The sequence below is a fragment of the Candidatus Ozemobacteraceae bacterium genome, assembly GCA_035373905.1.
In the GTDB taxonomy this organism is placed as follows: Bacteria; Muiribacteriota; Ozemobacteria; order Ozemobacterales; family Ozemobacteraceae; genus MWAR01.
On the sequence record DAOSOK010000040.1, the window covers coordinates 1 to 41,367 of the forward strand.

36 protein-coding genes and 1 pseudogene are annotated in these 41,367 nt (G+C 61.4%); 24 read left to right on the forward strand and 13 right to left on the reverse strand.

The window, feature by feature from the left end; genetic code table 11:
- The 4 genes from PLU72_16775 to PLU72_16790 form a co-directional block, all read left to right on the forward strand.
- Positions 1-958 (forward strand): SagB/ThcOx family dehydrogenase (locus tag PLU72_16775; GenBank protein ID HOT29834.1); only part of this gene is annotated, 958 nt, incomplete at its 5' end.
- Between the two features lie 187 nt (positions 959-1,145).
- Positions 1,146-2,330 carry a hypothetical protein gene (locus PLU72_16780; protein ID HOT29835.1) on the forward strand — a complete coding sequence of 395 codons (1,185 nt, stop codon included), beginning with the start codon at positions 1,146-1,148 and terminating at the stop codon, positions 2,328-2,330.
- Between the two features lie 18 nt (positions 2,331-2,348).
- On the forward strand, positions 2,349-3,869 hold the full coding sequence (locus PLU72_16785; GenBank protein HOT29836.1) for a putative maltokinase: 1,521 nt from the start codon (positions 2,349-2,351) through the stop codon (positions 3,867-3,869).
- Positions 3,870-3,879: 10 nt separating this feature from the next.
- The gene (locus PLU72_16790) at positions 3,880-4,869 is read left to right on the forward strand and encodes an archaemetzincin (GenBank protein ID HOT29837.1); all 990 of its coding nucleotides are present in this window, start codon (positions 3,880-3,882) and stop codon (positions 4,867-4,869) included.
- A 21-nt stretch (positions 4,870-4,890) separates the two neighbouring features.
- Here the strand turns inward: PLU72_16790 and PLU72_16795 are convergent, their stop codons facing one another.
- The 3 genes from PLU72_16795 to PLU72_16805 form a co-directional block, all read right to left on the reverse strand.
- Positions 4,891-7,032, reverse strand: a complete 2,142-nt coding sequence (locus PLU72_16795; GenBank protein ID HOT29838.1) for a DEAD/DEAH box helicase — start codon at positions 7,030-7,032, stop codon at positions 4,891-4,893.
- Between the two features lie 213 nt (positions 7,033-7,245).
- Positions 7,246-9,162 (reverse strand): ABC-F family ATP-binding cassette domain-containing protein, encoded by a 1,917-nt coding sequence (locus tag PLU72_16800; protein ID HOT29839.1) that lies wholly within the window; start codon positions 9,160-9,162, stop codon positions 7,246-7,248.
- Between the two features lie 77 nt (positions 9,163-9,239).
- Entirely contained in the window at positions 9,240-10,949 is a 1,710-nt protein-coding gene (locus tag PLU72_16805; GenBank protein HOT29840.1) for a hypothetical protein, read from the reverse strand.
- A 163-nt stretch (positions 10,950-11,112) separates the two neighbouring features.
- Here PLU72_16805 and PLU72_16810 point away from each other — a divergent pair, with 163 nt between their 5' ends.
- Positions 11,113-11,919, forward strand: coding sequence for a pseudouridine synthase (locus PLU72_16810; GenBank protein HOT29841.1), 807 nt, complete (start codon positions 11,113-11,115; stop codon positions 11,917-11,919).
- On the opposite strand, the gene PLU72_16815 is transcribed toward PLU72_16810, so the two are convergent.
- The 4 genes and pseudogenes from PLU72_16815 to PLU72_16830 all read right to left on the reverse strand — a co-directional run bounded on the left by PLU72_16815 (position 11,880) and on the right by PLU72_16830 (position 15,742).
- The gene (locus PLU72_16815; GenBank protein ID HOT29842.1) at positions 11,880-13,922 is read right to left on the reverse strand and encodes a PAS domain S-box protein; all 2,043 of its coding nucleotides are present in this window, start codon (positions 13,920-13,922) and stop codon (positions 11,880-11,882) included. The two genes, PLU72_16810 and PLU72_16815, sit on opposite strands and share 40 nt — an antisense overlap.
- A gap of 35 nt (positions 13,923-13,957) precedes the next feature.
- Complete coding sequence (locus tag PLU72_16820; GenBank protein ID HOT29843.1) at positions 13,958-14,983, reverse strand: IS630 family transposase; 1,026 nt, start codon at positions 14,981-14,983, stop codon at positions 13,958-13,960.
- Positions 14,984-15,032: 49 nt separating this feature from the next.
- Positions 15,033-15,395, reverse strand: a complete 363-nt coding sequence (locus tag PLU72_16825; protein HOT29844.1) for a hypothetical protein — start codon at positions 15,393-15,395, stop codon at positions 15,033-15,035.
- A gap of 158 nt (positions 15,396-15,553) precedes the next feature.
- Positions 15,554-15,742, reverse strand: a pseudogene (locus PLU72_16830) (sigma 54-interacting transcriptional regulator).
- Positions 15,743-16,086: 344 nt separating this feature from the next.
- Between PLU72_16830 and PLU72_16835 the strand changes: the two are divergent.
- The 8 genes from PLU72_16835 (at position 16,087) to PLU72_16870 (ending at position 22,807) form a co-directional block, all read left to right on the forward strand.
- Positions 16,087-16,290: a hypothetical protein gene (locus tag PLU72_16835; GenBank protein ID HOT29845.1), complete on the forward strand. Its 204-nt coding sequence runs from the start codon at positions 16,087-16,089 to the stop codon at positions 16,288-16,290.
- Positions 16,291-16,318: 28 nt separating this feature from the next.
- Positions 16,319-17,392 (forward strand): RNA 3'-terminal phosphate cyclase, encoded by a 1,074-nt coding sequence (gene rtcA, locus PLU72_16840; protein HOT29846.1) that lies wholly within the window; start codon positions 16,319-16,321, stop codon positions 17,390-17,392.
- Positions 17,373-18,611: an RtcB family protein gene (locus PLU72_16845; protein HOT29847.1), complete on the forward strand. Its 1,239-nt coding sequence runs from the start codon at positions 17,373-17,375 to the stop codon at positions 18,609-18,611. The genes rtcA and PLU72_16845 overlap by 20 nt, the downstream gene beginning before the upstream one ends.
- Positions 18,612-18,922: 311 nt before the next feature.
- Positions 18,923-19,945, forward strand: coding sequence for a hypothetical protein (locus PLU72_16850; protein ID HOT29848.1), 1,023 nt, complete (start codon positions 18,923-18,925; stop codon positions 19,943-19,945).
- An 8-nt stretch (positions 19,946-19,953) separates the two neighbouring features.
- Positions 19,954-20,346: a hypothetical protein gene (locus PLU72_16855; GenBank protein HOT29849.1), complete on the forward strand. Its 393-nt coding sequence runs from the start codon at positions 19,954-19,956 to the stop codon at positions 20,344-20,346.
- Between the two features lie 36 nt (positions 20,347-20,382).
- A complete protein-coding gene (locus PLU72_16860) occupies positions 20,383-21,135 on the forward strand; it encodes a class I SAM-dependent methyltransferase (protein HOT29850.1) in 753 nt (250 codons plus the stop codon).
- Between the two features lie 32 nt (positions 21,136-21,167).
- Positions 21,168-22,361: a hypothetical protein gene (locus PLU72_16865; protein ID HOT29851.1), complete on the forward strand. Its 1,194-nt coding sequence runs from the start codon at positions 21,168-21,170 to the stop codon at positions 22,359-22,361.
- Positions 22,362-22,432: 71 nt separating this feature from the next.
- Positions 22,433-22,807, forward strand: coding sequence for a hypothetical protein (locus PLU72_16870; GenBank protein ID HOT29852.1), 375 nt, complete (start codon positions 22,433-22,435; stop codon positions 22,805-22,807).
- A 144-nt stretch (positions 22,808-22,951) separates the two neighbouring features.
- Here the strand turns inward: PLU72_16870 and PLU72_16875 are convergent, their stop codons facing one another.
- Positions 22,952-23,572 carry a hypothetical protein gene (locus PLU72_16875; GenBank protein HOT29853.1) on the reverse strand — a complete coding sequence of 207 codons (621 nt, stop codon included), beginning with the start codon at positions 23,570-23,572 and terminating at the stop codon, positions 22,952-22,954.
- Positions 23,573-23,789: 217 nt separating this feature from the next.
- On the opposite strand from PLU72_16875, the gene PLU72_16880 reads away from it, so the two are divergent.
- The 3 genes from PLU72_16880 to PLU72_16890 all read left to right on the forward strand — a co-directional run bounded on the left by PLU72_16880 (position 23,790) and on the right by PLU72_16890 (position 25,258).
- Positions 23,790-24,188, forward strand: coding sequence for a hypothetical protein (locus PLU72_16880; GenBank protein ID HOT29854.1), 399 nt, complete (start codon positions 23,790-23,792; stop codon positions 24,186-24,188).
- 221 nt (positions 24,189-24,409) lie between these two features.
- A complete protein-coding gene (locus PLU72_16885) occupies positions 24,410-24,937 on the forward strand; it encodes an HD domain-containing protein (GenBank protein ID HOT29855.1) in 528 nt (175 codons plus the stop codon).
- A gap of 33 nt (positions 24,938-24,970) precedes the next feature.
- Positions 24,971-25,258, forward strand: a complete 288-nt coding sequence (locus tag PLU72_16890; protein ID HOT29856.1) for an ankyrin repeat domain-containing protein — start codon at positions 24,971-24,973, stop codon at positions 25,256-25,258.
- A gap of 179 nt (positions 25,259-25,437) precedes the next feature.
- Here the strand turns inward: PLU72_16890 and PLU72_16895 are convergent, their stop codons facing one another.
- Entirely contained in the window at positions 25,438-26,208 is a 771-nt protein-coding gene (locus PLU72_16895; GenBank protein ID HOT29857.1) for a hypothetical protein, read from the reverse strand.
- A 133-nt stretch (positions 26,209-26,341) separates the two neighbouring features.
- Here PLU72_16895 and PLU72_16900 point away from each other — a divergent pair, with 133 nt between their 5' ends.
- The 8 genes from PLU72_16900 to PLU72_16935 all read left to right on the forward strand — a co-directional run bounded on the left by PLU72_16900 (position 26,342) and on the right by PLU72_16935 (position 36,103).
- Entirely contained in the window at positions 26,342-26,746 is a 405-nt protein-coding gene (locus PLU72_16900; GenBank protein HOT29858.1) for a hypothetical protein, read from the forward strand.
- A gap of 327 nt (positions 26,747-27,073) precedes the next feature.
- On the forward strand, positions 27,074-28,705 hold the full coding sequence (locus tag PLU72_16905; protein ID HOT29859.1) for a DEAD/DEAH box helicase: 1,632 nt from the start codon (positions 27,074-27,076) through the stop codon (positions 28,703-28,705).
- 134 nt (positions 28,706-28,839) lie between these two features.
- Positions 28,840-29,430 (forward strand): S24 family peptidase, encoded by a 591-nt coding sequence (locus PLU72_16910; protein ID HOT29860.1) that lies wholly within the window; start codon positions 28,840-28,842, stop codon positions 29,428-29,430.
- A gap of 102 nt (positions 29,431-29,532) precedes the next feature.
- Positions 29,533-29,982, forward strand: a complete 450-nt coding sequence (gene umuD / locus PLU72_16915) for a translesion error-prone DNA polymerase V autoproteolytic subunit (GenBank protein HOT29861.1) — start codon at positions 29,533-29,535, stop codon at positions 29,980-29,982.
- Positions 29,958-31,259, forward strand: coding sequence for a Y-family DNA polymerase (locus tag PLU72_16920; protein ID HOT29862.1), 1,302 nt, complete (start codon positions 29,958-29,960; stop codon positions 31,257-31,259). The genes umuD and PLU72_16920 overlap by 25 nt, the downstream gene beginning before the upstream one ends.
- A gap of 91 nt (positions 31,260-31,350) precedes the next feature.
- On the forward strand, positions 31,351-33,441 hold the full coding sequence (locus tag PLU72_16925; protein ID HOT29863.1) for a response regulator: 2,091 nt from the start codon (positions 31,351-31,353) through the stop codon (positions 33,439-33,441).
- 65 nt (positions 33,442-33,506) lie between these two features.
- Positions 33,507-34,682 (forward strand): DNA polymerase IV, encoded by a 1,176-nt coding sequence (dinB, locus tag PLU72_16930; protein ID HOT29864.1) that lies wholly within the window; start codon positions 33,507-33,509, stop codon positions 34,680-34,682.
- 143 nt (positions 34,683-34,825) lie between these two features.
- A complete protein-coding gene (locus PLU72_16935; protein ID HOT29865.1) occupies positions 34,826-36,103 on the forward strand; it encodes a serpin family protein in 1,278 nt (425 codons plus the stop codon).
- Positions 36,104-36,263: 160 nt separating this feature from the next.
- Here the strand turns inward: PLU72_16935 and PLU72_16940 are convergent, their stop codons facing one another.
- Genes PLU72_16940 through PLU72_16955 form a run of 4 tightly spaced genes read right to left on the reverse strand, consistent with a single transcriptional unit; the run spans position 36,264 to position 41,096 of the window.
- Positions 36,264-36,986 carry a hypothetical protein gene (locus PLU72_16940; GenBank protein HOT29866.1) on the reverse strand — a complete coding sequence of 241 codons (723 nt, stop codon included), beginning with the start codon at positions 36,984-36,986 and terminating at the stop codon, positions 36,264-36,266.
- 54 nt (positions 36,987-37,040) lie between these two features.
- Positions 37,041-38,378: a radical SAM protein gene (locus tag PLU72_16945; GenBank protein ID HOT29867.1), complete on the reverse strand. Its 1,338-nt coding sequence runs from the start codon at positions 38,376-38,378 to the stop codon at positions 37,041-37,043.
- The gene (locus PLU72_16950) at positions 38,375-39,715 is read right to left on the reverse strand and encodes a radical SAM protein (GenBank protein ID HOT29868.1); all 1,341 of its coding nucleotides are present in this window, start codon (positions 39,713-39,715) and stop codon (positions 38,375-38,377) included. Before PLU72_16950 ends, PLU72_16945 begins: the two co-directional genes overlap by 4 nt.
- Before the next feature lie 19 nt (positions 39,716-39,734).
- Positions 39,735-41,096 (reverse strand): hypothetical protein, encoded by a 1,362-nt coding sequence (locus tag PLU72_16955; protein HOT29869.1) that lies wholly within the window; start codon positions 41,094-41,096, stop codon positions 39,735-39,737.
- Positions 41,097-41,367: the final 271 nt, after the last annotated feature.

The window sequence follows — 41,367 nt, forward strand, 5'->3', positions numbered from 1 at the left end:
GGTAGATGCCAGGGTTATGAACCGCCTGGGGCCAAAAGCCCCGGGCGGTTCTGTCTTTAGCCGGAAATTTTCGCCACAACGACAACGCACCACGGAGACACCGAGACACAGAGAACATTTCACCACAAAGCCACAAAGGCACAAAGACAACAAGCCACAGAGACACCGAGACACAGAGAGGGATCCGCAGATGACGCAGATTCCGCTGATATATATTAAACATCATACAACACACATGACAACACGCCCTACCGCCAACGGCGTCGTTCATATCGTGATATCATTATTAACGAATCTTTTCGATGGAGGCATGATCATGCGATTTCCCATCCTGACCGCATTGATGGTGGCGTTGTCACTTTCGGCCGTGTCGGCGCAAACCCTCGAGAACATCAAACTCCCCGCACCGGCACTGACCCCCGACAAGCCTCTCATGCAGGCTCTGAAAGAACGCCAGAGCCGCAGAGAATATACCGACAAACCTCTGACATCGCAGGATCTTTCCAACATTCTCTGGTGCGCGAATGGCGTCAATCGCCCCGAAAGCGGCAAACGGACGAGCCCGTCGGCGAAAAACGCACAGGATATCGATATCTATGCCATCATGAAAGACGGCGTGTATCTATACGATGCACCGAAACACGAACTGGCACTCATCGCTTCTGGTGATCATAAGCTTGCGGCTGGAACGCAGCCCTATGTCGCATCCGCACCTCTCAACCTCATATATGTGTCTGACCTTTCGAAATTCGATTTCATGAAAGAGCGCGAAGATCAGCTTGTCGCCGCTTCCGTCGATGCAGGCCACTGCTCGCAGAATGTCTATCTGTATGGAGCGGCCGCGAATCTCGCCGTCGTCACCAGAATGTCCGTGCCGAAAGAGAAGGCGGCGGAGGTGCTCAAGCTCAGACCTCAGCAGTACATCGTGATTGGGCAGACGATCGGATATCCGAAATGACGATCGGTTTTTCCCGAAACTGATCGCGTTCGATCTCGTAGTAATGGAAATGTGTGTCCGGAGGTGACGGGGCCGTATGAAGAGAATCCTTTTTGCTTGTCTCGCGGTGGCGTGCCTGCTCGCTCCTTCCCCGTGTCTTGCGGCAGGGCCATCTGCCGACGGACAGAAAATTCTCGGGAAGGCACCGGTGAAATACGGAACAGGGAAGAAGGTTCGCCGGACGCATAACGAGGCGGCGATCGTCACCCGCATCTGGACGCCGGGGCTCGATGAAAAATTCGTTCCGCAGGGCCTCACATGGTCTTCTCCATATGTGCTCGTTGCCGGGTATATCTGGGACGGCCGCAAAGACGACAGCGAGGCTGTCGAATGCAGGGTGTATCGCATAGATCCGGCGACGGGCGAATCCCGCGGCTGGTTCACGATGGGGCCGATCGAACAGGGCGCCCTGTGCAAGCATGCCGGCGGCCTCGCCTGCGATGGGCAGGGCATTCTGTATGTTTCAGACACCCGCCATGTGTTCAAGATCGATATCGAAAAGGCATTCAAGCTCGGCTCTGCCTTCAACAACGAGGCTCTCCTGGCCCGGGTTGCCCTCGGCGGCACCGGGGATGACGGGATCGTCGGTTCTTTCGCAGCCTGGAAAAAATCGGCGTCGACGCTGCAAAAGGCGGCGATGTTCCTGAAACCGCGCGCAGTGGCCGACGCGCCTGCCACGAACGTGTCTGTTTCGAACACCCGGAGCGAGGGCGGTAGAAACCCCTTCGGCGGGCGCCAGATCACCATCACGGCGAATGGCGACGAAGCGGCTGACCGTCCGGCCACGGGTACCGTTGGGATCGGAATTGGCCTGAAGGAGTTGCCGGCTTCAGGAACGCTCTGGCTCGGGCGGTATACCGATGGTGAAGACCGGGAAAAAAATACCCGTATCTATGAAATTCCTGCCGGGCTGATCGCATGGGACGATCGGGACGGTGAGAACCAGCCGGGAAAACCCGATCTGGGCAGAAAGGTGCGCACGCTGACGGCTTCGAATGCTTCGACGAGCCTCTGGATCAGCGCCGGGGCCCAGGGTGCGGCATTCGACAGGGAGGGGAATCTCTGGATCAGCCGGACGGTCACCCGTCGCCTCGAAAAGACGAGCGTGCTTCACAAGAAAGATCCCAAAACCGGCGATATCGTGGCGAAATACGAGATCCTTCACGGCCTCGAAGACCTGGCCTTCGATGACAAGGGGTATCTCTGGGCGGTGTCGGAAAGCGGCTGTTGGAAATACCAGCACTGGAAGGTGTTTTCGGGGTTCCGGCTCATCGACGATTTTTTCCCGTTGCTGATAAAGATCGACGTGAGCCGCCTCCAGAGCTATGACTGAGCGCTGCAGGCGCACGCCGTGAGGTCCTTCACCAGATCTCTCGAAGAAGGCGTATCCCGATATATCCGGACAAAACGGTGGTTTGCCGGGAAGGGGCGTGAAATATCCGCGGTCCGGCTTCTCACGGCTGAGCCGGTTCGCATCGACGATCTGCCCGAATGGGTCTGCGCGATGTTTTCAGTCTCCTTTGCCGGCGGATCCGTCCAGACCTATTTTCTTCCCCTGAGCGTCTTCCGGTCCGGCGCCGAACTGCCCCCCGGGCTTCCGTCCGAGGCCTGCATCGTCGAAGCGGATGGAGCGCGAGGCCGATGTTTCGTATTTGACGCCCTTCATGATGACCAGTTTTGCCGGGGAGTTCTTGCGGCCCTCAGAAGATCCGGTGACGTTTCTCTCGAAAACGGCGTTCTGCGGTTTTCCGCCTCCGGCGCTCTTAAGGAAATGGATTCCAGGCATGAAGAGCCGGTTTGCAGGCTCAGCCTAGAGCAGAGTCACTCCTCGTATCGGCTCGGCGACCGGATGATCGTAAAAATATATCGCCAGATACAAAACGGGGTGAACCCCGAACTCGAGATCGGCCGGTATCTCACGGAAAAAGCCGCGTTCCCGAATATGGCCCGGGTGGGAGGCGCGATCGAGTACCTCGGGGAAGGCGGGAATACGACGACTCTGGCCATCCTGCAGGAGTTCGTTCCGAACGGCGGCGACTGTTGGAACCACACGCTCGCGCATCTGAAGCGGCTATCCGAAGCCGTAGCCCGTGGAGAAGCGCCGGACAATGGAAATTTTCCCGAGCGGATGGAGCTGCTCGGCGAACGGGTCGGACTGCTTCATGCCGTGCTCGCCGGAACGTCCGGCGATCCAGCGTTCGACCCTGAGCCGGTTTCCGATGATGACTGGGTGGAATGGATGTCGTCGATCGAACGGTCGGCGGTTGAAACCCTGGATGCCTTGAAACGAAGAATCGATTCCATTCCGGAACGGCATCGCGCCATGGTCGAAGAGGTCTGTGCCGCATCCGATCGCATTCGCGACCATGTGAAAACATTCCGCCCTGATCTTGCCTCGATACGCAAGGCCAGGATTCACGGAGACCTCCATCTCGGCCAGATTCTCGTGACGCAGGATGATTTCGTCATCATCGATTTCGAGGGTGAGCCGGCCCGGCCGCTCGCGGAGCGGCGTCGCAAGCATCTTCCGGTGCGCGATGTCGCCGGGATGCTGCGGTCGTTTGGGTATGCTGCGCGAATGACCGTTCAGCACGAGTCCCTCGGAAACGATGAGTTCGATCGCCGATTGTCGGCCATGGCTGAAGACTGGGAACATCGGATCGGCGAAATATTTCTGAGCGGATACTTTCACGGCGCAGGCGACTGCGTAGCGATTCCCCGTGACCGGGATGTGTTCGATTCGCTGCTGAACCTTTTCCTGCTCGAAAAGGTCCTGTATGAGTGTGTCTACGAGCTGAACAACAGACCGGATTGGATCGGCATTCCGATTGCAGGATTGATAAATATAGTAAGAAATATTTATCTGGCATGATGAGGGGCTCATGGGACATCCGTTTTTCGAGACGACGATCTGGATCTGGATCCGCCGGTTCCTGCTGCTGGGACTGGGAATCGTGGCGGCCGGCTTGATTTTTCAATCGAGATTCACTCCGCGCGACATGACTGCCTGCGTTGAGGCTGTCGGATCTCTCGATGGCCTGTCGGAGGAGGAAAAGAGATTTTTCACGCCGGGCGGCGATTTCGATCTGCTCGGACGGCCTCGCCGCGGCGACTGGCTTGCCCAGTTTCCCGAGCGCGGTCAGACCTGGGATCAGTACCGACAGTCTGGGTTCAACCCGTTCGCCCCGCCCCATAATCGCCTGTATCTTCAGCCTCTCGGCGCATTTGCCAGCGGAAGCAGCCTGCTCGAGCGGCTGAAGGAATTCACCGCGGCGTTCTACGCCGCCGATGTGATTCTGCTGCCCCCTGTCGAGATCGCGTCGCAGTCATTCAGAGGCCGCATCAACACCCATACCGGACGGCCGCAGGTGCGCACCGGCGACATTCTCGAATGGCTGAAGGCCCGGCTTCCTGCCGACGCCTACTGCCTTACCGCCGTCACCATGGTCGATCTGTATCCGGATGACAACTGGAATTTCGTCTTCGGCGAAGCCACGCTTGCCGAACGGGTGGGCGTGTTCAGCTTCTGCCGGTACGATCCCGCGTTCTACGGGGAAGCGGCGGGTGCGGGAGACGAAGGCCTCTTTCTGCGTCGCTGCTGCAAAGTGCTGGCGCACGAGATCGGGCACATGTACGGCCTCTATCACTGCGTGCACTTCCGGTGCCTGATGAACGGGTCGAACAATCTTCCCGAGAGTGATTCCCGACCGATGCACGAGTGCCCCGTGTGCCTCCGGAAATTCTGGTCCAACATCCGGTTTTCTCTGGCCGACCGGTATCTGAAGCTTCAGCACTGGTACCGGCAGGCCGGATGGGCCGACGAGGAAGCCTGGATCTCGCGGCGCCTGAAAACCGTTCTGGGCAAGGAATGAAGCGCCTTTTTGCGGGGTCTGTCAGCGGTCGCGGGTGCGCTTCGATTTCGGCGGGGCCCAGCCTGCTTTTTTGCCCTGATCTTTGCGTTTGGGGCTGACCCCGGCGTCGTGCTTTTTCCAGCCTGTTCCCGTTTTTGTCCTGGCAGGTTTGAATTCGGCGTCGCCGGTCTGGTGGTGAGGCGATCGTCCCGTATCTGGTTTTTTCCCGAACGTTTTTCCCCCCGCAAAGCGGGGCTTTTCGACAAACTCGCGCTTTTCACGAGGGGGTCGGGAGACCGGCCGTTCCGTCTCGATGTGATGTGGGCGGGCTGGTTTTTGGGGCCGCTCTGACGATGCTTCAGCCGGCGGTTCCGAAGGTGCCTCTTCGTCGAGGGGCGCGCGCGGAGCTGCGGGGTCGAAGCGCGAGATGCGCAGGCGACGGCCGGCCACCCAGGTTTTGCTCAGGATGCCGAACGAAGAGGCGAACACCTCTTCGGGCAGGTCGACGGTGCTGAACTCGTCGTGAAGTATAATTCGGCCTATATGACTACTGTCGATGCCTGATTCGCCTGCGATGGCCCCGACGATCTGGCCGGGCTTGACCATGTGGCGGCGGCCGACCTCGATGCGGTATCGGGTCATGCCTGGCTCCATCTCCTCGTTGTCGCGATGTACGCGGGGCTTGCGCTCGGCGGCCGGCGGTCGTTCGCGCCGCGGGCGTTCTTCCCTGCCCAGCAGTTCGGCCGACGCGACTTTGATCTCCCGGTATTCTTTCGATTCGGAGAGACGCTTGCGGCGTTCCTCTTTCTGTTTCGCGACCTGTTCGAACGCCCTGTTCGCCGATTCCTCCTCGGCTTTTTCGGTCAGCAGGAAGGACCGGCCCTGCTGGCTCATGAGGGCGAGCGCGGCGGCGACTTCCAATGGAGGAACACCGGCTTCCTTCGAAAACTCGGTCACGATCGAGAGATAGGCCTTCCACTCCTCGCCGTTGAGAACGCCGGCGATGCGTGTCTTGAAGCCCGATATGCGTTTTTCGTTGATGGCCGCGATGGTCGGGAGCTCCAGGAGTTCGATCTTCTGGCGGGTCGCGCCTTCGATGACCTTCAGCAGGTGCCGCTCGCGCGGAGCGACGAACAGGATCGCCTCGCCGCTCCGGCCTGCCCGGCCCGTTCTGCCGATGCGGTGAATATAGGACTCGGTATCATACGGCAGATCATAATTGATGACGTGGCTGATGCGGTCGACGTCGAGGCCGCGGGCCGCGACATCGGTGGCGATGAGAATATTCAGTTTCCCCGAGCGCAGCTGCTCGATCGTGCGCTCACGCTGGTTCTGCGGAATGTCGCCGTTCAGGGGCACGGCGGTGAAACCGCGCGTCGCGAGCTGCTCGGTGAGCTCTAGCGTCTCGATCTTGGTGCGCACGAAGATCAGCATGGCGTCGAACGATTCCATCTCGATGATGCGCGAAAGCGCGTCGAGCTTGTGATACCGGTTGACGAGCCAGTATCGCTGGCGGGTCGCCTCGACGGTCGTGGTCTTGCTCTTGATGATCACTTCCTCGGGCTCGTTCATGTACGTCTTTGCGATCGTCCTGATCGCGCTGGGCAGGGTCGCCGAGAACAGCGCGATCTGGCGCTTCCCCGGCGTTTCCTGAAGCACGCGCTCGACATCCTCCTTGAAGCCCATCTTCAGCATCTCGTCGGCCTCGTCGAGCACGAGGCATGCGAGCGATTTCAGGATGAGGCTGCCGCGCTCGATGTGGTCGATGACCCGCCCCGGCGTCCCGATGACGACGTGGGCGCCGCGCGCGAGCTGACGGAGCTGCGGCCCATACTCCTGGCCCCCGTAGATCGGCAGGATCTTCAAGCCGGGAAGATGCGCACCGTATTTTTTGAACGCCTCGGCGACCTGCCCGGCGAGTTCGCGGGTCGGCGCCAGCACGAGCACCTGCGGGTCGATCTTCGTTAGGTCGATCGTCGAGAGCAGGGGAAGCGCGAACGCCGCGGTCTTGCCGGTGCCGGTCTGCGCCTGGCCGAGCACGTCTTTCCCGGAGAGGATGATCGGAATCATCCGTGCCTGGATCGGCGTGGGCGTCTCGTACCCGACATCGTCGAGGGCGCGCAGAACCTGCGCATGGAGGCCGAGGTCGGCGAAGCGGACGGGGGTTTCGTCGGTGGAACTCATTCGGAATACCTTCCTTTTTCGGAACAGCCGATCAATCCGGGGTCGTCATCACGCAGGAACGTATTGGGATGAGTTGAACGCAGATTCATGACGGCACGCAAATCGTTCACTATATGTGTGACTATAAATATACCGCAATCCGTGAACGGTGTCGATTCACGCCCAAACAGCACAAATTCGACCTGTACAGTATACCATACATTGCCGCCGGCGTCATTCGCGTTCGGCCAGTTCGGCCCAGCGGTTCATGTCGGCGTCGAGCGCGGCGGTGAGCGTGCCGAGTTCGTCTGACAGTGTCTTGATGGCCTCGAAGCCACCAGCTGGATCGGCGAGCTGTGCCTCGATCGCGGCCTTCCGTTCTTCCATCGAGCAGATGCGCGCCTGGAGTTCTTCTAGTTCCCGGCGTTCCTTGAACGATAGTTTTCCCTGCTTCGCTTCTTTCGCCGGTGTCGGCGCAATCCGGGGCGGTGCCGTCGGGGCATCGACCGTCGGTTGGGGGGGGGCGTCGTGTGTCCCTGCGTGTTCCAGGTAATAGGAATAGTTTCCCGGATACCCTGTCAACGTGCCTCCCGGCTCGATCTTGAAGAGCTGGTCGATCGTTCCGTCGAGAAACGCGCGGTCATGCGAAGCCACAATCAGACAGCCCCTGAACGAATCGAGATACGCTTCGAGGGCGACGAGCGTCGCGATGTCGAAGTCGTTCGTCGGTTCGTCGAGCAGCAGCACGTTCGGGGCGCCCATCAGGAGCTTGAGGAGCGAGAGTCGCCGCCGCTCGCCGCCCGAGAGGCGGTTCACGGGGCTGTACTGCATCTGGGGGGTGAACAGGAACCGTTCGAGCATCTGGCTTGCCGAGATCATGCCGCCGTCCGCCGTCGGAACCTGGTCGGCGATCGCTTTCACGAAATCGATCACCCGCAGCTCCTCCGTCGGTGTTTTCCCCGTGCCGGCGAACAGGTCGGGTTCCTGTTCGAAACACCCGATGACGGCGGTTTCCCCGACGTCAATACGCCCGGAATCGGGTTTCAGTATATTGGCTATTATATGCAGCAGCGTCGTCTTGCCCGATCCGTTCGGGCCGATGATGCCGATGCGGTCTCCCGCCTTCAGCCTGTAGGAAAAGCCGTCCAGGACTTTCTTCGCGCCGTACGATTTCGAGACGTTCTCGAGCTCCAGGATCTTGTTCCCGAGCCGGGATGAGACGGAGGACAGCTCGATCTGCCGGTCCTGCTTCGCTTTCGGTGCCGAAACGACCGCTTCTGCCCGTTCCACGTGGGCTTTCTGCTTCGTGGAGCGGGCCTTGGCGCCTTGCCGGAGCCAGGCGAGCTCGCGCCGGATCAGGTTCTCGCGTTTGCGGGCTTCCGCATCTCGCTGGATCTCCTGTTCGGCCTTCCTCTCGAGGTAATACGAGTAGTTGCCCTCGAACCGCTGGACGCGGCCGCCCTCGATCTCGAGCATGCGGTTCGTGACGCGGTCGAGGAAGTAGCGGTCGTGCGTGACGAGCAGCAGGGCGCCCTTGTAGGCGGCGAGATACGCTTCGAGCCATTCGATGGTGTCGGCGTCGAGATGGTTGGTCGGCTCGTCGAGAATCAGCAGGTCGGGGCGCAGAATCAGGCCGCGTGCGAGAGCGACGCGTCTTCGGAGACCGCCGGAAAGAGTCGCGGTGTCGGAGGACGTGTCGGTGATGCCGAGACGGCCCAGGACGGCTTTCGCGTTCGCCTCGAGGGCCCAGCCGCCGGTCGCGTCGAGCTGGTGCGACAGGTCGGAAATGCGCTCCAGCAGCTTTTCATTCGAGCCGCCGGCAGCCTCGAGGGCCGCGCAGGCTGCCTCGTAATCGCGCAGACAGCGGAGTTTCGGATCGCACTGGTCGAACAGGGCGTCGAGAACCGTCTGGCCGGCCTTGAACTCGGGGTTCTGCGGCACGTAGGCGAGCCTTCTTTCGTTCGCGAGCGTCACCCGACCCGTGTCGGCCGTCTCGACACCCGCGACGATGCGCAGCAACGTGGTCTTGCCGCAACCGTTGCGGCCGATGATCCCCATCTTCTCGTCGCTCGCCAGGCCGAAGCAGACCGCATCGAGCAGCGTGCCCGACCCGTACCGCTTGCTGACCGATTCCAGGGAAAGAATGTTCATCGTCGCCCCGCTATCCGTGATGCCCGAGTATACCAGCGCATCGGGAGATGTACCACCAAAAACGTCGCGAATCGATGTCAATCCGGAGAAAACGGCCCCAGACGGCGCGACTCCGTCGTGAAGACACGTGGTTCCCGCAATCTCGGCTCGACTTCCTCGCGCCGGTAAGCGGCCAGAAGGGGGTGCAGGGAGCACCTGTTCAAATCGAGGATCGCGGCGAATCGGTGCCAGGAAAAAAGCGGGCCGCGGGTGATCAGGCACAGACGGCGATAATACTCCCGCAAAGAAGGATTGTGAATACTATTTATCCCAGATCGGAGCGTTTCGGGATATCCGAGCGGAATGAGGCGCAGATAATGCCCGCTCGTACATGTTGTTGGTTTCGGCGGGGGAATACGTGCTAACAGCGGGTCCGCCAGTCCGAGGACGTCGAGGATGTATTTGTCCGGGCCGGCGGCAAATCCGAAGAATCCGATGGGCAGCCCGCCAAAACCGCCGCCGATATGCACCTTCGCCGGATGGCGCCTGAACTCCTGACCTTCTTCATACCACACGTTGTCCGGATGCGAGGAGAGAGCCATGAGCTGCTTCACGAAGCTCGAACCACCTTCTTTCATATCGAAGACCTGGCGCCCGTTTGCAATGGGACGGTAGAGCTCCGAGTTCCCCCACAGGCAGGAGTTTGGCATGAACACGAGAACGAGAAGGGCCGTGATGAACATGAGCCTGAGCGACGTGCGATCTCTGACTTCCCTGAAAAAGACGATGAGGGAGATGAACACGGGAAGGGAAAACAGTCTCCCGCTCATGTGCGTGGCGATGGAGCCGCCGGCCAGCACGAACAAAACGTAGCCGATCGCCCCTCCCATGATCGTCTTCGAGGCGGCCCCGCGGCGGGCGAAAACGAGAACGAGGGTTCCCGTGAAGATGAGAGCACTGAACGGATCGGCCTGGAGACTGTTGAAAAGGTAGATCCATCCGCATGACAGCTTGTCGCCGAAGGAAAGCTCAACCGAGAGCAGCTTCGCATAAACGGTGTTGGGAAGGGGGAATCCATAATACATGATAGAAAATATTTCCCAGCCGATCAGCGGTAGCCCGGCCAGGGCCAGCCCGGCGACCCGATGGGCGGAAAGGCCGGAATTCCGGAGGTGGCTGAACGCCAGATATGCCGTCGGGAGGAAGAAGCAGAACAGCGAATCGATCCTGTTCACGGCGCTGACGGCCGTGATGAAGACGAGACCCCGGATGATCGGCCACGACTCGGCTTCGTCAGCCCCTTCGAGCTTCCATGCCTGGATCATGAACGAAAGAGCCAACAGGTGCGTCAGGGCATTCTCGAGGCCGGACGAGCTATAATCGAACACGGCTTTTGCCGCCATGAAGGCCATGTACAGGGACGGAAGGAGCCAGACTTCCTGAGCCGACTTTTCGTCCGAAAAGAGGCATCGTTCGGCGAGCATGAACGTGAGAAGCACGCAGACGAACTGGGCGAGAAGCATAGTGAAAAAAAACTCGCCCGTGCATCCGGCCAGAAGAATCGAAAGGAAAAGCCAGAGAGGGTTCGTGTAAGCCTGGACGCGTTCGCCCGGGTTCCAGGTAAGGCCGTGGCCTCGCAGCGCGTTGTCGGCGACTCTGAACGTGATATAGGCGTCGTCGAGCATGAACGCGTTCAGGAGATACACGCCGACCATCAGCAAGAACAGGATGTTTCGCGGCGAACGAGGGGATACTCCTCGGCGAGCCGCATCGGCGATGACGTGTCCGATTCTTGAAAAAATGGTCATACTGCTCGTTTCATCGACATGCCCTGGAACTCCGTTTCGCGCAGCGCATCCGGACCTCTCATCCGCGATGGCCGTATTGTCATTTTACTCCGTTCGTGAGACACTTTGTCACTCCCGCCGAGCGCCGATACCGTTACCGTTCGGTCGCATGAGGGAGGGAAGGATGCATGACAAGGATATGCCGACCGATTACGGAGACGGGCTGCAAATAATATATCGTGACGAATGGTATGTGGCGATCCACAAACCGGTCGGGGTGCTGGTACATCCGACGCGGATCGCCGAGGCGACGGCGGAGACGCTGCTGCCGATCATCTGCGGGCAGCTCGGGCGTCGGGTCTATCCGGTTCACCGGCTCGACCGGGCGACGTCGGGGGTGCTCGTGTTGGCGCTCAGTTCCGAGGCGGCCGGGAAACTTTCGGCCCAGTTCGAAGCGCGCAAGGTCGAGAAGACGTATCTGGCCGTTGTCAGGGGCTGGTTCCGGCCGCCCGAGGGCGTCATCGACCGGCAGATGCGCCAGTGGCCCGGGGAGCCGCTGCAGGACGCGGTAACGCGGTACCGCACGCTCGCCGCCGTCGAACTGCCGATTCCGGTGGGGCCTCATCAGACGAGCCGGTATTCGCTCGTCGAGGTGAACCCCGAAACGGGTCGCCGGCAGCAGATCAGGCGGCATTTTTCCGGGGCGGCGCACCCGATCGTCGGCGACACGTCGCAGGGAGACAGGCATCACAACCTGGTTTTCCGGGAACGGTTCGGGTGCGACCGCATGCTGCTGATGGCGCAGGAAATACGCTTCGACCATCCCTGGCTCGGCCGCCGTCTGCGACTCGTCTGCCCGCCGGACGAATCGGTGAGGCGGATACTCGGCACGCTGTTCCCGGAATCGTCGCCCGTGGCCGAACGGCCGTTGGCGGAGTTCATCGACGGATCTCAGGAATCGATGGCCTGCCGGACCTTGGCGCAGAGATGATCCGGGGTGAAGGGCTTCTGCAGGAAGTGCAGGTTCTCGTCGAGCACGCCGTGTCTGGCGATGACGTTCGGGTCGTAGCCGGAGATGAACATGACTTTGAGCGGGGAGATTCGCTCACAGAGCTTTTCATACAGTTCCTTCCCGTTCATGCCCGGCATGATGACGTCGGTCAGGAGCAGGTCGAACGTCGGCGCGTTCCTGTCCATCAAGGCGAGGCAGTCCGGGCCGCTGCCGGCGGTGATAACCTTGTACCCGTGATGCGTGAGGATCTGCCGGATCATGTTGCGCACCATTTCATCATCCTCGACGACCATGATCGTTTCGATTCCGCCGGATGAGGTCGTTGCCGGTTCGCGCGTCTCGCCGACGTGCTCGCCGACATCCGTGATGACGGGCAGGTAGATCATGAACGTCGTACCGGCATCTGGAGTCGAATCGGCCAGGATGTAGCCGTCGTGCTGTTTCACGATGCCGTAGACCATGGAAAGGCCGAGTCCCGTGCCCTTGCCCTTCTCCTTCGTCGTAAAAAACGGCTCGAACAGGTGCTGGAGGACTTCCTGGGACATCCCGCACCCGGTGTCGTTGATCGTCAGCATGGCATGGGGTTTTTCGGGAACCTCGCCGGCCTCTTCCTGGCCGGTCGGCCGGAACATCGTCTCGGAGAGGCTGATGCGAAGGGTGCCGCCCTTGGGCATCGCATCCTGAGCGTTCAGGGCCAGGTTCAACAGAATCTGCTCGATTTGGCCGACATCGGCCTTGACGATCCCGACGCGCGGCTGGATTGCGATCTCGATATGAATATCTTCCCGTATTGTTCGTCGGAGAATTTGCTCGATGTCCTTGAGAACGGTCTCGAGAGAAATCGGCTTGAGCAGCAGAACCTGCTTCCGACCGAAGGCGAGCAGTTGCCGCGTCAGATCCCGGGCCCGTTCGGCGGCCTTCCGGATGGACTTGAGCCAGTCGCGGTGGGTGGGGTCGACGGACTCGGATTTGAGCATCAGCTCCGAAAAGCCCATGATCGGGGAAAGCAGGTTGTTGAAATCGTGCGAGATGCCGCCGGCGAGCCTGCCGATCGACTCCATTTTTTTCGCCTGCAGAAGCTGCTCTTCGAGCTTGCGCCGGAAGGAAATGTCGCGGATGGCGGCCAGATGAACCCTGCGCCCCTCGAGGGTGAAGTGACCCGCCGAGATTTCGACGGGGAAGACCGTCCCGTCAGCCTTTTTATGATGGCGGATCGGAATGAGGGTGCCTTCGGATTTTGTCTGCTGCACTGTTTTCGCCGGTTCCGCCGAGAGATCCACGTTTCGCTTTCGAAGAAGTTCTTCGCGGGAGTATCCGTACAGCGAACAGGCCGCCGAGTTCACCTCGAGAATGCGCCCCGACTCCTTTTCGATCAGGAACAGGGCGTCCGATTCCATCTCGAACACCTGGCGATACTTGTTCTCGCTCTCACGGAGGGCTTCCTCAGCCTCCTTGCGGATCGTCACGTCGCGAAGAGCCGTGATGACCACGTCGGCATCTCCGATCCGGAGCCTGCGGAGTTCTCCTTCCACGATCAGGGTTGATCCGTCTTTCCGGCGGACGACCCAGTGGTCGAAATTGTAATATCCCTTCTGAAGATGCTCCTGGAATCGATGCTGGACGGCGATTTTCTCTTCCGGCGATTCGCTCGCATCCATGAAGGCGATCGGCTGAGTAAAGATCTCTTCGCGAGTGTACCCGAACAACTCGGTGACGCGCTTGTTGATATCGAGCAGGGCTCCGGTATTCGCATCGCGGATCAGGATGGCGTCGTTCACCCCGTTGAAGATAGCCGAGAACCACTCCTGCTTTTCCATGATCGCCAGCTCAGCAGGGGAATACATGAGCATGAAGGCGATGGTTCCCAGGACGATCATATACAGGTTGAAAAGCCACGTGCTCGGTGACTTCGCATAGGCGATCGGGTCGAACGAGACGGACAGGAGATTCGCGCAGAACAGGATCGCGAATGTTGCGATCACGATGGCGATATACTAACGAGTCCATAAGTATAACCTCATAGGGCGGCGTATTTCACATGCTCTTCATGAAAAAGACGTTTTACTTTGGCTGGAGTCCTCTGCAACTGCCGAAGGGTTTCAGTGGTGTGTCTCTTCATTTCTGCGCGTGTCTTGGAAGCGCTTCGGGAAATGTCACGCTTGACACAGTTCCAGACGAGTTCGTCGGGATTCAACTCAGGGGAATACGACGGCAAATAGAAGATCTGAAGGGCCCCATTGGTTTCCTCGACAAACTTTTTTACCCGTGCACTTCTGTGAATAGGATGTCGATCGAGAACGAGGAACGTGCGGCGCTCCCTTCCGGCCATCAATCGCTTCAAAAACGTAAGAAAGACCGGGCCCGTCACGGTATTTTCAACCACCATAAACCGCATTTGGCCCTTAGCCGATATCGCCGAGATCATATTCACCGAAAACCTCGCGCCGGTTGTTCGAACGATCGGTGTCTTTCCGCAAATTCCCCAGGTTGTTCCTCGATGGTAATCAGATCTGATTCCGGCTTCGTCTCCGAAGAAGATATCCGCATTTTGCTCTTGGGCAGCGGTTTTGATCGCAGGGAACTCTTGCTCGAGCCAGACCTTCACGGCTTCGGCATTTTGCTGGACTGCCCGATGCAATGGCTTTTGGCAGGTGATTCCGAGAATTTTGAGAGCTCGGCCTATTGTCTGCCGACTCACTTCTACAAAGGGGAATTTCCGCTTCAGCGCCTGGGCAAGCATTTCCCTCGTCCAAAGACCAAACGGGAAGCACAGTTGTCGAGGGTCTTTCTGAACTACCCGATAGAGCCACTTCATGTGCTTTTCTTCAAGAATACGAGGCCTGCCAAAAAGCGGCTTGGCCTGCAGCGCCTCTACCCCACCAGAATGAAAGGCGGCAAGCCAGCGATAAATCGTTCGCCGATCGAAACCGAGAGCCCTGATAACAACCTCGGGACTCTCGCCCTCTTGAACGCGCTGGACGGCGATCTTCCTGATCGCTTCAAGGGCCTCATGACTCAATTTTCTTCCATCGATCTTATTCATAAGAATATTATACACTATTTCAGAAAAAGAGGCAATACTTATGGACTAATTAGTACACGAGTCCGGTGATTGCCGCCCGGCGCCCGAGAACGATTCGCGCCAGGATCGGGATGAATGGAGCCATGATCATGTTCGCCGACAGCGGCCCCAGTTGGATGAAACCGAAAGGAAGAATCGCTATGAGGGCGCCGAGAGTGATCTTGAAGAGGCGGGTGGGATCCAATCGACTCCGATAGAGATACAGAACTGCGAGGATGACGGTAAATATCACCTGGGTGAGGTTGCCAAGCTGAAGCCCGGTGACGCTCATTCTCGACAGCGAAAACGGAATGCCGATGCCTGAAAAAACGAGCAGCGTTCCCAGAAATCGGTCGGCGTGGGTGCGTGTCAGCCGCGATTCAACACCGTTCATATGTCACACGAGCATACCACGAATTGCATGAGCGGGAATCAGCGTTCGGACGATGCAATGATTTCCCAGGAGAGCCCGAACCGCCGAAGATACTTGCGGAGGCGTTCGGTATCGTTCACGGCGCGGCGCTGTTTTCGGGATTCGGAGAACAGCTTGCGTCCGGCGTCGGCGGTCTTCAGAAGCCCTGGCCGGTCGGCCGTGGCCCCGGTGAAGGCTCCTCTCCAATGGCCGAACAGGGTCGCCATGGCCGTGTCGCCGCGCAGCATCGCACAGTTGACCTCGACGAACGGGCCGGTCACGAGGTTCCGCTGTTTCTTGAGGGCGTAGATCTGGCGCGCCAGGCGCGAATCTGTGACGATGACGACGGATATCTGCATCAGAAGCTGATGTGACAAGTGTCGCCGATGCGCTCGGCACGCCGGCATGGAACATGCAAATACGATGGCGTCGGCTGATTCGAGCCGCGGCGTCACAACCGCCTGTCGAAGGTTCGACCCCTGCACCAGTACACTGATCCTGCGGTCGACTATCGGCGGCCGCGACCTTGATGATATGCTGAGCGACAAGGACGCCCTGGCCGGCGAAATGTGGAGCAGATCAAAGCGTAAGCCGAGGCGTTCGGACTTGCGGTCATCCAGTTCGGCGTCAAGGACCTGATTCTGCCGGGCGACATCCGCGAGCTGATGACCGGGTGGTCGCGGCCCAGAAGGAGGCCGAGGCGAACCAGATCGTGCGGCGCGAGGAGACTGCGGCGACGCGGAGTCGGTGCAACACGGCGAAGATGCACGAACAGAACCCGGTGCTGATGAAGCTGCGCGAACTCGAGGTCCTGGAGCGGGTCGTGAAGGACTCGAAGCTGAACCTGATTCTGGGCGAAAAGGGGCTGACCGAATAGGTTGTGAGCCTGCTGTAGGGAGGATCGCATGAAAAATATATCGATAGAGATAGACGGCTCGGTCGGGGAAGGCGGCGGCCAGATTCTCCGCTCCTCCCTGGCCTTGTCGATGTGCACCGGCACATCGTTCCGCATCGTGAAGATCCGCGCCAACCGCAGGAAGCCGGGCCTGATGCGCCAGCACCTGACGGCTGTTCTGGCGGCCCAGCAGGTCTGCGGCGCCGATGTGGCCGGGGCGAAGATTGGCTCGGAAGAGCTGATCTTCGTTCCAGGGCCGGTCGCGCCGGGCAGTTACCGGTTCGCGGTCGGAACGGCGGGAAGCGCGACGCTCGTGCTCCAGACGGTTCTGCCGCCGCTTCTCTGCGCCTCCGGCCCTTCGGCCCTCCGCCTCGAGGGCGGCACGCATAATGCGTGGGCTCCGCCATACCATTTTCTGGACAAATCCTTCTTCCCGGTGCTTCGTCAAATGGGGGGATGTATCGAAAGCGAGCTGGAGGCGTGGGGGTTCTCCCCGGCCGGCGGCGGCCGGATGCAGGTGAAGGTCGCTCCCGCGGCGGGCGGCCTGCGTTCCGTCGACCTGTGCGAGCGTGGATGCATGGTTCGGGCCGAGATGACGGCGGCCGTGTCCCGCATCCCGCGCGAAATCGCCGAGGACGAATGCAGGCTGGTCCGGGGTGGGGCCGAGTTCCCGGTCGAGGCGTGTCGGATCGAAACCATTGACTCTCTGGGGCCCGGAAATGTGGCGATGCTGGCGATGGAGTTCGAGCGGGGGACCGCCCTGTTCACCGGGTTCGGCGAACTCGGTGTGTCCCGCCGGACGGTGGCGAAGGGCATCTGCGAAGCCGCGAATGCGTTCTACCGCTCCGGTGCCGCCGTCGAGGAACATCTGGCGGATCAACTGCTGATCCCGATGGCGCTGGCGGGCGGAGGCAGCTTCACGACGGTTTCGCCGACGCCACACACGAAGACGAACATCGATATCGTGCGCCGGTTCCTCGACGTGAAGATCCGTTGCGTCGAGCTTCGGAAGGGGCTCTGGCGGATCGAGGCGGGGCCTGCGACCTCCGGAAAGGAGAACGACCATGGAATGGGTGAAGCATAAAACTGAGATCTCGAAAGACGCGCGGGTGCCGGTCAAGTCGTGGTGCCCCGATCCCGAAGCCGAGGCGCTCGCTCAGGCGGCGAACCTGGCGGCCCACCCGGCCGTCGTTTCGCACGTGGCCCTGATGCCCGACTGCCACGTCGGATACGGCATGCCGATCGGCGGTGTCATCGCCTGCCGGGACGCGATCATCCCCAACGCTGTCGGCGTCGATATCGGATGCGGCATGGGCGCCGTGCGTACGACCGCGACGATCGAGCAGGTTCCCGACCTGTCGAGCATCAGGAAAATACTTGAAGCTATAAAATGTCGGATTCCCATCGGCGAAGGCAACGGACACCGGCACCCCCAGGCATGGCACGGGTTCGAGAAGTTCGAAGACGGTCTCGGACGCGGCGGCCGGCCCGGCTGGATGGACGAGACCGGCCTGCACCGCGACCGGCTGAACCTCGGCACGCTCGGCGGCGGCAACCACTTCATCGAGCTTCAGGCCGACACCGACGGCGTCATCTGGATGATGCTGCACTCGGGTTCGCGCAACCTCGGCTACCGCGTGGCAAACTACTACCACCGGCTGGCCCGGAGCCTCAACGAAAAGTGGCGCACCGCGATTCCCTCACCCGATCTGGCGTTCCTGCCGCTCGACGAGAGCGAAGGCGAGGCGTATCTGCGCGACATGAACTTTGCCCTGGCATATGCCCGCGAAAACCGGCGGTGCATGATGGAGGTGTTCAAGGAAGTTCTGTCCCAGCACCTGCCCGGCATCAGGTTCACCCAGGAGATCAACATCCATCACAACTACGCGGCGGTCGAGAACCACTTCGGCCGCGACGTCTGGATACACCGCAAGGGCGCGACCTCGGCCCGGCAGGGCGAGCTCGGAATTATACCTGGCAGTATGGGAACATCGTCCTACATCGTGCGCGGCCTGGGAAACCCCGAGTCGTTCACCTCGTGCTCGCACGGGGCCGGCCGGCGCATGGGCCGCAAGGAGGCCGACCGCCGCCTCACGGTCGAGGAGTGCGACCGGGCGATGGCGGGCATCGTCTACGACCGCTGGCATCGCGCGGGAGGCCGCGGAAGACGTGGCGGCGGGGGTATGCTGGATCTGAGCGAAGCCCCCCAGGCCTACAAGGACATCGACACCGTCATCGCCAACCAGAAAGACCTCGTCGAACCGCTCGTCAAGCTTCGCCCCCTCGGCGTCATCAAGGGCTGACTGGCATTCGCCGAGTAAAAGCGAACCACTAAAACCGCTTCACCACAGAGTCACAGAGACGCAGAGAATTTCACCGCCACAGAACAACCCCTATACACCTGTAGGGGCGGTTCGCGAACCGCCCCTACAACAGGGGACGCCGGTGACAAATGGCAAGGGCGGGTTTGAAACCCGCCTTGTGGCGCAGCGGCCCAGAGAAAAAATCCTGAACAGGTGCATACGGAGTTCTCTTGTCGTAAACTGGCTTTGAGGGGTTGGCGGCCGTGTGCCCCGCGAAAAGCGCCGCCGGCATGAGCCCCGGGAGGATCGCGATGGTTCGATATGCGTTTCGACGGTTTCGCGTGGCTGGCCTGTGCGTTTGTGCCGTTCTGCTCGTCCTGGCTGGCTTGTGCGGGCGGGTGAACGCTCAGGAAACGGCCTCGCCGACTTCATCGCCCGTGGAAGTGACGTTCATCCTGAACGACTCGGTCATCAAGGACAAGTGTCTGCCCGACGTCACGGTCGGCATCGGCGTCAGCGAGACGGGCGAGCTCATGGTCCAGGGCAAAACCGATTCGAGAGGCCGGTTCACGGCCGAACTTCAGCCGGGCCGCTACTACGCCAGTTTCGGGAAGCGGGGCTACATCCCCGTCGCGAACACGGTCGTCGACGTCGAGGCCGACAACCCGATCTGGGTGACGGTGACGCTCTCGATGCTGATGGAAGAGGTCGGCCTCGGGGCCCAGCGCCGCGTGCAGGTCGTGCTGAACTGGGGTTCGGGCGGCTCCGTCGCGAAGGACCTCGACGCGCACATGCTTTGTTCGCGCGCGGGACGCCTCGACCACATCTATTTCGGCGACAAGACCCACGACGACGGCGAGCACAAGGCCTCGCTGGACGTCGACGACACCGACTGGGGCGGGCCCGAAACCATCACGCTGGTCGAGCCGCTTCCAGGCACCTACAGCTACTGGGTCTACAACTACTCCGGCCTTCCGTCGCGCCTCGATGCGTCCGAGGCCACGGTGCGCGTCATCATCAACGACAAGGTGGCCGGCGAGTACCGCCTGGCCCCGGGAACGCCGACCAGAAGCTGGCGCCCGTTCAAATATATCTCCGTCGATCAGGCCGGCAACTCCGAACTGGTCTGGTTTACGCCGGCCGAACTGGCGAGCCGGGCAAACTTCATCTTCCCGGAAGAGGCGCCCTTCGCCAGCTCGGGAGGTGATGAATTCGGTTGGATCACCGTCGTCGTTTCAATGCTGTTCAATCTCGTCTTCATCTATGTCGTCTATTTGATTATCCGGAAGGTGATCCGGGCCAAGGTGACTCCAAAAGAATCCGGGCCCGTCTGAGTCGCTCGATGAAGATCGCCGAAGCCTCTGGTCATCCGATCGTCGCGGCGCCGTCCCCGACCGACGCCGGCTTTCGACAGGCGTATCTGGAACTCGTGTGTCGTCGCGCTCGTCCCTTCCTGTACAGGATATTCCGCCTCCAGCGACCGTTCGCAGGTTCGAACGCGGAAATACGGCCCGGATACGCCGTCGCCACGAAGGCTGTCGAACGAATGATCAGGCGCGAAGGAGCCGGTTTTCTCTGCGGAAGCGACGCCGCCGAAGGTTCCAGACGCTGGGCCGGCTGGCGAAACGCCTGGAGCGAATACCGGGAAGCCCTCTTGCGGAACGGGGATGCGTCGACGCCGGAACGGATGTGGATTCGCGCTGACCGGCTGCGGCAAACGCTGTATTCAGAATGAATATCATAAAGTATATGCAACGAGAGGCGTGTGAACATGGAAATCTCGAAAGAGTATAAGCTGATCTACAGTGGCGAAATCTACGATGCGATCAACCAGTTCACCTTCGACCTGGATTTTTATCGGAAATGGTGCGGCATGAGAAAAGGCCCCATTCTGGAGGTCTGCTCCGGAACGGGAAGACTCACGATCCCCCTGAAGAAGGCCGGCCTGGACATCACGGGGCTCGACCTTTCCGACTCGATGCTCGAGATGGCCCGCGCGAAGGCGTCGGCGGAGAACCTCGACCTGACGTTCCTCAAGGGAGACATGCGAAGCTTCGCACTGGACAATAAATATGGCATCATATTTATACCATTCAATTCGCTGCAGGACATTTCCGCCGTGGATGACGTCGAATCGACTCTCAGGTGTGTCAAGAAACACCTTGCGCCGGGCGGCCTCTTCCTGTTCGACGTGTTCAACCCCAGCATCCATCTGATGGTCGAGCGCGAACGGGAGTCCACGGAAGCCTTCAATTTCACGACCTCCGACGGGAAGCGGATCGTCGTCAGGGAAAAATGCAGGTATCATGCCTCGACCCAGACCAACAAAGTGCGCTGGTATTTCGACATCGAAGGCGTCGAGAGCGTCGAGGAGTTCGGCATGCGGTGCTATTATCCGCTCGAGCTGGAGGTGTTGCTGAAGCACAACGGATTCCGCGTTCTCCACAAGTTCGGCTCCTTCGACGAGGAGCCCTTCGGCGAGGAATCGAAGAAGCAGATATTCGTCTGTTCAGCCGCGGATTGAACGATGGGATGGATTCAGGGGGGGAAAAGCGTATGAACACCTGGCACTCTAAACGTGCGCGCGCCTGGAGATGGTATGTGGTCGTTCTCGCACTTGCCATAAGCATTTTGCGGGGGATTGCCGCAGGCCACGCTTCGGGGCCGTGCGTCGAACTGCCGGAGATGAATGCCTGGTTTCGGTGGAGCCGCGGCTGGATCGGCGGGGATGGCGTTTTCACGATCCCGCTCGACGGGGGGCGAATCCTGTGGCTGTTCAGTGACAGCTTCGTCGGCCGGGTGGCCGAGGGGCAGCGGCGGCGGGTGACGATGGTGCACAACGCCGTCGCGATCCAGAAACACGCCGCGGCGAGGCCGGACATCTTCCTGGGAAAGGCGGCGGACGGCGGCCCCGCGTCGTTCTTCGATCCGCCCGACCGGCGCGGCTACTTCTGGCTGTTTCACGGCGCGACGAACCACCAGGGGCTGTGGCTGTTCCTCATCCAGGTCGAGACGACCGACGCGACGTCGGCGTTCGGCTTCCGGACGATCGGCACCTGGCTCGCCCACGTCGCCAACCCCCACGAACCGCCGCCCGCGTGGCGGGTCTCGATGAGAAAAATACCGTGGGGAATATATCCTTCGGACGATGGCGGGCGTTCGTCGGGCGAGCCCGCTGACGGCGATGCCCGGCGAACCCTGCATTTCGGTTCCTGGGTGACCCGGGTTGGAGACGAACTGTACGTCTACGGCGTCGACGAGCGGCTTGGAAAGCGGGGGATGATCGTCGCGAAGGTTCCCGTTTCCCGCATCGGCCGGTTCGACCGGTGGCGGTTTCTCGGCCCCGACGGCTGGGTGAAGGATTTCCGGGCCTGCCGGACCCTGGCGGATGACATCACCACCGAATACTCGGTCACGCCGATGAAAAACGTGCCTGGAAAGGGCGAGCCTCGCTACCTGCTGATCCAGTCGGCCGGGAACCTTTCGCCGGATATTCTTGCCCGCGAAGGCCCTTCTCCCGTCGGGCCCTGGAGCGAGCCGCGCGTCATCTTCACCTGCCCCGAACCGGCCCGCCGGCAGGAGGTGTTCACATACGCCGCGAAAGCCCATCCCGAGCTTTCCGATGAGGCGGGGACGGTCATTTCCTACGTGGCGAACTCGGTGCAGTTCAAGGACCTCGTCGACCACGCCTGGATCTACTGGCCCAGGTTCATCCGGCTTCCCGCCGAAACCAGGTTTTCCGGCGATTGATGCGGCGGGGAAGTTGTACTATGATGGGGCCGGCCCGGCTGATTTCTGATTGATTCGGAGCGAGGTGCGAGATGACGCAACGGATGTCCATGGAGACCTGGGAAGAGGCGTTCGAGAAAATCTGCGAGGAAAAACTCCAGGAAGAGCCCCTGTATGATTATATTCACCTGTATAAAAAAGGCCTGAGCCCCGAAAAGGCCTTTCTCGCCTACCTGAAGGAAAACCCTGACTACGAGGAGAAAATGCAGGAGCTTCTCGACGAGAAGGAGGAGGCGGAAATCCCGCCGATGGATCCCGCCGAACTCGCCCGGATCCAGGAAAAGGTGAAACTCCGGCAGGAGGCCATGGAACGGCTGAGCCGCTACTGCCCCGAATGCGCCCGCGACATGGCCGGCAAGAAAGTCTGCAAATGCGGCTACAAAAAGAAAAAGACCGGAGCCCTCTGAATCGCACCTGAAAAGATCATCCGCAGATGACGCATGTCGGACGAGATGCCCCGGGCGCCATTTGAGTGTATAATAATTCACATATAATGATGGAGGGGCGGGTTTGAAACCCGCCCCTCCAGGCAATTACGGGATTGTGAAAGGTCAGTCGAGCGAGCGGGTCGAGCCTTCGCCGAAGGTGACGCTGAAGATCCGGTTTTCCTCGACGGCCCTGAGGCTGAAGAAGGTCACGTCGATCTGCGGGTTGACGAGCTTGCCGCCGAGCAGATGCTTCTCGTAGGCCTTGGGCTTCGACTCCTTGAACTCGGCCCAGAGTTTGGTGTCGGTTTTCCCCTTGATGGCGGCGACGGCGTTGCGGATGTTCGGGAACTTCTTCTGCTGAACCGTCGAGATCGTGCTTTCACCGGCATTCGGATCGCCCTTGCTCGAATAGACGGACTGGACGATCACGTCCTTCACGAAGTCGCCCTCGTAGGGGCCGCTGGAAAGGAACGCGGTGACATCCTTCTCGAGGCCGGCAAACACGATGGTCACCGTGTATTTCTTGAAGAAGACGATGCCGTTGGCCACCTTGTGCTTGAAGAGAATCTCGCCTTTTTCCCAGCTCTTGATGAGCCGCTCGATCGTCGTGACCTCGCGATCGAGCGCCTCTTCGCTCTTGCCCTTCACGACCACATACCCGTAGGTCGCGGCGTGCACGGCGCCCGTGACGAAGAGAGCGAGAAGGATGGCAATGATAAGCCTGAAGGGCGATTTCCCGAACATGTATTTTCTCCCTGATGATGAATTTCGTTCAATTGTACGGAAAAATCGCGAAACCCACAAATTTCACGTCGAAATTGCGTGGAATGCGCGTTTTCGGACTCGTCATCTCCCTTCCGAAATTGACATTCCCGGAGGGGGGGATACGTTTACATCAAACGAATGTTTTTCCCGCCCCCGGAGCACAAGAGTGTCCGCGTTTCATTGAGAGGAGTCTTATATGGAAAAACAGATCGGTGTTTGGGTGGACCACAGAAAGGCCGTCATCGTGACGATCTGGGAGGAAAAGGAGACGGTTCAGATCGTTCGTTCGTCGCTCGAGACGACGGGCCATCCCCTGGGCGTTGCGTCTCAATACGGCGGCCAGGACATGCAGGCCGATGACACCCTCCAGAGACATTCGGCCACGTATCTGAAAAAATTCTATGCCGACATTGCATCGTATGTGAAAAATGCAGATTCCATCATGCTGATGGGACCCGGCGAAGCCAAGATCGAACTCCGCAAGAGCCTCGAACGCCGGATGATGGGCGACAGGATCGTCGACGTCATGCCGGCCGACAAACTGACCGAGCGCGAAGTCGTCCTCAAGGTTCGTGCCTACTACGCGAAATCCTGAAGTGTTCGCCCCGGGGCGGGAACTCTTTTGAAGGGGGCCGGCGGGCGAATTGCAGGCCCGGCGGCGTAGGGGCGGATCGTGATCCATCCGTGTTTCCCAATGCCGAATGCCGTTCGCGAAAATTTCGCGGGAAATGGTATAGTGCTTTCCGGGAGTTGTTCGCGGGTTTCTGCTGCCTGCGGAATGCCAGGGAGGAAACGATGACGCATACGGAACATCTGCTGGGCGAGTTCGTGAAGGCACTTGCGTTTGCCGCGGGGAAACACCGGAACCAGCGCCGCAAGGACGCCGAGGCGTCGCCGTATATCAATCACCCCATCGCTCTCGCGGACATTCTCGTCAACGAAGGCGGCGTCACCGACGGCGTCGTTCTCTGCGCCGCCGTTCTGCACGACACGATCGAGGATACGAAGACGACCGTCGAGGAGCTGAAAGAGCAGTTCGGCCACCGCGTGACGTCGATCGTTCTCGAGGTCACCGACGACAAGTCGCTCGACAAGGACGTCCGGAAGCAGAAGCAGATCGAGCATGCCCCGCACATTTCGCGCGAGGCGAAGCTGGTCAAGCTGGCCGACAAAATCTGCAACCTGCGCGACATTCTCGCGTCGCCACCGGCCGGCTGGCCGCCCGAGCGCAAGCAGAAGTATTTCGAGTGGGCTGCGAACGTGGTCGCCGGCCTGCGTGGCGTTCACCCGGGCCTCGAAGCCGTTTTCGACGGCCTGCTTGCCCGACGGAACGAACTGGGGTGACGGGGCCGGCCCCCATCGCCGGAGGCATGAACGATGGAAGGATCACCGAAACCGAATTCCGACCCGGAAAAAGACCTGTTTGCCCGTGACGAACGGGGCCGGACGCCGCTTTTCCGCGCGGCGGAGCAGGGCCTGAAAAAAGAAGTCGAGGAAATGCTCGACAGCCTGAGGGGAACCGGTTTCTGCCCGCCGCGGCTCGGCCTCATCGAGATTCGCGACGCCGACGGTTTCACGGCCGCCGACGCGGCGGAGCGGAACGGCCACGCTGAGATCGCGAAACTGCTGCGCACCGAGGCCGCCCGCATGGAGTTCTTCGAGTAAGGCTTCCCGAGCGGCTTCCGGTGGGATCGAACACTCTTCGCCCTCGAGTCCTGCAGAATGAAAACCAACCGTTCGCCCTGAGCCTGTCGAAGGGCGAGGCTTCTCGTGCTTCGACAGGCTCAGCACGAACGGGAACGTAACATTGGCCCTTGCTTCGCAGGGTTCAGGAAGAGCCCCATTCAGAATTGAATTGGGCTCTTGTAGGGCAGCAAGACCTTCTCTTCGACGGAGACGAGCCGATGGGGAAAGGCGCGGTTCACCGTCCAGACGATGCGCTTGATGCCGGTCCATTCGTTGAAAACGTGGTATTCGACGCGCGCTCGGTCCCCCTCCAGCGTGACGCGTGGCCGGAAGTCGATCGTGCGGCCTTTCTCCGCCTCTTCTTTTTTATACGCTCCCAGAACGCCGTCGAATGTCCGCTGATCGAGAATCGGCAGGAACATGTAGTAGACGGCGTGCCAGTGAATGTAGAACTGCTCCCCGATCAGCACCATGATTGCCAGCTGGAGGAACCCGTCGGGCGTGCCGTCGGCGACAATGCTGCCGAGATACACCGGGTCGTACCGGCTCGCGTCGCCGATAAAATAACGCTTTGGATATATCTTTTTGAATTCGGCGAAGCTGGGAAAGGCCGCCTGGTCTGAAGGCCGCGCATACAGGACGGGATGGCCGCCGAGTTCCTGGTAATCGTAGACGAAGTCGAGGACCTGGCCTGAGGCGATGCCCAGGCGGGGAAACAGCGCCAAGAACTCGTTGGGGTCATACCCGCCCTTGTCGAGCGCCCCGCCCTTCTTTGTGAGAGCCTTCGGCGTCGGCTTTCCGTGCAGCTTCTGCGCTGCTTTCAGGATCTTCACCATCCCATCGAGATCGAGCCCCTCTTCCGCGGAAATCCCGGGAATACAGACCAACTGCAACAGCAGGGTGAAAACCATGAAGAGCCGAAGCCTCATTACGTATCCTCCATTGGCATGGTTCGATGACCGCTCTGTCGTCCGAGCGAAATGCCTTGCGCGATGATACCATGAAGGTTGAGGGAGTCCATTGCCGGGAAGTATTCTGTCCCGCAACGAAAGGAGTATCTGCATGAAAAAGCGGATCGGGATCTGGGTTGACCGGCGGAGGGCCATCATCGTGACGGTCGGGCAGGGGGAGGAGCTGGTGCGGGTCGTCACCTCGCCGCTCGAGGGAGCCGGCGCGCCGAAGGGCCGCTCCCAGCATGGACAGCACGATATCGTGGCCGACGCGGCTCAGTTGAACCAGGAAACGATATATTTGAAGAAATATTATAACGAGATCGTCGACCAGGTGAAGGACGCCGACTATCTGATGCTCATGGGGCCGGGCGAAGCCAGGGTCGAGCTGCGCAACGCCCTCGAACAGCGGTCGCTCGGCTACAAGATTCTCGAAGTGAAGCCCGCCGAAAAAATGACCGACCGCGAGGCCATGCTCGCCGTGCGCGACTACTACGCCGGCCATCAGCTGCCCTGACACACCGAACGGCCGGGCCTCCGTAAAAAATACCAATGTCTATGTAGGGGCGGGTCTCAGCCCCGCCCCTGCGGTCATTTTTGAAACTTGTAGCTATTTGATTGAAGGTGTGGTAACCTTGATACATCACATGATGCGTTTTCAAGCGTTCGTGTGAATGGCCGGAACGAACCGGCCCGCGAAGAGGTCTGACGATCCTTCGCATCCATGGGGCCATCATGGCCCGGACGGCGGCCTGACCGGCGCATCCACCGTTTCTCCCCCTCCGCCGGAGGAGCCGGCGCAATCACGCTTTTGCGGCGCCGGGAAAGGGTTCCATTTATTTCCATGTCTCAGAATTATTCACGCAACAATTTTTCCTCGACCACGACGCACCGCACGAACGACGTTCGCAACCACCAGCCCCGACACCGGGACAACACCGGCCGCCAGCCGGCCGGCCAGGGCCTGCCCACCCGGGCTGAAACGCCGACCGCTTCGCCGACGGCTTCCGTTGCGACTCCCGTCGTGACCGAGTTCGCCGGGTTCGGCCTGTTCCCGGCCCTGAACCAGGGTCTCAAGGACCTCGGCTTCGCGCGTCCGACGCCGATCCAGGCCCAGTCTATTCCGCCGGCCCTGCTGGGCCGCGACGTGCTGGCCTGCGCCATGACGGGAAGCGGCAAAACGGCGGCGTTCATGCTGCCGATCCTGAACCGGCTCCTGCAGGGCGGCGCCGGCCGCACTCGTGCGCTCGTTCTCTCTCCCACCCGCGAGCTGGCCGCCCAGATCGCCGAGCACGCCTCCGAGCTGGCCCGGCATACGGCGCTCCGCATCACGCCCGTCTTCGGCGGCGTCGGCATGGGGCCCCAGCAGGCCGCCTTCGAGCGTGGCGACGAGGTCATCGTCGCCACGCCCGGCCGGCTGCTCGACCATTTTCAGTATGACTACGCGAAGCTCGCCGATCTGAACGTGCTCGTTCTCGACGAGGCCGATCGTATGCTCGACATGGGTTTTCTGCCCGACATCCGGCGCGTGCTGCGGCATCTGCCGGCCACGCCGCGCCAGACGCTGTTCTTCTCGGCCACGATGCCCGCCCCGATCGCCGAGTTGTCGCGCGAGATGCTGAAAAATCCCGTCGCGATCGACATCGAACGGCCCTCGAAGCCCGCGACCGGCATTTCCCAGACCGTCTACCCGGTTTCCTCTGAGCTGAAGTCGAAACTCCTCCTCAAACTGCTCGAAGATCCGAACATCAAAAACGTGCTCGCGTTTACCCGCACCAAGCACCGGGCGAATCGGCTGGCCGACTTCCTCGACAGGAACGGCGTCCCCTGCGCCCGCATCCACGGCAACCGCAGCCAGCAGCAGCGCACCGAGGCTCTCGCCGGATTCAAGAACGGCGAATACCGGGTGCTCGTCGCCACCGACATCGCGGCCCGCGGCATCGACATCGAAGCCCTCTCCCATGTCGTGAACTTCGACGTGCCGCACATCGTCGAGGATTACATCCACCGCATCGGCCGCACGGCCCGCGCCTCAATGGTCGGCGACGCCTGGACGCTGGTCGCCCCCGACGAGGAAAACGACCTCCGTCAGATCGAGCGGCATCTCGCCAAGCGCCTGCCCCGGGCGACGCTCGCCGAGTTCGATTACACCCAGAAGACGAACGAACGGCTGGAAATTCCGCTTGCCGAGCGTATCGCCGCGATCCGGGCCCGCAAGTCCGAGGAGCGTGCCCGCGCCAGGGCCAAGGCCGAGGCGAAGAATGCCCGCATTCTCGCCGAGGAAACCCGCCGGCTCGAGAAGGAGGCGGCCCGCGCAGCTGCCGCTTCACGCCAGCGAATCCAGGCCCCCGCCCGCCGGCCGGCCCAGACCGGGAATCGCGGTCAGTCCCAGGCGGGATGCCAGTCCCGCCCGGCTCCCCGGACGCCGGCCCCCTGGCACGCCGATGACGATCGTGCCGCACCCCGCCGCCGATAACCGATAGCAGTCCCCTGGACGCAGAGGCGCATCACGATGCGCCTCTGTTGCTTTATACGGGAAAACATCTTGACAGGAGAACGAATGTACTCTATATTTGAATTAGAGAACGAACGTTCACCGAGGTGATGGAAATGACGCCAAAGGCCAATGATGGGGCATACCTGAAACGCCTCCAGGATTATTATGCGCGCTTCCGGGGGTTGCCGTCGTATAACCGGTTGAGCGAGCTGCTGGGGCTGGCTTCGCGGTCAGCGGTCAGTAAAGTGCTTCAGCGGCTGAGGCAGGCGGGGTATCTCGAACGCACCCCTGATGACGTCTGGGTGCCGGCGGCGCGGTTCTTCGAGCGGCCCGTGGCCGATGCGTCGGTGCCGGCTGGCCGGCCCGTCTCGATCGCCGAGGCAGGGACCGCGCCGTTCGCGATCGATCAGTATCTGGTGGCGACGCCATCGCGCACCGTCCTGGTGCCTGTTCGGGGCGACTCGATGATCGAGGCTGGCATCTGCGAGGGGGACGTGGCCGTGGTCGAGTGCGAGGCCCGGGCGGCGCCCGGCGACATCGTCGTGGCGGTCGTCGACGGCGAATACACGCTGAAAACGCTCGAGCGCGAAGCTGACCGGTACGTTCTGAAGCCCGCTAACGCCCGGTACGAAACGATCCGCCCGAAGGGACGCCTCGAAATCTTCGGCGTCGTCGTCGGCCTCGTCCGCAAATATCGCAAATAGCCCCAAGCCGGCTGTTTGCCTGGCGGGGCTGGTTTCAAACCCGCCCCGGCGCGAGGCCGGCAAGAAGAAAAGGCTGTGACTGACATGCGGGAAAACCTGAGGATGGTCGAAAACCCTTGGTATACGGGGGAAGTCGCACCTGCCGGAGGGCTGCTCGCGCGGCCGGTGCCGGCGGGTTTTCCATCCCCTGCCGATGATTACGTCGAGGCGCGCATCAGCCTCGACGAGCACCTGGTACGGCATCGCGAGGCGACGTTCTTTCTGCGGGTCGAGGGCGACTCGATGCGGAATCTCGGCATTTTCGACGGCGATCTCCTGGTGGTCGACCGGGCGCTGGTTCCCGTCGACGGAAGCGTGGTCATCGCCGTGGTCGACGGGGCGTTCACCGTCAAACAGCTGTATCGCACGGCCGGCGGCGGCGCGATTCTCAAGGCGGCGAACCCGGCGTATGCCGATATCGCGGTCTCCGCAGATTCCGAACTCGTCGTCTGGGGGGTGGTCAGATGGGCGATTCACCGGGTGTGGCCATGGAACGACGATCCATCGCGCTGATCGACGCGAACAATTTCTACGTCTCCTGCGAGCGGGTGTTCCGACCCGATCTCGAGGGGCGGCCGGTGGTCGTGCTGTCGAACAACGACGGCTGCATCGTGTCGCGATCGGCCGAGGCGAAGGCGATCGGCGTGCCGATGGGCGCGCCGTGGCATCAACAGAGCGTTCTGGCGCGCGAGCACGGCATCATCGCGTTGTCGAGCAATTACGCCCTGTATGCCGACATGTCGAACCGGTTCATGCGGCTGCTGGCTCGATTCAGTCCCCGCCAGGAAGTCTACTCGATCGACGAGTGTTTTCTCGACCTTGGCGACGTTCGGGGCCAACCGGCCGGTGAGGCGGTGCGGGTGGGGCATCGCATCCTCTCGCTGATACGGCGCCAGGTGGGACTGCCGGTGTGCGTCGGCGTCGGGCCGACCAAGACGCTGGCGAAGCTCGCCAACCGCATCGCCAAAAAGTTTCCCGAATGGCGGGGCGTCTGCGATCTTGGCCCGATGCCCGACGACGAGCGCGATGGGCTGATGGCGCGCGTTCCCGTCGACGACGTCTGGGGCGTCGGGTACAGATTCGCGATCCGGCTTCTCGCGATCGGCATCCGCACGGCTCTCGATCTTCGGCGTGCCGACCAGATTTTCATCAGGTCGCGGTTCAACGTCGTCCTCGCGCGCACGGTGGCCGAACTGAACGGTGTGCCCTGCATTGGCCTCGAAGAGGGGGCACCGCCGAAGCAACAGATCATCTCCTCCCGCTCCTTCGGGGTGCCGATTCGAGACGTTGTTTCTCTCGAAGAGTCGATCGTGGCCTACACGACGCGGGCGGCCGAAAAACTGCGCCGCCAGGCATCGGTGGCCGGCCTGGTGACGGTGTTCCTGACGACGAACCGGTTCCATGAGAGCGAAGAGCAGTATCATGCATCGCATACCGTCGCCCTGCCCGAGCCTTCCGACGATACCCGTCGGCTGGCGGCCGCGGCGGTCGGGGCGTTGCGGGCCATCTACAGGCCGGGGTTCGCCTATCACAAGACCGGCATCTTCCTTGGCGAGATTCACGGCCGCGACATCCGCCAGCCGCCTCTGTTCTTCTCGACCACAGACGCCGAGCGCGAACGGGGCCGCGCCCTCATGACGGCGATCGACGCGGTGAACGCCGCATACGGCCGAGGTGCCGTCCGGTTCCTGGGCGAAGGGACCTCCAGACCATGGAAACTCCGGTCGCAGTTCCGCTCGCCGAAGTATACGACCAGCCTCGCGGATATTCCGGTCGCACGGGCGGCCTGACGCGAAATACAGAAAAATTTCATTGTAGCTGCCAATATGATATACTGAACTCCACACCCCCCCTGCAAAGGGATGAAAAGTGAGCAGGAGCGTGAGAACGGACACCCCCGAACCCGGGCAATGCGCGCGGGCACTCGAGGCCAGCGAGGCGAAATATCGTACGCTTTTCGAGACGATCCGCGATGCGGCGTTCGTCGCCGACGGTACGACGGGCAGGATTCTCGAGGCAAACCGCCAGGCACAGAACATGCTGGGCTGGTCTCTCGATGAGTTCCGTACGAAAACATATCTTGACGTCCTGGTTCCCGCCTCGCGAGAAGAAGGAAAACGCCTGTTCGAGCTCGACAACGAGGAAATAGCCGGAAAGACCTACGAGCTGACCCTTCAGCATCGCGACGGGACATCCGTTCCGGTTCAAGGTTCGACGATGCTGTATATCGACGAAGCCGGCCGACGCCTGTCGTTCGGGGTTTTTCACGACCTGCGGGAACGGCGGAGCAAGGAGGCCGCTCTTCATCGCGAGGAGGCCCGTCTCGAGGCTGTTCTGAAACTGAACCAGATGCCGGCCATGAGGTTCGACGCCCTTGCCGAGTTCGCCCTCGAGGAAGCCGTGCGACTGACATTCAGTACCTACGGATTTCTCGCGCTGCTGAGCGCCGACGGCGCCACGGCCTCTCTGTACTGCCTCTCGAAATCCGCCCTGCGCGACTGCCGGATGCCGGTTTTGCCGACGCAGCTGAACGTGAAAATGTCCGGTGTCAGGGCCGAGGCGATCCGTCTGCGCAAACCCATGCTGCTGAACGGTCTTCCCGGCGACGGAACCGGAGACCTCTCGATTCCGGAGGGCCATGTCCCGATCAATCGCCTTCTCCTGGTGCCGATTCTCGATCGCGAGAATGTCGTCCTGCTCGCCGGCGCGGCGAACAAGGAAACCCCGTACGACGATTCCGACGTGAGGCAGCTGACGCTGCTGATGTCCGAGTTGTGGTGCGTGTATACCCGCAGGAAGGCCGAGGAGGAAGGACGGCAGCTCGAGAGCCAGATGAAACACGTGCAGAAGCTCGAAAGCCTGGGCGTTCTCGCGGGCGGCATCGCGCACGATTTCAATAATATATTGATGGCAATATTAGGGCACGTCGACCTGGTCAGGATGTCTCTGCCGTCCGAGCACGAGATACAGGGGCACCTCGAGCCGATCGTCACGGCGTCGAAGCGCGCCGCCGAGCTGTGCCGGCAGATGCTTGCCTACGCCGGCAAGAGCTACACCGAGCGAAAGAAACTCCAGCTGAACGACCTGATCCGGGAAATGTCGAAGATCATCGAGGTCAGTGTCTCGAAAAAGGCCGTGGTCGATTGCAGACTCGGAGACGGCCTTCCCGAGATTGAAGCCGATCCGGCGCAGGTGCGTCAGGTGTTGCTGAACCTCCTGACGAACGCGTCCGAATCGCTCGAGAACAAGCCAGGAACGATCATCATCCAGACAAAGGAGATGGAGTGCGACCAGGCGTTTCTTGCAGGCATATCCCTCGAAAAAAATGCACGGGAGGGCCGCTACGTCGCCCTGGAGATATCCGACACCGGCTGCGGCATGGATCCGTCGATCCAGGAGCGCATGTTCGACCCGTTCTTCACGACCAAGTTTACGGGGCGCGGCCTGGGCCTGGCGGCCGTCCTCGGCATCGTGCGGGGCCATCACGGCGCGATACGCGTCTACAGCAAGCCGGGCAACGGGACGACGTTTTGCGTCTTCTTTCCCGCCGTGGGTCACGGCGCTCCCGCCCCGCGGCCGAAGTGCGATATTTCGGCGTGGCGCAGCACGGGGACGATCCTGCTGGCAGACGACGAGGCCGAGATCCGCAGCGTGGCCTCGATGATGCTGTCGTATTACGGTTTCAAGGTCATCACCGCGAAAGACGGCAGGGAGGCGGTCGAGCTCTGCAGACGACATGGCGCCGAGCTGACCGCCGTGATGCTGGATCTGACGATGCCTCACCTCGACGGATACGAAGTGCATCTCCAGGTGAAAAATCAGTTTCCCCGGCTGCCGGTCATCCTGATGAGCGGCTACACCGAGGGCGAGAGCACCAGGCAGTTCGCGGACGACGGCCTGGCAGGCTTCCTCCAGAAACCCTTCGAGATCCGCTCCCTGGGGGAAAAACTCCGATCGATCCTGGAACCCTGACCGGTACCGGAACGACACCGGGATATCGTGTCTGACAGTGTCTCCAAGCCATGGGCCATTGCACGATGACTGACGCATCGAAGCGGACGATCATGCATATCGACATGGACGCGTTCTATGCGTCGGTCGAACAGCTCGACTGCCCGGAAATCCGCGGCAAGCCGATCGTCGTGGGCGGCACCCATCGCAGCGTCGTTTCGGCGGCTTCCTACGAAGCCCGGAAGTTCGGCATCCATTCGGCGATGCCGATGACCCAGGCGCTGAGGCTTTGCCCGCACGCGATCGTGCGGCCGGTCCGCATGTCGCGGTACCAGCAGATATCGGGCACGATCATGGCGTTTCTCGAGACGCTTTCGCTGCTCGTCGAACCGATGTCGTGCGATGAGGCGTATGTCGACATCACCGGCACCGAGCGGCTGTTCGGTCCCCCGGAGAAGCTCGCGATGCATGCCAAGGCGCGCATTCGCGAGTTGACCGGCGGCCTGACCTGCTCGGCCGGCATCGCCCCGGTCCGGTTTCTCGCAAAAATAGCATCTGATATGCGAAAGCCGGACGGCCTCGTGGTGATCGAACCGGACCAGGTCGTGGGGGTTCTCACGCCGCTTCCGATCGGCAGGCTGCCGGGCGTCGGCAGCCACACGGAGGAGGCGCTGAAGCGGCTCGGCATCCGTACCGTCGGCGACGTTCGGCGATACCCGCTGGAATGGTGGCGGAAACGATCGGGAAGCGGAGGCGTCGGGCTGTGGGAGATGGCGCACGGCATCGACGCCACCCCGGTCGTTCCCGACGGCGAGCCGAAATCGAGCAGCGCCGAGGATACGCTCGACAGCGACACGTTCGATCGCGACGAGCTCGGCCTCTGGATCAGGCGGCAGGCGGAGAGCGTCGCGGAAGACCTTCGGCGGCACGGGTATTTCGGCCGGACGGTTCGGCTCAAGATCAAATTTTCGGATTTCACGCAGATCACCCGCCAGGTCACCCTGCCGGAAGCCTCACAGAGCACGAAGCTGCTGACCGATACCGCCCTGGAGCTTCTTGCCGCCGAGGAACTGCCGAAGCCGGTACGATTGATCGGCGTGGGCATGGCCCATCTGACACGCGAGCCGCGTCAGCCGACCCTCTTCGGCGATGACGAACTTGCGCGGCTCGAAGCGCTCGATCACGCGGTCGACGCCGTCCGCCAGAAGTTCGGCCGGGCCGCCGTCCGTCGCGGCGGCCGCGAACCGGATGCCGGCGGTTAATCCGCACCGCCTTGGGGAAAATCCGTCTTCAGGTGGCGTCGCGATAGCGGGTGGCGTATGCTTGCGTGAGCACGGCGAATTTCGCTGAAGATGGCGCGATCTGAGCGGTTCGCATTCAATCATCACCCTCCGGGAGGCAATTCATGATCAACAGTCGTCGTTTGCGTGCTTCGAGATGGTTTGTCATTCTGATGGCGGCGGTCCTGGCATGGTCGGGATGCGGGACGGCCGATGCCGCCGATGATCCGCGGCCGGCCGACGTAAAGCAGGTGGCCGCCGGCGTCAATGCCTTGGGCCTGAAACTGCTGTCCAGCCTTTCCGCCGCCGCCCCGGGCAATCTGTTCTTCTCGCCGTTCAGCATTCACATTGCCTTCGCCATGCCGTTCGCCGGCGCTGCTGGCGAGACTCGTGCGGAGCTGGCGAAGACGTTCGCGTATCCGGTCGACGGCCAGGGAGCGCTTGCCGGCTTGTACGGCGATTTCATAAGGAGTTTTCCGGGATTCGGCGGCACGCCCGCTCCCGCCGATTACAAGCTGTCGGTGGCGAACGCCATCTGGGCCCACAAGCCGTATCCCTTCGCCTCGACATACCTCGATCTCATAAAGACGACGTTCGCCAGCGAGATTCGACTGGTCGATTTCGCGGCGGATTATCTGAAGACCCGGCTTGAGATCAACGCGTGGGTCGAGGCCCAGACGCAGAACCTGATCAAAGATCTGATTCCGGAAGGTATTCTCAACACCCTGACAAGGCTGGTTCTCGTGAACGCCGTGTATTTCAAGGGAACCTGGGTCGCCGAATTCCCGAAGGATGCGACGGCCGATGCCTCGTTCTTCGTCGACGGGAAAACGGAAACGAAGGTGCCGATGATGCGCCAGACCGGAGAGTTCCGGTATGCCGATGGTGACGCGTTCCAGGCGCTGCGGCTTCCGTACAAGGGCGATACGCTTGCCATGTACGTGTTTCTCCCGAAGGAGTGCGACGGCATCTCAAAGCTGGAGACCGCTCTTGCTGAGAAACCCTTCGCCGAGTGGCTGAGCGGCTTCGACGAGATGGACGTGCGCGTGTCGCTTCCGAAATTCAAGATGGAAAGCGGCTGCTCGCTTGTCGAAGCTCTCCGCGGCCTTGGTGTGAATCTCGCGTTCGACGAACAGAGCGCAGACTTTTCCGGGATGCTCGATGCCGAAAAGGCGAAGAGCGAGCCGGGGTTGTTCATTTCCGCCGCCCTTCACAAGGCGTTCGTGAAGGTCGACGAGGAAGGCACCGAGGCGGCCGCGGCGACGGCCGTGGTGATGCAGACCAAGAGCGTGAAGCCGAAGCCCATCGAGTTCAAGGCCGACCACCCCTTCCTGTTCTTCATCGTCCACGAGCCGACCACGGCGGTTCTTTTCCTGGGCCGGATGAGTTCTCCGGAACTGTAAGCGGGTGAAACGGCAGGGCGTTTCCGCCCTGCCGGCCCCGGAACATGCATGGTCTGCTCGTGCCGGCTCGGGAATATCGGTCCGGTGGACGTTTGATATCAGGGCCTCTTTTCCCGCGGAAGGCCGGCGACGGGAGCGGGCGCCGCCTGCCGCCTCCGGGTCAGGCCCGCAGGGCCCGGCGGATGAAAGGCTTGAGGTTGTCGGACCGCAACGGGGCGATGCAGGCCAACTCTTCGCCCTCCGCATGACCGGGGTTTCTCGTCACGAAGAAGGCGACGTCGGGGTCCTGGAGCCGCTCGTCATGGAGGTCGGCGACCCCGGCCCGAAGCGGCGTCGGCTCGGCGAGACGGATGATTCCCCGGTCTGGCAGATACCGTCGTCCGAACCGGAGGCTGCCGAGATGGTCGAGAATTTTCTGCAGGTCGGGGGGCGTCGGCCGGTCGAACCGGGGAAAATATTCCTGGAAGAATACCGGCAGGAACCGGTACGTCTTGTACCCGCTCGAAATCAGGAACCAGTAGAGCTCCTCGATGCCTGCTTCCTCGATCATGCTCAGCATGAATCGGCCCCAGACGCGGGGCAGTTCGAGGCTACCCCAGAAATCCGGCCGGATGATGGTATCCCCGCTGAACAGAGCCCGGATGGCCCGCCCTTCGACCTCGGTCCGCATCAGGGCGAGGGAGGTGAAGCCGCGCAGGGTGCCAGTCGCGTCATGAAGGAGGATCGCCCAGTCTTTCGCGGCCAGGTCGGCCATGAATGAGGCGCGCCCGACGACGTAGGCCTCGTTCATCAGGTCGAACATGGCCGAACGCAGCCCGGCGTCGAGATTGGCGACGGGAACAACCTTCCCATTCAGTGCCTTGTCGCGGTCGTTTCGGCTCATCGTATACTTAGTGAAACAGAAACGCTGCGGCCCTTGCAGGCCGGGACTGTTCGTTCACCCTTCGCCTCCGGCGCTCATGCCGAGGGGCAGGCCGAACTTCTCGTCGACCTCGCGGCGGCCGTAGTAATTCTGCGTGAGGAACAGGGCGAGCGTCGCCAGGCTTCGGGCGTTGGTTTTCAGATCGAGTCCGCGATGGATGATGGAGCGCCACGAGTAGAAGCGCCGCCGCCAGTCGCGGCAGGCTTCGGCCAGCCCTTCCGGGGAAAAGCCGGTCGGGACGAAGGGCACCTGGCCGAACCGGAAGTTCGGGTCGAGCCACCACGCGGGCGACGTCAGACGTCCCTCGGCCTGCAGTTTCGCGTAGAGCTGAGTGCCGGGGAACGGCACCAGGTGGTTGAACGCCGCCAGGAAAAAACGATGCTTCCGAATGAACCGGAACGTCGGCGGGAAGGAACGCACGTCGTCGCCGTCGATGCCGAACAGGAACGTTGCATAGATGCAGATATTTTTCTCGCGAAGCAGCGCGAGCGCGCGTTCGTAGCCTTCGATGGAAACGTTGCACTGCTTGTTCAGACGCTGCATGAGATCGGGCCGGAGCGACTCGAACCCGATCAGAACGCCGATGCAGCCCGACTCGGCCATGGCGTTCACCAGTTTGGGATTGGCGGCGGCGTTGACGCTGATCTGGCTCACCCACTGGATTCCGAGGGGCTTCAGCGCCGCGCACAGGTCGAAGGCCGCTTGGATATTAGCTGCGATATTATCGTCGATGAGAAAGACGATCTTCTGCCCGCTCCGCCGGATGTCCTCGACCACATCGGCGGGCGGCCGGAAGTAATGCCGGCTTTCGGTGAACGCGGTGATGGAGCAAAAGGTGCACCGGAACCGGCAGCCGCGCGAAAACTCGACGAGGGCGAGCGGCAGGTAGCCCTTGTGGGCGTAGACCTCCCGCCGCGGATACAGGCCGTTCCAGGAAAAGTCGAACGTCCCGTCATACCGCCGCCCGAGACGGCCGGCCTGGAAATCCTCGAGAACGCGCCCCCAGACGCCCTCGGCAGGTCCCGTCACCACCGCGTCGGCGTGTTCCATCACCTCGTCGGTCCAGAGGGTGGCGTGGTATCCGCCCATCACGACCTTGACCCCGCGCCGGCGATACTCGTCCGCGATCTGGTAGGCGCGTCGCGCCGTGTAGGTCTCGACCGTGATGCCCACGAGATCGGCGGGCCGGCTCGCGTCGACGGGCTCCACCCGGTCGTCCTGGACCGAGATCTCCCAGTCGCGCGGCGTGAGGGCCGCCAGCACCGCCAGCACCAGCGGCTCCATCTGCCAGGTGGCGATGTAGCGCTGGTCGGGCTTGCGCCCGATCGAGGGCATGATCAGGGTCAGCTTCATGCCCTGGGAATGCCCTCCTGGACGTCATCGAACAGGACGCGGTCCGACATGTCGCGCAGTCGTTGGGCATACGAACGGTAGCCGAGATTGAACGCGATGGCGTAGCCGGTGGACGTCCGCGAGCCGAGCAGGCGCCGGGCGATCGACGGAAGCCGGTACGCGTGTTCCCAGGCCCAGTGCAGGCCTTCCCGGATCTGCTCCACGGTCATCCCCTTGGGCTGGACGACGATGTGCTCGACGTCATAAAGGGTCCAGTCCCGCGTCAGGATGCGGTTCTCGGCATCGAGCTTGCGGTAGGCCGCGGTGTTGGGGAACGGCGTGTAGGTCGAGAATCGCGGCAGATCGACGTGGGCGCGGTCGCAGAAGTCGACCGTCCGCCTGAAGATGTCGGGTTTGTCGTCGTCGAGGCCGAACACGAAACAGGCCTGCACGCCCATGCCGTGATCGTGCATGCGCTTGACGAGGTCGATGTAGAAATCGACCGAGTTGTGGTCCTTGCCGATCGAGCCGATCGACATCTGGTTGATCGACTCGAAGCCGATCAGCAGACCCTTGCAGCCGCTGTCCCCGACGATGCGCAGAAGCTCGGGGTCCTTGCCGATCTTGGTGGTCGAGAGGCCGAACCACTTTTTCTTCAGCGTGCCGATCGCGCGGAAGAGCTGCTTGGCGTGGTCGGGGTCTTCCATCGGACTCGGGTCGACCAGGACGAACTCGTTGCCGGGCATGTCGGCGAGCTCGGCCACCACCTCGTCGATCGGCCGCTTGTAGAAGTTGTTTCCCCACGTGGCCGGGATCGAGCAGAAGTCGCACTCGTTCAGACAGCCGCGCGTCGCCCAGATTGTATTCGTGGTGATATACCCTTCCTTTCGCAGCAGGTCGCGCCGGGGGCGGACATATTTCACCAGCGACGGGCTCTGGAAATCCGTGTACCGCTTCTGCATCGCGCCCTGCTTGAAATCGCGCAGAAGCTGGGGCCAGCTTCGCTCGCCGAACCCGACCACGACGCAGTCGGCGTGCTGCTGGGCTTCGTCCGGGCAGAGGGTCGCATGGACCCCGCCGATGACGACGGGAACGCCGCGGCGTCGGAAGTGATCGGCGATCGCGTAGCCGCGCATGCAGGTTCCCGTCAGGATCGTCATGGCCACCAGGTCGGGCCGCGACTCGAAATCGACGAGCTGAACGCCTTCATCCGCCAGCTCGATCTCGACGTCGAGGTCCTGGGGAACGAGCGCCGCCAGCGTCGTGAGCGTCAGCGGGGCGTACCGAAGCGACTTGGGGAACGAGCCCACGCGGAACCGGTGGATGGTCCCGCTGGGCTGGATCAGAAGCAGTTTCATTCGGATCTCCGTATCGAGGTCAGAGCGCGTTCTTGCCGCGCCCGCTGAAGATGAAGACCATCTTCCCGTCGGGATTGCGCTCGCAGGCGAGGTTCTCGAGCACCGGCGTGAAGGGGAACCCCTTGCGCAGGTTTTCCGACGCGCGGCGCAGGAAGAAGTTGATGCCCTGCTCGCCGACGAACTTGGATAGGTCGGAGGCGATGCCGTCGTCGACGACCAGCAGGACATCGCGGAAGGTGACGTGCCCGTCCTTGGGGGCCAGGACTCCCAGGGCCTTCACCGACACGAGGCCGGTGACGTCGGTGCCCTGCAGGTAGATGAGGTTACGCGAGCCGGTGTTCTTGAACTCGATGGCCTTCTCGTTGAGGGCCGTCTTGGCGTTGAGCACGCCGACTTCCTCGTTGCCTTCGATCTCCTTGAGAATGGTGGAGATGCCGTCGGCCTTCGTGAAGGTCATCTTCCAGGTCTGGCCGGGGGCCATCGTGCCCATCTCGTAAGCGGCGTTTCCTGATTTGGGCATGACGTTGAGCTGCTCCTCGTCCTGGACGCAGCGGTACCGCTTGAAATGCGCGTCGCCGAGAACGTCGTCGACGGCGGTGGCCTCGGAGTTGTCGAGCGCCGCGAGCGGCACGTCGGCGAAGTCGAGCTCGCCTTCGAGCACCGCGAAGCCGTTCGGGGCGACGAAACCCTGCACGAACACATGGATGTCGCACAGGTCGTCCTTCTTGAGGGTGACCTTGACGCCCATCTTGCCGGGCTCGGGAACGATCGTCTTGAGCTTGGCCAGCAGATTGCTTTGGCGGCCGGCGGAGAGCTTCGCGGGCTGGCCGTCCTCGGCCATGACGTCGACGGTGATGCCCTTGTCGGCGCCGGTGCGGAGGATGCTGGCATGGGCTTTTTTGATCTTGTCCTGCAGCCGCTTGCGCTGGTTCTCGAGCTTGCCGCGGTCGACGGTGTCCTCGTCGGGAAGGCTGGGATCGAGATAGCGCTCGATGCTGCCGACCATCTCCTCGATCTGCTTTTTCAGATCGGGATCGGTGATCTCCTGCTGGGCCTTGGTGAACTGGAGGCGTTTGTGCGTCTTCTCGAGCAGGACTTCGAACATCTTGCGCGCGGAAGCGCGGGCCTTGAACTGCTGGGCCGATTTGACGACCTCCTTGAAGGGCGTCAGATCGTGATCTTTCTCGATCTTTTCCCGCAGGTGCTCGTCGATGATCTTCACTTTTTCCAGGAACGCTTCATCCTGGACTCCCTTGGAACTCTGGCTGTAGGCGGTGATCATGTCGGCGATCATGTCCTTCACATCCTCGGCGGATGCCGGAACCGCGAAGGCCATGCTGAAAACGAACAGGCCGGCCAGAACGAACAGACGATGGCGCATATTCTCTCCCTCTCCCGATAGATTCTGGTTTCAGGGCCTTTCAGGCTAGCACGGGCTCTTGCGGGGGAGCAACAAGGCAAAGCGATTTCTTGTGTCCTGCGAAAATGCAAGTCACCCGTTCGTCCTGAGTCTGTCGACGGGGGCGATGGGTTCTCGTGCTTCGACAGGCTCAGCACGAACGGGAACGCAAAATGCGCGTTTGTTCATGCAGGAATCCTCACTTTGATATGACCGATGAAGATCGGTACGTGTAATTGATTTGCTGGAAGGA

What these genes read in the sequence shown, in the direction of transcription:
- PLU72_16955 (HOT29869.1), bottom strand. Translation starts at nt 41,096, where the DNA reads ATGCGCCATCGTCTGTTCGTTCTGGCCGGCCTGTTCGTTTTCAGCATG.
- PLU72_16900 (HOT29858.1), top strand. Translation starts at nt 26,342, where the DNA reads ATGAAAAAGCGGATCGGGATCTGGGTTGACCGGCGGAGGGCCATCATC.
- PLU72_16940 (HOT29866.1), bottom strand. Translation starts at nt 36,986, where the DNA reads ATGAGCCGAAACGACCGCGACAAGGCACTGAATGGGAAGGTTGTTCCC.
- PLU72_16820 (HOT29843.1), bottom strand. Translation starts at nt 14,983, where the DNA reads ATGAATAAGATCGATGGAAGAAAATTGAGTCATGAGGCCCTTGAAGCG.
- PLU72_16905 (HOT29859.1), top strand. Translation starts at nt 27,074, where the DNA reads ATGTCTCAGAATTATTCACGCAACAATTTTTCCTCGACCACGACGCAC.
- PLU72_16910 (HOT29860.1), top strand. Translation starts at nt 28,840, where the DNA reads ATGACGCCAAAGGCCAATGATGGGGCATACCTGAAACGCCTCCAGGAT.
- dinB (HOT29864.1), top strand. Translation starts at nt 33,507, where the DNA reads ATGACTGACGCATCGAAGCGGACGATCATGCATATCGACATGGACGCG.
- PLU72_16895 (HOT29857.1), bottom strand. Translation starts at nt 26,208, where the DNA reads ATGAGGCTTCGGCTCTTCATGGTTTTCACCCTGCTGTTGCAGTTGGTC.
- PLU72_16875 (HOT29853.1), bottom strand. Translation starts at nt 23,572, where the DNA reads ATGTTCGGGAAATCGCCCTTCAGGCTTATCATTGCCATCCTTCTCGCT.
- PLU72_16860 (HOT29850.1), top strand. Translation starts at nt 20,383, where the DNA reads ATGGAAATCTCGAAAGAGTATAAGCTGATCTACAGTGGCGAAATCTAC.
- PLU72_16890 (HOT29856.1), top strand. Translation starts at nt 24,971, where the DNA reads ATGGAAGGATCACCGAAACCGAATTCCGACCCGGAAAAAGACCTGTTT.
- PLU72_16850 (HOT29848.1), top strand. Translation starts at nt 18,923, where the DNA reads ATGGTTCGATATGCGTTTCGACGGTTTCGCGTGGCTGGCCTGTGCGTT.
- PLU72_16790 (HOT29837.1), top strand. Translation starts at nt 3,880, where the DNA reads ATGGGACATCCGTTTTTCGAGACGACGATCTGGATCTGGATCCGCCGG.
- PLU72_16870 (HOT29852.1), top strand. Translation starts at nt 22,433, where the DNA reads ATGACGCAACGGATGTCCATGGAGACCTGGGAAGAGGCGTTCGAGAAA.
- PLU72_16825 (HOT29844.1), bottom strand. Translation starts at nt 15,395, where the DNA reads ATGAACGGTGTTGAATCGCGGCTGACACGCACCCACGCCGACCGATTT.
- PLU72_16950 (HOT29868.1), bottom strand. Translation starts at nt 39,715, where the DNA reads ATGAAACTGCTTCTGATCCAGCCCAGCGGGACCATCCACCGGTTCCGC.
- PLU72_16855 (HOT29849.1), top strand. Translation starts at nt 19,954, where the DNA reads ATGAAGATCGCCGAAGCCTCTGGTCATCCGATCGTCGCGGCGCCGTCC.
- PLU72_16880 (HOT29854.1), top strand. Translation starts at nt 23,790, where the DNA reads ATGGAAAAACAGATCGGTGTTTGGGTGGACCACAGAAAGGCCGTCATC.
- PLU72_16865 (HOT29851.1), top strand. Translation starts at nt 21,168, where the DNA reads ATGAACACCTGGCACTCTAAACGTGCGCGCGCCTGGAGATGGTATGTG.
- PLU72_16795 (HOT29838.1), bottom strand. Translation starts at nt 7,032, where the DNA reads ATGAGTTCCACCGACGAAACCCCCGTCCGCTTCGCCGACCTCGGCCTC.
- PLU72_16920 (HOT29862.1), top strand. Translation starts at nt 29,958, where the DNA reads ATGGAACGACGATCCATCGCGCTGATCGACGCGAACAATTTCTACGTC.
- rtcA (HOT29846.1), top strand. Translation starts at nt 16,319, where the DNA reads ATGAAAAATATATCGATAGAGATAGACGGCTCGGTCGGGGAAGGCGGC.
- PLU72_16810 (HOT29841.1), top strand. Translation starts at nt 11,113, where the DNA reads ATGCATGACAAGGATATGCCGACCGATTACGGAGACGGGCTGCAAATA.
- PLU72_16945 (HOT29867.1), bottom strand. Translation starts at nt 38,378, where the DNA reads ATGAAGCTGACCCTGATCATGCCCTCGATCGGGCGCAAGCCCGACCAG.
- PLU72_16935 (HOT29865.1), top strand. Translation starts at nt 34,826, where the DNA reads ATGATCAACAGTCGTCGTTTGCGTGCTTCGAGATGGTTTGTCATTCTG.
- PLU72_16800 (HOT29839.1), bottom strand. Translation starts at nt 9,162, where the DNA reads ATGAACATTCTTTCCCTGGAATCGGTCAGCAAGCGGTACGGGTCGGGC.
- umuD (HOT29861.1), top strand. Translation starts at nt 29,533, where the DNA reads ATGGTCGAAAACCCTTGGTATACGGGGGAAGTCGCACCTGCCGGAGGG.
- PLU72_16805 (HOT29840.1), bottom strand. Translation starts at nt 10,949, where the DNA reads ATGACCATTTTTTCAAGAATCGGACACGTCATCGCCGATGCGGCTCGC.
- PLU72_16845 (HOT29847.1), top strand. Translation starts at nt 17,373, where the DNA reads ATGGAATGGGTGAAGCATAAAACTGAGATCTCGAAAGACGCGCGGGTG.